At 62.9% G+C, this 57,671-nt stretch carries 48 protein-coding genes (1 of these 48 running past the window's edge); 22 read left to right on the top strand and 26 right to left on the bottom strand.

The genetic code is table 11. The features are described from left to right. Positions 1-1,421, top strand: partial view of a DNA topoisomerase (ATP-hydrolyzing) subunit B gene (gyrB, locus tag FHX11_RS22085; RefSeq protein ID WP_184360850.1) — the 3' portion only. 1,015 nt of this gene lie to the left of the window's left edge; the window shows 1,421 of its 2,436 coding nt (coding positions 1,016-2,436); its start codon lies off the left edge, out of view; it ends in the stop codon at positions 1,419-1,421. A gap of 120 nt (positions 1,422-1,541) precedes the next feature. After that, the gene (locus tag FHX11_RS22080; RefSeq protein ID WP_184360847.1) at positions 1,542-2,795 is read left to right on the top strand and encodes a hypothetical protein; all 1,254 of its coding nucleotides are present in this window, start codon (positions 1,542-1,544) and stop codon (positions 2,793-2,795) included. Positions 2,796-2,899: 104 nt separating this feature from the next. Here the strand turns inward: FHX11_RS22080 and FHX11_RS22075 are convergent, their stop codons facing one another. Together FHX11_RS22075 and FHX11_RS22070 are read right to left on the bottom strand one after the other, a co-directional pair. Further along, the gene (locus FHX11_RS22075) at positions 2,900-3,499 is read right to left on the bottom strand and encodes a nitroreductase family protein (RefSeq protein ID WP_184360844.1); all 600 of its coding nucleotides are present in this window, start codon (positions 3,497-3,499) and stop codon (positions 2,900-2,902) included. Between the two features lie 80 nt (positions 3,500-3,579). After that, positions 3,580-3,882 (bottom strand): DUF2218 domain-containing protein, encoded by a 303-nt coding sequence (locus FHX11_RS22070; protein ID WP_184360841.1) that lies wholly within the window; start codon positions 3,880-3,882, stop codon positions 3,580-3,582. A 156-nt stretch (positions 3,883-4,038) separates the two neighbouring features. Between FHX11_RS22070 and FHX11_RS22065 the strand changes: the two genes are divergently transcribed. The 10 genes from FHX11_RS22065 to FHX11_RS22020 all read left to right on the top strand — a co-directional run bounded on the left by FHX11_RS22065 (position 4,039) and on the right by FHX11_RS22020 (position 14,877). Then, the gene (locus FHX11_RS22065; RefSeq protein ID WP_184360838.1) at positions 4,039-4,992 is read left to right on the top strand and encodes a glutathione S-transferase family protein; all 954 of its coding nucleotides are present in this window, start codon (positions 4,039-4,041) and stop codon (positions 4,990-4,992) included. A 481-nt stretch (positions 4,993-5,473) separates the two neighbouring features. After that, complete coding sequence (locus FHX11_RS22060) at positions 5,474-6,316, top strand: fumarylacetoacetate hydrolase family protein (RefSeq protein WP_184360835.1); 843 nt, start codon at positions 5,474-5,476, stop codon at positions 6,314-6,316. A 277-nt stretch (positions 6,317-6,593) separates the two neighbouring features. Beyond that, the gene (gene phaZ / locus FHX11_RS22055; RefSeq protein WP_184360832.1) at positions 6,594-7,871 is read left to right on the top strand and encodes a polyhydroxyalkanoate depolymerase; all 1,278 of its coding nucleotides are present in this window, start codon (positions 6,594-6,596) and stop codon (positions 7,869-7,871) included. Positions 7,872-8,032: 161 nt separating this feature from the next. Next, positions 8,033-8,479 (top strand): DUF2852 domain-containing protein, encoded by a 447-nt coding sequence (locus FHX11_RS22050; protein WP_184360829.1) that lies wholly within the window; start codon positions 8,033-8,035, stop codon positions 8,477-8,479. 89 nt (positions 8,480-8,568) lie between these two features. After that, the gene (locus tag FHX11_RS22045) at positions 8,569-9,330 is read left to right on the top strand and encodes a SprT family zinc-dependent metalloprotease (RefSeq protein WP_184360827.1); all 762 of its coding nucleotides are present in this window, start codon (positions 8,569-8,571) and stop codon (positions 9,328-9,330) included. A gap of 298 nt (positions 9,331-9,628) precedes the next feature. Continuing rightward, positions 9,629-10,297, top strand: a complete 669-nt coding sequence (locus FHX11_RS22040; RefSeq protein WP_184360823.1) for a phosphoribosylanthranilate isomerase — start codon at positions 9,629-9,631, stop codon at positions 10,295-10,297. A gap of 2 nt (positions 10,298-10,299) precedes the next feature. Beyond that, positions 10,300-11,514: a tryptophan synthase subunit beta gene (gene trpB, locus FHX11_RS22035; protein ID WP_184360820.1), complete on the top strand. Its 1,215-nt coding sequence runs from the start codon at positions 10,300-10,302 to the stop codon at positions 11,512-11,514. A 10-nt stretch (positions 11,515-11,524) separates the two neighbouring features. After that, the gene (trpA, locus tag FHX11_RS22030; RefSeq protein ID WP_184360817.1) at positions 11,525-12,364 is read left to right on the top strand and encodes a tryptophan synthase subunit alpha; all 840 of its coding nucleotides are present in this window, start codon (positions 11,525-11,527) and stop codon (positions 12,362-12,364) included. 215 nt (positions 12,365-12,579) lie between these two features. Further along, positions 12,580-13,491: an acetyl-CoA carboxylase, carboxyltransferase subunit beta gene (gene accD, locus FHX11_RS22025; protein ID WP_184360814.1), complete on the top strand. Its 912-nt coding sequence runs from the start codon at positions 12,580-12,582 to the stop codon at positions 13,489-13,491. Between the two features lie 33 nt (positions 13,492-13,524). Continuing rightward, on the top strand, positions 13,525-14,877 hold the full coding sequence (locus FHX11_RS22020; RefSeq protein ID WP_184360811.1) for a folylpolyglutamate synthase/dihydrofolate synthase family protein: 1,353 nt from the start codon (positions 13,525-13,527) through the stop codon (positions 14,875-14,877). A gap of 123 nt (positions 14,878-15,000) precedes the next feature. Here FHX11_RS22020 and trxA read toward each other — a convergent pair whose 3' ends face one another. The 12 genes from trxA to FHX11_RS21960 form a co-directional block, all read right to left on the bottom strand. Further along, positions 15,001-15,321 carry a thioredoxin gene (gene trxA, locus FHX11_RS22015; protein WP_184360808.1) on the bottom strand — a complete coding sequence of 107 codons (321 nt, stop codon included), beginning with the start codon at positions 15,319-15,321 and terminating at the stop codon, positions 15,001-15,003. Positions 15,322-15,396: 75 nt separating this feature from the next. Then, complete coding sequence (gene addA / locus FHX11_RS22010; RefSeq protein WP_184361561.1) at positions 15,397-18,948, bottom strand: double-strand break repair helicase AddA; 3,552 nt, start codon at positions 18,946-18,948, stop codon at positions 15,397-15,399. 7 nt (positions 18,949-18,955) lie between these two features. Continuing rightward, positions 18,956-22,150 (bottom strand): double-strand break repair protein AddB, encoded by a 3,195-nt coding sequence (addB, locus tag FHX11_RS22005; protein ID WP_184361564.1) that lies wholly within the window; start codon positions 22,148-22,150, stop codon positions 18,956-18,958. Positions 22,151-22,152: 2 nt separating this feature from the next. Beyond that, on the bottom strand, positions 22,153-22,884 hold the full coding sequence (locus FHX11_RS22000) for a nucleotidyltransferase family protein (protein WP_184360805.1): 732 nt from the start codon (positions 22,882-22,884) through the stop codon (positions 22,153-22,155). A 75-nt stretch (positions 22,885-22,959) separates the two neighbouring features. Next, on the bottom strand, positions 22,960-24,471 hold the full coding sequence (gene tsaE / locus FHX11_RS21995; RefSeq protein WP_184360802.1) for a tRNA (adenosine(37)-N6)-threonylcarbamoyltransferase complex ATPase subunit type 1 TsaE: 1,512 nt from the start codon (positions 24,469-24,471) through the stop codon (positions 22,960-22,962). Beyond that, positions 24,468-27,047, bottom strand: coding sequence for a PAS domain-containing sensor histidine kinase (locus FHX11_RS21990; protein ID WP_184360799.1), 2,580 nt, complete (start codon positions 27,045-27,047; stop codon positions 24,468-24,470). The genes tsaE and FHX11_RS21990 overlap by 4 nt, the downstream gene beginning before the upstream one ends. A 205-nt stretch (positions 27,048-27,252) precedes the next feature. Further along, positions 27,253-28,653, bottom strand: a complete 1,401-nt coding sequence (gene ahcY, locus FHX11_RS21985; RefSeq protein WP_184360795.1) for an adenosylhomocysteinase — start codon at positions 28,651-28,653, stop codon at positions 27,253-27,255. A gap of 182 nt (positions 28,654-28,835) precedes the next feature. Continuing rightward, positions 28,836-29,111, bottom strand: coding sequence for an HPr family phosphocarrier protein (locus FHX11_RS21980; protein WP_184360794.1), 276 nt, complete (start codon positions 29,109-29,111; stop codon positions 28,836-28,838). Between the two features lie 19 nt (positions 29,112-29,130). Next, a complete protein-coding gene (locus FHX11_RS21975) occupies positions 29,131-29,532 on the bottom strand; it encodes a PTS sugar transporter subunit IIA (RefSeq protein ID WP_184360786.1) in 402 nt (133 codons plus the stop codon). A gap of 152 nt (positions 29,533-29,684) precedes the next feature. Next, positions 29,685-30,137: an HPr kinase/phosphorylase gene (locus FHX11_RS21970; protein ID WP_184360784.1), complete on the bottom strand. Its 453-nt coding sequence runs from the start codon at positions 30,135-30,137 to the stop codon at positions 29,685-29,687. Then, positions 30,134-31,927 (bottom strand): sensor histidine kinase, encoded by a 1,794-nt coding sequence (locus FHX11_RS21965; RefSeq protein ID WP_184361558.1) that lies wholly within the window; start codon positions 31,925-31,927, stop codon positions 30,134-30,136. Before FHX11_RS21965 ends, FHX11_RS21970 begins: the two co-directional genes overlap by 4 nt. Before the next feature lie 93 nt (positions 31,928-32,020). After that, a complete protein-coding gene (locus FHX11_RS21960) occupies positions 32,021-32,752 on the bottom strand; it encodes a response regulator transcription factor (protein WP_210292551.1) in 732 nt (243 codons plus the stop codon). Between the two features lie 351 nt (positions 32,753-33,103). Here FHX11_RS21960 and FHX11_RS21955 point away from each other — a divergent pair, with 351 nt between their 5' ends. From FHX11_RS21955 to FHX11_RS21945, 3 genes are all read left to right on the top strand, one after another. Continuing rightward, positions 33,104-34,714: a phosphoenolpyruvate carboxykinase gene (locus FHX11_RS21955; RefSeq protein WP_184360778.1), complete on the top strand. Its 1,611-nt coding sequence runs from the start codon at positions 33,104-33,106 to the stop codon at positions 34,712-34,714. 122 nt (positions 34,715-34,836) lie between these two features. Next, positions 34,837-35,271 (top strand): alternative ribosome rescue aminoacyl-tRNA hydrolase ArfB, encoded by a 435-nt coding sequence (gene arfB, locus FHX11_RS21950; protein WP_184360775.1) that lies wholly within the window; start codon positions 34,837-34,839, stop codon positions 35,269-35,271. Between the two features lie 282 nt (positions 35,272-35,553). After that, complete coding sequence (locus FHX11_RS21945; protein ID WP_184360772.1) at positions 35,554-36,162, top strand: alpha-ketoglutarate-dependent dioxygenase AlkB; 609 nt, start codon at positions 35,554-35,556, stop codon at positions 36,160-36,162. A 15-nt stretch (positions 36,163-36,177) separates the two neighbouring features. Here the strand turns inward: FHX11_RS21945 and coaA are convergent, their stop codons facing one another. From coaA to hisB, 7 genes are read right to left on the bottom strand one after another with little or no spacing between them, the layout of a single operon-like run. After that, positions 36,178-37,173 carry a type I pantothenate kinase gene (coaA, locus tag FHX11_RS21940; protein WP_184360769.1) on the bottom strand — a complete coding sequence of 332 codons (996 nt, stop codon included), beginning with the start codon at positions 37,171-37,173 and terminating at the stop codon, positions 36,178-36,180. A gap of 6 nt (positions 37,174-37,179) precedes the next feature. Next, positions 37,180-37,494, bottom strand: a complete 315-nt coding sequence (locus tag FHX11_RS21935; RefSeq protein WP_184360767.1) for a phosphoribosyl-ATP diphosphatase — start codon at positions 37,492-37,494, stop codon at positions 37,180-37,182. Positions 37,495-37,509: 15 nt separating this feature from the next. After that, complete coding sequence (hisF, locus tag FHX11_RS21930) at positions 37,510-38,298, bottom strand: imidazole glycerol phosphate synthase subunit HisF (protein ID WP_184360764.1); 789 nt, start codon at positions 38,296-38,298, stop codon at positions 37,510-37,512. Continuing rightward, positions 38,295-39,044 (bottom strand): 1-(5-phosphoribosyl)-5-[(5-phosphoribosylamino)methylideneamino]imidazole-4-carboxamide isomerase, encoded by a 750-nt coding sequence (gene hisA / locus FHX11_RS21925; RefSeq protein ID WP_184360761.1) that lies wholly within the window; start codon positions 39,042-39,044, stop codon positions 38,295-38,297. The genes hisF and hisA overlap by 4 nt, the downstream gene beginning before the upstream one ends. A 25-nt stretch (positions 39,045-39,069) precedes the next feature. Next, entirely contained in the window at positions 39,070-39,720 is a 651-nt protein-coding gene (gene hisH / locus FHX11_RS21920; protein WP_184360759.1) for an imidazole glycerol phosphate synthase subunit HisH, read from the bottom strand. 2 nt (positions 39,721-39,722) lie between these two features. Further along, positions 39,723-40,205 carry a DUF2628 domain-containing protein gene (locus tag FHX11_RS21915; protein ID WP_184360756.1) on the bottom strand — a complete coding sequence of 161 codons (483 nt, stop codon included), beginning with the start codon at positions 40,203-40,205 and terminating at the stop codon, positions 39,723-39,725. Positions 40,206-40,228: 23 nt separating this feature from the next. Beyond that, entirely contained in the window at positions 40,229-40,837 is a 609-nt protein-coding gene (hisB, locus tag FHX11_RS21910) for an imidazoleglycerol-phosphate dehydratase HisB (RefSeq protein WP_015338215.1), read from the bottom strand. A 215-nt stretch (positions 40,838-41,052) separates the two neighbouring features. Here hisB and hslV point away from each other — a divergent pair, with 215 nt between their 5' ends. From hslV to FHX11_RS21880, 6 genes are all read left to right on the top strand, one after another. Beyond that, a complete protein-coding gene (hslV, locus tag FHX11_RS21905; RefSeq protein ID WP_184360753.1) occupies positions 41,053-41,580 on the top strand; it encodes an ATP-dependent protease subunit HslV in 528 nt (175 codons plus the stop codon). A gap of 47 nt (positions 41,581-41,627) precedes the next feature. Further along, positions 41,628-42,938, top strand: coding sequence for an ATP-dependent protease ATPase subunit HslU (gene hslU / locus FHX11_RS21900; RefSeq protein ID WP_184360750.1), 1,311 nt, complete (start codon positions 41,628-41,630; stop codon positions 42,936-42,938). 169 nt (positions 42,939-43,107) lie between these two features. Next, complete coding sequence (locus FHX11_RS21895; RefSeq protein WP_184360747.1) at positions 43,108-44,061, top strand: DUF1402 family protein; 954 nt, start codon at positions 43,108-43,110, stop codon at positions 44,059-44,061. Positions 44,062-44,208: 147 nt separating this feature from the next. Further along, positions 44,209-45,603 carry a cytochrome P450 gene (locus FHX11_RS21890; protein WP_184360744.1) on the top strand — a complete coding sequence of 465 codons (1,395 nt, stop codon included), beginning with the start codon at positions 44,209-44,211 and terminating at the stop codon, positions 45,601-45,603. A gap of 353 nt (positions 45,604-45,956) precedes the next feature. After that, complete coding sequence (locus tag FHX11_RS21885) at positions 45,957-47,960, top strand: hydantoinase/oxoprolinase family protein (protein WP_184360741.1); 2,004 nt, start codon at positions 45,957-45,959, stop codon at positions 47,958-47,960. Between the two features lie 118 nt (positions 47,961-48,078). Continuing rightward, on the top strand, positions 48,079-50,247 hold the full coding sequence (locus FHX11_RS21880; protein ID WP_184360737.1) for a malate synthase G: 2,169 nt from the start codon (positions 48,079-48,081) through the stop codon (positions 50,245-50,247). Positions 50,248-50,510: 263 nt separating this feature from the next. On the opposite strand, the gene FHX11_RS21875 is transcribed toward FHX11_RS21880, so the two are convergent. Then, entirely contained in the window at positions 50,511-51,185 is a 675-nt protein-coding gene (locus tag FHX11_RS21875; RefSeq protein WP_184360735.1) for a L,D-transpeptidase, read from the bottom strand. Positions 51,186-51,365: 180 nt separating this feature from the next. On the opposite strand from FHX11_RS21875, the gene FHX11_RS21870 reads away from it, so the two are divergent. Further along, on the top strand, positions 51,366-51,857 hold the full coding sequence (locus FHX11_RS21870) for an MmcB family DNA repair protein (protein ID WP_184360732.1): 492 nt from the start codon (positions 51,366-51,368) through the stop codon (positions 51,855-51,857). A gap of 3 nt (positions 51,858-51,860) precedes the next feature. On the opposite strand, the gene FHX11_RS21865 is transcribed toward FHX11_RS21870, so the two are convergent. The 4 genes from FHX11_RS21865 to FHX11_RS21850 form a co-directional block, all read right to left on the bottom strand. Beyond that, a complete protein-coding gene (locus tag FHX11_RS21865) occupies positions 51,861-52,448 on the bottom strand; it encodes an ActR/PrrA/RegA family redox response regulator transcription factor (RefSeq protein WP_184361555.1) in 588 nt (195 codons plus the stop codon). A gap of 73 nt (positions 52,449-52,521) precedes the next feature. Next, on the bottom strand, positions 52,522-53,829 hold the full coding sequence (locus FHX11_RS21860) for an ActS/PrrB/RegB family redox-sensitive histidine kinase (protein ID WP_184360729.1): 1,308 nt from the start codon (positions 53,827-53,829) through the stop codon (positions 52,522-52,524). A 32-nt stretch (positions 53,830-53,861) separates the two neighbouring features. Continuing rightward, positions 53,862-56,330, bottom strand: a complete 2,469-nt coding sequence (gene hrpB, locus FHX11_RS21855) for an ATP-dependent helicase HrpB (RefSeq protein WP_184361552.1) — start codon at positions 56,328-56,330, stop codon at positions 53,862-53,864. Positions 56,331-56,335: 5 nt separating this feature from the next. Then, on the bottom strand, positions 56,336-57,286 hold the full coding sequence (locus FHX11_RS21850; protein ID WP_184360726.1) for an ornithine cyclodeaminase family protein: 951 nt from the start codon (positions 57,284-57,286) through the stop codon (positions 56,336-56,338). Positions 57,287-57,671: the final 385 nt, after the last annotated feature.

Raw genomic sequence — 57,671 nt, 5'->3', positions numbered from 1 at the left:
TGCCGGACCCGAAATTCTCCTCGCAGACCAAGGACAAGCTGGTTTCCTCGGAAGTCCGCCCGGTGGTCGAAAGCCTCGTCAACGAAGCCCTCAGCACCTGGCTCGAAGAGCATCCGTCTGAAGCCAAGGTGCTGGTCGGCAAGGTGGTCGAAGCCGCCGCCGCCCGCGAAGCCGCCCGCAAGGCGCGTGAACTGACCCGGCGCAAGGGCGCCCTCGATATCGCCTCGCTGCCCGGCAAGCTTGCCGATTGCTCCGAACGCGATCCGGCCAAGTCGGAAGTCTTCCTGGTCGAGGGCGATTCGGCCGGTGGCTCGGCCAAGCAGGGCCGTTCGCGTGAAAACCAGGCGATCCTGCCGCTGCGCGGCAAGATCCTCAATGTCGAGCGCGCCCGTTTCGACAAGATGCTGTCGAGCCAGGAAATCGGCACGCTGATCACCGCGCTCGGCACCGGCATCGGCAAGGACGAGTTCAACGCCGACAAGCTGCGCTACCACAAGATCATCATCATGACGGATGCTGACGTCGATGGCGCCCACATTCGCACGCTGCTGCTCACCTTCTTCTTCCGCCAGATGCCCGATCTCATCGAGCGCGGCCATCTCTACATCGCCCAGCCGCCACTCTATAAGGTGACGCGCGGCAAGTCGGTGCAATATGTGAAGGATGAGAAGGCCTTTGAGGAATATCTCATCGGTCAGGGTCTGGACGATACCAGCCTGCGGCTCGGCAATGGCGAAGTCCGGGCCGGCGAGGATCTGCGCGAACTCATCGCCGACGCCCTGCGCCTGCGCACGCTGCTCGATGGTCTGCATTCGCGCTACAACCGGGCCGTCGTCGAGCAGGCGGCGATTGCCGGCGCCCTCAATGCCGAACTCGTCAGCGACCCCGCGCGCGCCGAAGGCCTGGTGAATGACGTGGCCAAGCGGCTCGATGTCATCGCCGAGGAAACCGAACGCGGGTGGACCGGCGCCGTTACCGGCGAGGGCGGCCTGCGTTTCGAGCGCATGGTACGCGGCGTCAAGGAAGTCGTCGTCCTCGACATGGCACTGATCGGCTCGCAGGATGCGCGTCTCATCGATCAGGTCGGTTCGCGCCTCAAGGAAGTCTATGATCTGCCCCCGACGCTCGTGCGTCGTGATGGCGAGACCGAGATTTCCGGCCCGCGCATGCTGCTGGAAACCGTCTTTGCCGCTGGCCGCAAGGGTCTCACCATGCAGCGCTACAAGGGTCTCGGCGAAATGAATGCCGAGCAGCTCTGGGAAACCACGCTCGATCCGAACGTCCGTTCGCTGCTGCAGGTCAAGGTCGCCGACGCGACCGATGCCGACGGCCTGTTTGCCCGGCTCATGGGTGACGAGGTCGAGCCCCGGCGCGAGTTCATCCAGGAAAACGCGCTGAGCGTCGCCAATCTCGATATCTAATTCATCGAATGGCAGGTAAGCGATACTGGGCGCTATAATGTAGCCAGCTTACCGGTGCAATAAAGAGTGGTTTAGTACGCGATACAATAAAGGCGGGCACACACCCAAGTAGTACCTGTCATGGGTTTCAGCGAAGAAATACAGCTTGTCGCAAGAATAGGTGACGCTGAGGATGTCGGTGAGGCGTTTGAGCTTTACCGGCGTTTTTTTCCATTGATTGGAAATTACAAGTTTATTCTGGCCGCCGACAAGGGAGCAAGGCCGGGATACGCCGTAAATCGCAACTTTTCCGCCGGCGCGGTTGTCCGTAGCCTTTTCAAGACCGACCATGTGCTGGTTTTGGACGTCGATACTCTGCACGACATGGAAGCGACGGGCCAGTCAACTTATCCCATCGACTATTCAATCTCATTGGATACTCAGGCGTTGAGCTATCTCGAGCCATACATGGCCGGGAGGTCCGTGCCGAAGGATTTCAAGGAAGTTTTTGAATTTATTGCCTGTGACGATGTGTATGTCGACCCAACGCCATACCTCATGGAAAATCTTCGCAATCTTGATGACCCAGCTGCCGCCGACAAGATATTCGGCAAGCTGAAAGCTTATGAGATCCTTCGTACTTTAGATACGAATTTGCTCAGTTCGAAAGATATCGTGCGCTCTAAACTGTCGGAACAGGAATTGTTGAAGCGCACCCAAGAGCATGTTTCCAGGATGTATATGGATCGTGGTCGTCACGACATCATGAATGCTTTGAATTTTCGTCACCAGTTTCAATATTCCTGCCTCCTAAAGATGGTGTCGATCCAGTTAAGCCCGTCGAAAACAAGTATTAATGAAAAAATTGCGGCTTTCTTGGAGTTTAGCCATTCTCAACTCGCAACCATGGCAGCACGAGAGATTGCGTTGGCTCGTGCCTATTTTGAGCGCGGGCAAAACCTGACTTTCTTTGGAAAAATCCAGAGGAATCGGTCTGATATATTGGGACAATTGGATAATATGGCGTGGGACCTGCTGCATATCAGGCAGTTGGAGAAAATGTTGACCTTGGCGTCTCCAACGGGCCGCCGTTACTTCTTTTCGGCGCTACTAACCTTCGACAAGCGTTTTATCGAAGTGATAGACCTATATCCGCTCAAGTCATGCGCATTCAAAACCGACGGTAAGGAAATAATACCATTCTACGATGGAGACTGGCTCGGACTGATCTCGTCGAAACCGGATAACAGTCATACTGAGATGGTGGAAAAGTACTTCTCCGGCAATGCTATCGCCTCAAGGGATGCGCGGCGCGACGATGCTAAGAGGCAACTCGCTGATGTCGTTCGTCAATTGGAGGACGACGTGCGAAGAACTCTTGGAACCGATAAGTAAATCGTACCGATGATAGCTCACTGCGTTCCCGGTAATCCGGGCCCCGGATCAGCTGAATGGCCCGCCCGCAAAAATGGGGCGGGCACTGCTGATCTCTGGATTGATCACTTCGCAACAAAGATACCGTTGAAGGCCAGTTCGGACAGCGGCTTGCGCTGGCTCGGCACTTCGCGTTCGCGCAGCTTCTCCGGAAGCTGGTTCTTGTCGCCGATCTTGCCGATGGCGACGGCCGCTTCGACGCGGAAGCCTTCGGGGATGCCGAGAACCTCATAGGCCTTGTCGACGTGGAAACCGGTCATGCCATGCGCTTCGTAGCCGGCTAGGTGTGCCTGAATTGCCAGGAAGCCCCAGGCGGTGCCGGCGTCGAAGGAATGGCTGTAGCTCGGCTTCTGCTCGGCCGAGCCAAGCTCGCCGCTATGGGTGCGCGAGATGACGAAGAGCAAGGCGGAGGCGGATTTGACCCAGCCCTGGTTGAAGTCGATCAGGACGCTCAGGAACTTGTCCCAGTGTTCCGAGCCGCGCAGCGTATAGAGGAAACGCCAGGGCTGCAGGTTGGAGGCGGACGGCGCCCAGTGGGCGGCCTCCAATATGGTCAGCAGGTCGGCTTCCGGCATGGTCTCGTTGGAGAAGGCGCGGGGCGACCAGCGGTCGAGAAACAGCTTGTCGATCGGATATTGCGATTCGCGATGATTGCTTGATGTCATTTGGATCTTTCCGTCTGAGAGAGCAAGTCGCGGGACGGTGGGGGCGAACCGGCGGCTGGCTTTAAAAATGCGGGACGACCCTATACCCGGCGCGCATCCGCCGTCCAGACCACGTCGAGCTCCTCGCGGAAGGCGAAACGCTTCAGGTGATCGGCGACCACAGTCTGCATGCGCTCGAGATCTTCGGCCTTGCCGACATGCAGGGTCATCAGGAGGCTGGAGGCATCCGCCGCCAGTTCGAGCGACGTTTCCGGATTGAACGGCACCTTGCCGGCGCCCTCGTTGAATTCCACGGTGAATTTATGGCTCCAATGCTTGCAAAGCTGCTGGAGGTAACGGCTGGCATGTTCGGTTTTGACGGAAGAAACGGATGTCGTGGACATGCTGTGCTCCTAAAGTGGATATTGAAAGACAAGTTTCCTTACATAATCCGATGTGGCGCTGTCAGGTAGACAGTCTGTTTCAAGATTGCGTTATTTCGTTGAAACCCGATTTCGCTATGCTGCCGCCGCAAGACATGCGCAATCGGAGACAGGCTCGTGCTGGTAAACGGAAAATGGACGGAGGACTGGCAGCCGGTCCAGGCCAAGGACGAGAAGGGTGGTTTTGTCCGCCAGACGTCGAGCTTCCGCAACTGGGTGACCCCGGATGGCCGGGCCGGACCGACGGGCGAGGGTGGTTTTACCGCCGAGGCCGGGCGCTATCATCTCTATGTCGCGCTGATCTGTCCCTGGGCCTCGCGCACCCTGATCGGCCGCAAGCTGAAAGGGCTGGAGGAGGTCATTTCCGTTTCCGTGGTCGAGCCGGCGCTGAGCAAGCAGGGTTGGCGTTTCGGCGACTATCCCGGCGCGACCGACGATCCGGTCAACGGCGCCACCTACATGCATGAGATCTACACCAGGGCCGATCCGCTGTTTACCGGTCGCGCGACGGTGCCGGTGCTCTGGGACAAGCGGAAGGGCACGATCGTCAACAACGAATCCGCCGATATCCTGCGCATGCTGAACGACGGTTTCGGCAATCTCGCCCGTCAGGATATCGATCTTTATCCGCAAGGCCGCCGCGAGGACATCGATGCCTTCAATGCCCGCATCTATCCCGTCCTCAACAACGGCGTCTATCGCGCCGGCTTCGCGACGACGCAGCTTGCCTATGAGGAAGCTTTCCGCGACGTGTTCGAATGTCTCGATCGGGTCGAAGGCGAGCTGGAGGGCAGGGATTTCCTCTTCGCCGATCATCCCACCGAAAGCGATATCCGGCTTTTCGTGACCCTCGTCCGTTTCGATGTCGCCTATCATGGCCTGTTCAAATGCAATCTGCGCCGCCTGTCGGACTATGCCAACCTGCAAGCCTTCTGCCGGCGGATGCTCGACTGGCCGGGCATTGCCGAGACCGTCAGTTTTGACCATATCAAGCGCGGCTATTATTCCGTGACCGCGCTGAACCCCACCGGGATCGTGCCCCTGGGGCCGGCACTGGACGAGATTTTCTGACACTCGACCATCGCACAAAACCGGTCTAAGGTCCGCCTCGTCTCGAGGCGATGGGGAGGCCGTCATGGACCGGGAGGAGTTTCGGCGCTGCTCGGAAATGGCTGCCGACTGGGGCGCGAACGGCGCTCAGCGAGATCGCGGCGCATATCGCCGATCCCCCACCCGAATCTGGCGAAGCGATGAAGGATATCCTCCGAGATTTCGAGGATATTCTCGTCTGCGGCCCGACCCGTTGATGGCATCCGCGTTTCGTCGCCTATGTCTCCGCCAAGGCCGCTTCCGTCCCGGTGACTGCCAAAATCGCCAGATCTTTGCCCTCCGGCCGGGAAAAGCTGTTATTCCCGAGCGGCGAAGCTAGGCATGCTATGGTTCGAAATCGATGGGTGACACTGGTGAATAATTCGTTCATATCTGGTGCAAATGGCATGGCTTGAGCCGTGCCGATCGATATAGTCTTTGAAGATGCAGGGAAGGAAGACCCATGAAATTGTTGCGTGTTGGCGAAGCCGGCAAGGAAAAGCCGGCGCTTCTGGATAGCGACGGCAAGATCCGCGATCTCTCCGCGCATGTCGCCGATATCGGTGGCGAGGCGATTTCGCCCGCCGGACTCGCGAAAATCGCCGCGCTCGATCCGAAGAGCCTGCCGGAATTGACTGAGAGCCGCATCGGCGCCTGCGTTGCCGGCACCGGCAAGTTCATCTGCATCGGCCTGAATTTCTCCGACCACGCCGCCGAGACCGGCGCGACGGTGCCGCCGGAGCCGATCATCTTCATGAAGGCGACGTCGGCGATCGTCGGTCCGAACGACAATGTGTTCATCCCGCGCGGTTCGGAAAAGACCGACTGGGAAGTCGAGCTCGGTGTCGTCATCGGCAAGACGGCCAAATATGTCAGCGAAGCCGACGCGCTGGATTACGTCGCCGGCTATTGCGTTTCGCATGACGTTTCCGAGCGCGCCTTCCAGACGGAGCGTTCCGGACAGTGGACCAAGGGCAAGTCCTGCGACACCTTCGGGCCGATCGGCCCCTGGCTCGTGACCAAGGACGAAGTCGCCGATCCGCAGAATCTCGGCATGTGGCTGAAGGTGAACGGCAAAACGATGCAGGATGGTTCGACCAAGACCATGGTCTATGGCGTCGCCTATCTCGTTTCCTATCTCAGCCAGTTCATGTCGCTGCATCCGGGTGACGTCATCTCCACCGGCACGCCTCCGGGCGTCGGCATGGGCATGAAGCCGCCGCAGTTCCTCAAGGCCGGCGATGTCGTCGAACTCGGCATGGAAGGCCTCGGCACGCAGCGCCAGACCTTCCTCGCCGATGCCTGATAGGCGGTACGTTAAGGTTTTGGGACCATTCTGCATGCCGGGGGCATATTCCCCGGCATTTTTACGGCTTGGTGCGGCGCAAAATTGATGTTGCTGCGCAACAAAAGATGCTATTGGAGTGAAGACCACATTTGGGGAGCGGTCTTTGTATGATGGTGCGGCGTGTCCAGAAACACGCTGCGGAGGATGCAATAACGCTTAGAGGCGCAGCTGAGCTTTCTGGAAATCGCTGATTTTCGAGGCTTTGCACCGGCTTCTCGAGAGGAGACGCTTTCCAATGTTTTATCAGCTCTACGAACTCAATCATGCCGCCCTCGCGCCCTTTCGCGCCGCCGCCGACATGATGCGTCTGGCCTATGCCAATCCACTCAATCCGCTCTCGCATACGGTGTTTGGCCGCACCCTGTCGGCAAGCCTCGAGGTTTTCGAGCGCACCACGCGTCGCTATGGCAAGCCGGAATTCGGGCTGCATGAAACCTTGATCGACGGCAAGCCGGTCTCGGTCCACGAAAAGATCGTCTGGAGGAAGCCCTTCTGCAATCTCATCCGTTTCGAGCGCAGCCTGCCCGCCGGCCATGGCGCCGATCCGCGCATCCTGATCGTCGCGCCGATGTCGGGCCATTATGCGACGCTGCTGCGCGGCACGGTCGAGGCGCTGCTGCCGGGCGCCGACGTCTATATCACCGACTGGATCGACGCCCGCATGGTGCCGATGACCGAAGGCACCTTCGATCTGGAAGACTATATCGATTACGTCATCGAGATGCTGCACCATCTCGGCCCGGATACCCATGTCGTCGCCGTCTGCCAGCCCTCGGTGCCGGTGCTTGCCGCTGCCGCGGTGATGGAAGCGGCGGGCGACCGGCTGTCGCCGTCCTCCATGACGCTGATGGGCGGGCCGATCGATACGCGCATCAATCCGACCGCCGTCAACCAGCTCGCCAAGGACAAGCCGCTGGAATGGTTCGCCGACAATGTCGTCATGAACGTGCCCTGGCCGCAGCCGGGCTTCATGCGGCCCGTCTATCCCGGCTTCCTGCAGCTTTCCGGCTTCATGTCGATGAACCTCGACCGCCACATGATCGCGCACAAGGATTTCTTCGTGCACCTGGTCAAGAATGACGGCGAGCCGGCGGAGAAGCATCGCGACTTCTACGACGAATATCTGGCGGTCATGGATCTGACGGCGGAATTCTATCTGCAGACGGTCGATCAGGTGTTCATCAAGCATTCGCTGCCCAAGGGCGAACTGATGCATCGCGGCCAGCGTGTCGATCCCACAGCCATCCGCAATGTCGCGCTTTTGACCGTCGAGGGCGAGAACGACGATATTTCCGGCGTCGGCCAGACGCAGGCGGCGCAGACCATCTGCACCAATATTCCCGACGACATGCGCATGCATTACCTGCAGCCCGACGTCGGCCATTACGGCGTCTTCAACGGTTCGCGCTTCCGCCGCGAGATCGCGCCGCGCATCATCGCCTTCACTCGCGAACATGCCCGCACCGGCAAGCCGGCCGTCAAGCGGGTGATCAAGGGCGGCAAATCCGCCTGAGATTGCAAAAAATTAGCTTTTGTTGAATTATCGGGCCGGATTCAAGCACTTGCCCGATTTCCCCGGCAAAAGCCATTGAAGGCTCACCAAGAGGTTACCATCTCGATTCCAGCGGTTCGGCATGCGGCCGGACCGGCTTTTTACTGCGAGGATACCTCACGATGAACCAGTCAGCATTGCTTCGCCCGGATTGGACTCCGGCTACCATTGCTCTGATGGTGCTTGGCTTCGTGGTCTTCTGGCCCCTAGGTCTCGCCATGCTTGCCTATATTCTCTTCGGCGAACGCCTGAGGGACTTCAAACGGGATGTGAACCAGAAGGCGGACGGCATGTTCAACGGTTTCTCCGGCTGCGGCCGCCATCGGGGTCGCCACCGCGCCCATTTCTCCACCGGCAACGTCGCCTTCGACGACTGGCGTCAGGCCGAGCTTGAGCGTCTCGAAGAGGAGCGCCGCAAGCTCGATGAAATGCGCGCCGAGTTCGACACCTATGTCCGCGAGCTGCGCCGCGCCAAGGATCAGGAAGAGTTCGACCGCTTCATGCGCGACCGCAACAGCGTCAAGCGCAATGACGACAAGGGGCCGGCTCCGGAGTTCCAGGCGCCGTAACCAGCGGTCGGCTTTGCTAGAGGACCGGCATCCGCGATGCCGGTTTTTCTTTGCCAGAAACCCGAACGAATCATATAAAACTGCCCTTCATGTTCCCGCTTCTGTCCAGATCCCGTCGATCCGCTTCCAAGCCGTCCGTGCCGGAAACGCGCACGCTGGACGTGGCCGGCCGGCTGATGCCGCTGACGATCCGCCAGAACGAGCGGGCGACGCGGATCACGCTCCGCATCGAGCCTGGCGGCCGGGCATTGAAGATGACCATTCCGCGTGGCCTGGCGGCGCGCGAGGTCAATGCCTTCCTCGACCGGCATCAGGGCTGGCTGCTGACGAAGCTCGCGAAATTCTCGGCCGAGACCAGCCTGCGCAGCGGCGGCGAGATCCTGCTGCGCGGCGTCCGCCACCGGATCGAGCACACCGGAACCCTGCGCGGCTTGACCGAGGCTGTCGTCGTCGACGGCAAGCCCGTGCTGCGGGTCAGTGGCCTTCCCGAACATGCCGGCCGGCGCATCGCCACTTTCTTGAAAAAAGAGGCGCGTGCCGATCTGGAAAGACTGGTGGCGCTGCATGCAAGGGCGATCCGGGCGAGCGTGTCGTCGATCAGCATGAAGGACACCCGCAGCCGCTGGGGCTCCTGCTCCTCCGAGGGAAATCTGAGCTTCTCCTGGCGCATCGTCATGGCGCCGCCGCTGGTGATCGACTATCTCGCCGCCCACGAGGTCGCGCATTTGCGGGAAATGAACCACGGTCCGCGCTTCTGGGCGCTCTGCGGCAAGCTCTGCCCGGATATGGACGAAGCCAAGGCTTGGCTGAAGCGCCATGGCAGCCAGCTGCACGCGATCGATTTTGATTGACCGTATATCCCGATGGGGCGAAGCCTCGAAGGATGAGGATGGCCCCGAGGAGATGGAAATTGACGGTACGGGAGGCGTGCACAAGGCCATTGCATATGAACAGATGAGCGCCTCATCCATCCTCTCACAGTTTCGCATCGCTCAACTGTTCGAGCCCACCTTCTCCCCGCGCGCGGGGAGAAGGCTGGGGTGAGGGGCACTTTTTATTTCATATATAATGGCCTTGGAGCCATGCAAAAATCCAGCCAACGTCGCCTTTAGGCTCGACTCTTTTGGATTTTCGTGTCACTCCGCTGCCATGAACCCCGATGTCAAAATTTGCGGTCTGAAGACGCCGGAAGCGGTGGATCGCGCGCTGGAGCGCGGCGCCACCCATATCGGCTTCATTTTCTTTGAAAAAAGCCCGCGCTATATCGAGCCGGATCTCGCCGGCAAGCTCGCCGAGCGTGCCCGCGGCAAGGCGAAGATCGTTGCCGTGACGGTCAACCCCAGCAATGACGATCTCGACGAGATCATGTCGCTGGTGCGGCCGGATATGCTGCAGCTCCATGGCAATGAGAGCCCGGAGCGTGTGCTGACGATCAAGGCGGTCCATAATGTACCGGTCATGAAGGCCATGGCCGTGCGCGATGCCGACGATCTGAAGCGGGTGGAATCCTATATCGGCATCGCCGACCGTTTTCTGTTCGACGCCAAGCCGCCCGTCGGCTCCGAGCTTCCGGGCGGAAACGGCGTATCCTTCGACTGGAGCCTGATGAGCTGGCTCGACGATCGGGTGGACTACATGCTGTCCGGCGGCGTGAACAAGGACAATGTCGCTCAGGCGCTCGCCTCCACCAAGGCCACCGGCATCGATCTTTCCTCCGCGCTGGAAAGTGCGCCGGGCGTGAAGGATCTGAACAGGATCGACCAGTTTTTCGACGCTTTTGCAGAAGCATGCCTGCCGGAATCGGCAGCAGGGAGTTGAGAGTGAACCAGACGCTAAAACCGAATTCCTTCCGCGCCGGCCCCGATGAGGATGGCCGCTTCGGCATCTATGGCGGCCGTTTCGTCGCCGAGACCTTGATGCCGCTGATCCTGGACCTGCAGGCCGAATGGGACAAGGCGAAGAACGATCCGGCGTTCCAGGCGGAGCTGACGTCGCTCGGCGCCCATTATATCGGCCGTCCGAGCCCGCTCTATTTCGCCGAGCGCCTGACCGCCGAACTCGGCGGCGCCAAGATCTATTTCAAGCGCGAAGAGCTGAACCACACCGGCTCGCACAAGATCAACAATTGCATCGGCCAGATCCTGCTTGCCAAGCGCATGGGCAAGACCCGCATCATCGCCGAAACCGGTGCCGGCCAGCATGGCGTGGCATCCGCCACCGTTGCCGCCCGCTTCGGCTTCCCCTGCGTCGTCTACATGGGCGCGACCGATGTCGAGCGCCAGGCGCCGAACGTCTTCCGCATGAAGCTGCTGGGCGCCGAGGTCATCCCGGTGACCGCCGGCAGCGGCACGCTGAAGGACGCCATGAACGAGGCGCTGCGTGATTGGGTCACCAATGTCGACGACACCTATTACCTGATCGGCACGGCCGCCGGCCCGCATCCCTATCCGGAAATGGTCCGCGACTTCCAGTCTGTCATCGGTACGGAAGCCAAGCAGCAGATCCTAGAGGCCGAAGGCCGCCTGCCGGATCTCGTCGTCGCTGCCGTCGGCGGCGGTTCGAACGCGATTGGCATCTTCCATCCCTTCCTCGATGACGAGAGCGTCAAGATCGTCGGCGTCGAAGCCGGCGGCAAGGGCCTGCAGGGCGACGAGCATTGCGCCTCGATCACCGCCGGCGCGCCCGGCGTGCTGCATGGCAACCGCACCTACCTGCTGCAGGACGGCGACGGCCAGATCAAGGAAGGACATTCGATTTCCGCCGGTCTCGACTATCCGGGCATCGGTCCCGAGCACTCCTGGCTGAACGATATCGGCCGCGTCGAATATGTGCCGATCATGGACCACGAGGCGCTGGAAGCCTTCCAGACGCTGACGCGGCTCGAAGGCATCATCCCGGCGCTCGAGCCAAGCCACGCGATTGCCGAAGTCATCAAGCGCGCCCCGAAGATGGGCAAGGACGAGATCATCCTGATGAATCTCTCCGGCCGCGGCGACAAGGACATCTTCACCGTCGGCAAGATTCTGGGAATGTGAGTTAGACACCATGACCGCACGTATGGACAAACGCTTCGCCGCTCTGAAGGCTGAAGGCCGCCCGGCGCTCGTCACCTATTTCATGGGCGGCGACCCCGATTACGACACCTCGCTCGGCATCATGAAGGCGCTGCCGGAAGCCGGCGCCGACGTTATCGAGCTCGGCATGCCCTTTTCCGATCCGATGGCCGATGGCCCGGCGATCCAGCTCGCCGGCCAGCGTGCCTTGAAGGCCGGCCAGACGCTGAAGAAGACGCTGCAGCTTGCCGCCGATTTCCGTAAAATCGATGCCGATACGCCAATCGTGCTGATGGGCTATTACAATCCGATCTATATCTACGGCGTCGAGAAATTCCTCGACGATGCACTTGCCGCCGGCATAGACGGCCTGATCGTCGTCGACCTGCCGCCGGAAATGGATGACGAACTCTGCATCCCCGCGATCCGCAAGGGCATCAACTTCATTCGCCTGGCGACGCCGACCACCGATAACAAGCGCCTGCCGACCGTGCTGAAAAACACCTCGGGCTTCGTCTATTACGTCTCGATGAACGGCATCACCGGCTCGGCTTTGCCGGATCCGTCGCTGGTGTCCGGCGCCGTCGAACGCATCAAGCAGCACACCGAGCTGCCGGTTTGTGTCGGTTTCGGCGTCAAGACGGCTGAACATGCGAAGCTCATCGGCGCGTCGGCCGATGGCGTCGTCGTCGGCACGGCGATCGTCAACCAGATCGCCACCAGCCTGACCAAGGACGGCAAGGCGAGCGCCGATACCATTCAGGCCGTCGCGACGCTGGTGCGCGGCCTGTCGACCGGAACGCGCTCCGCGCGCCTTGTTGCCGCCGAATAGTTTCCCCACATAGGCGGAACCGATCAGTCGGCGGGGATTGAAGATTGAAGCATGTCGCGCAAAAGTGCGACGACTAGAGCAATTCCAGGAAAACTGCGCAGCGGTTTTCCGTTCGGAATTGCGTCAAAAGAACGGGATAGAGTGGTACGGCGATTCCGTGAATCGTCGTACCACTCTAGGATATCGATTAATTCAGTCGATCAGGAGTTTTTGAATTGAACTGGATCACCAACTACGTCCGCCCGCGGATCAATTCCATGCTGGGCCGCCGCGAGGTGCCGGAAAACCTCTGGATCAAGTGCCCGGAGACCGGCGAAATGGTCTTCCACAAGGATCTGGAAGACAACAAGTGGGTCATCCCCGCCTCCGGCTTCCACATGAAGATGCCGGCAAAGGCCCGCCTTGCCGACCTCTTCGACAGGGGCGAATATGAAGCCCTGCCGCAGCCGAAGGTCGCGCAGGACCCGCTGAAGTTCCGCGACTCGAAGAAATATACCGACCGTCTGAAGGACAGCCGCGCCAAGACCGAGCAGGAAGACACGATCATTGCCGGCGTCGGCAAGGTTCGCGGCTTGAAGCTGGTGGCCGTCGTTCACGAGTTCAATTTCATGGGCGGTTCGCTCGGCATTGCCGCTGGCGAAGCGATCGTCAAGGCATTCGAACGCGCCATTGCCGAAAAGTGCCCGCTGGTGATGTTCCCGGCCTCGGGCGGCGCGCGCATGCAGGAAGGCATCCTGTCGCTGATGCAGCTGCCGCGCACCACGGTTGCCGTCGACATGCTGAAGGAAGCCGGCCAGCCCTATATCGTCGTGCTGACCAACCCGACGACCGGCGGCGTCACCGCCTCCTACGCCATGCTCGGCGATATCCACCTGGCGGAGCCGGGCGCGGAAATCTGCTTTGCCGGCAAGCGCGTCATCGAACAGACCATCCGCGAGAAGCTGCCGGAAGGTTTCCAGACTTCGGAATATCTGCTGGAGCACGGCATGGTCGACATGGTCGTCAAGCGCCACGATATCCCCGACACGCTGGCGACCCTCCTGAAGATCCTGACCAAGGCGCCGGCGAACGACGTTGCGGCCAAGAACCTGAACGGCGCAGCGCTGCCGGCGGCAGTGCGCGCCTGACTGTAACGGACGGCCGAAAGGCAGAGGTGCGGGATGACGGCGATGGATCAATCCGCAGCGAGCGAGGCAGGGCGCGAGATCGATAAGCTGATGGGGCTGCACCCTAAGGGCTTCGATCTTTCGCTGGATAGGATCACCCGCCTGCTCGATGCCCTCGGCAATCCGCAGGAGAAGCTGCCGCCGGTGATCCATGTCGCCGGCACCAACGGCAAGGGCTCGGTGACGGCCTTCTGCCGCGCGCTTCTCGAAGCGGGCGGTCATAGCGTCCATGTGCATACCTCGCCGCATCTGGTCAACTGGCACGAGCGCTACCGCATCGGTGTCAAGGGTGGTCGCGGTGCGTTGGTCGATGACGCCGTCTTCGCCGAAGCGCTGCGGCGCGTCGCCGATGCCAATGGCGGCCAGAAGATCACGGTGTTCGAGATCCTGACGGCCGTCACCTTTCTCCTGTTTTCCGAGTATCCGGCCGATGCCGCGGTGATCGAAGTCGGCCTCGGCGGCCGTTTCGACGCCACCAATGTCCTTCCCGATCCGGCCGTCTCGGTGATCATGCCGATCTCGCTCGATCATCAGCCCTATCTCGGCGACCGGGTCGAGCTGATCGCCGCCGAGAAGGCCGGGATCATGAAGCCTGGCCGTCCGGTCGTCATTGGCCACCAGGACTATGATTCGGCTTTGGACGTGCTGATATCGACCGCCGAGCGCCTGCGCTGCCCGACCGCCGTCTTCGGCCAGGATTTTTCCGCGCATGAGGAATATGGCCGGCTGGTCTATCAGGACGAGTTCGGTCTGGCCGACCTGCCGCTGCCGCGCCTGCCGGGCCGTCATCAATATGCCAATGCCGCCGCCGCCATCCGCGCCGTCAAGGCCGCCGGCTTCGTCGTGACCGAGGCGATGATGGAAAAGGCGCTGATCTCGGTGGAATGGCCGGGCCGCCTGCAGCGCCTGAGCGAAGGCGACCTGCTGGCGCATGCGCCGGTGGGAGCCGAAATCTGGGTCGATGGCGGTCACAATCCCGGTGCTGGCGAGGTGATTGCCGAAGCCATGGCCAATTTCGAGGAGCGCCAGCCGCGGCCGTTGTTCCTCGTCATCGGCATGATCAACACCAAGGAGCCCCTCGGCTACTTCAGGGCCTTCGCGGGCCTCGCGGAAAAGGTTTATTGCGTGCCGATCCGCGGCAGCGAGGCGATGATCGATCCGGTCATCCTGGCCAATGCCGCCTATGATGCCGGCCTGGTGGCCGAGCCGATGTCGAGCGTGGTCGAGGCGCTGGAGGCGATCACGGAACTGGCTGTGCCCAACATGCCCGCCCCGCGTATCCTGATCGGTGGTTCCCTCTATCTCGTCGGCGATGTGCTTGCCGACAACGGCACGCCGCCGCGGTGATTTGCGGGGTAGTTAGCCTCACCCTGAGGAACGAAGCCTCGAAGGGCGAGGATAGCCCGTCTCCTTCGGCCAACAAAAAGCCCGCGCGAAGCGGGCTTTTGCATTCAAGCTGTCGATACCCGATCAGGCGGCGCTGGAAATCCAGCTTTCCAGGGCTGTCTTCGGAGCGGCGCCAACCTTGATGTCGGCGACTTCGCCGCCCTTGAACATGGCAAGCGTCGGGATCGAACGGACGCCGAACTGGGCGGCCAGGTCCGGGTTTTCGTCGATGTTGAGCTTGGCGACCTTCACCTTGCCTTCGAACTTTTCAGAAAGTTCTTCGAGCGACGGAGCGATCATCTTGCAGGGGCCGCACCATTCCGCCCAGAAATCGACGACGACGGGCTCTGCGGACTGAAGAACTTCGGTGGCGAAGTTGGAAGTATCGACTTTAACGGTAGCCATAGGCTGCTCCTTGATCAGGATTTGCGGTTGCTAGATATGTGAGCGCGTCGCCCTTTAATTTCAATATCTGGTATTTCACTTTGTCTCGAGCTCCGCAAGCGCCAATGCCAGCGCCCGTTCGGGCAGCGTGTGGATCGACGCATTCTCGGTATAGACAAGCACGCAATCGATGCGTTTGCCCGGATAGAGCGGCGCCAGGATCTCGCGATAGATCGCAAGCTGTGCCCGGTGGGCGAAGGGGATTTCCTCGGCGACACGCGGCGGCACGCGATTGGTCTTGTAGTCGAGGATCACGACGCGGTCGTCGAGCACGGTCAGCCGGTCGATACGGCCGGAAACGGCATAGGCCTGCTCGTTGAGCGTCAGCGTGCCCATGATCGAGACTTCGGCCTGGGCATGGGCGCTGAAAACGCCCTGCAGATCCGGATGCGACAGCAGCGCCAGGACGGAGCCGATCAGCGCGTCGCGCTCGGCCTGCGGCCAGAAGCGCGCCGCCCGTTCGGCATAGCGCCGCGCCGCGTCAGCGCGATCCGCCGGCGCGATCTCCGGCAAGGTCTGCAGCATGCGGTGGATGAAGCGGCCCTTTTCCAGGGAGCGATCGGATTTGGCCTTTTCGCCGAACAGCGGCGAGGCGACGAGCAGATTGTCGGCCTCGTCGTCGACGACGGTGCCGACGCCGGAGGGGCTGAGCGGCCGGGGCAGATCGCGCTGCGGCGGCAGCGGGCGATGGAGCCCACTCGGCAAGATCGCCCGATCCTCCGCCGTTTCCAGCTTTTCCGCCTGCTCGAAACTGCGCTCGACCTGGGCGACGCGCCAGATCAGCCCCTGCCAGTCGCCATCCGGCCCGGAAAAGGTCTTCGGCGCGCAGCGGTCTGCGTCCTGGCGCAAGGCGGTGGAAATCATAGCATGCCATGTATCGGCATTTTCGCGGATGCCGCGATAGCCGCAGATGATCAGCCGGTCGGCGGCGCGGGTCATGCCGACATAGAGCAGGCGGCGATATTCCTCCTCCGCCAGCCTTTGCAGCCGCGCCGTATCGGCCTGCGTCAGCGAATTGGCGAGTGCGGAAACCGGCACCCAGACGGGCAGCGGGATATCGTGCCCGCCGGTCTCGATCAGCCGCATCTTCGGCAGATGCGTATGGGTGAAGGCCTTGCCGCCGCCATCGACCAGGAAGACGATCGGCGCTTCCAGGCCCTTGGAGGCGTGTACGGTCATGATCCGCACCTCGTTGCGGCCCTTGTCCTGCTCGCGCTTGACCGTCGGCGCCTCCAGCTCCAGCGTCGAGATGAAGGATTGCAGGCCGGGCAGGCCCGAGGTCTCGTGGTCGAGCGTGAAGGTCAGGAACTCATCGAGGATGTCGCTGACCTCGGTGCCGAGCCGTGCCAGGAATTGCCGCCTGCCGCCGAAACTGCCGAGCACGCGGGCATAGAAATCGTGGACGGACAGGGTTTTCGACAGCGACAGGAAGGTCTTCAGCCGGGTGACGACGCGGCTGAAGCGCTCGTTACCGTCATCGGCGAATTTTTGCAGGTGGTTCCATACGCTTTCATCGTCGCCGCGATAGGCCGCGACGGCAAAGACATCATCCTCGCCGAGGTCGAACAGCGGGCTTTTCAACAGAGCCGAGAGCGAGAGATCGTCTTCCGGCAGAAGCAGGAAGCGGCCGAGCGCCAGAAGGTCCTGAATGGCGATATGGCTGGTCAGCACCAGCCGGTCGGCGCCGGCGACGGGGATATTGTTGCGCCGCTTCAGGGCGCGGGTCAGCGCATTGACGAAGCTGTCGCGCTTGCGCACCAGCACGAGGATGTCACCGGCCTCGATGAAGCGCGCCTTGCCTTTCTCGATGATGGTCTCGCGGCCGATGAGGTTGCCGATCGTCTGCGCCATGCGCCGCGCCAGGATCGCCGCCGGCGCGCTTTCCGGGGTCGAATCGAAGGGAGCGGTCCAATCCTCCTCCTTTGCCGCCGGCTCCGGCGCGATCATCTCCCAGAGATCGACGGTGCCGGGATGGCCGATGCGGCTGGAGCGGTGCACGACCGGTTCGTCGGTCGCACTCAACCCGCGGGCATTTTCCGGCGCCGTGAAGACATGGTCGACCGCGGCGAGCACATCGGCGGTCGAGCGGAAGGAGAGCGGCAGGCGGATCGAGGAAAATTGCTGGCCGCTGTGATCCACCCGCCGCCGTGTCCGGTCGCTCTCCTCGGAGAAACGTTCGGGCCGCGCGCCCTGGAAGGAATAGATCGACTGTTTCTCGTCACCGACGGCGAAGATCGTCCTCAGCGTCGGCCGGGCGCTGTCGCCGGAGAAGAAATCCTCCGCCAGCGACTGGATGACGCTCCATTGGATCGGGCTGGTATCCTGCGCCTCGTCGACAAGAATATGGTCGATGCCCTGATCCAGCTTGTAGTGGATCCATGGACCGACATCCTTCTTGATCAGGAGTTCGGCGGTGCGGGTGATCAGATCCTCGAAATCGAGCTGGCTGCGGCGCTTTTTCAGCTCCTCGTAATCGCGGTTCAGCCGGTCGGCGAGGATGAGTGCCGCGCGGGTAGCGCGGTACATCCGCATCAGCTTCAGCCGGTCGCGGCAGGCGACGACATGGGCGCGGGCAGCCGCCAGGGCCTCGGCAAGGCCGGGCGCATCGGCCAGCATCGCCTTGACGAAGAACTGGCTGTCCGACTTCGGCTCGCCCTTGGCCGTCAGCATCACCTTTTCGAGGGTCTCGGCGCGGACAGCCGCATTTGTCTCGCGCTTGGCGAGCCGCAGCCCATAGGCGATCTCCTGCGCCTTCGCGCCGCCCTTCTGATCGGCAAGGGTGAGATAAAGCTCCAGCGTCGCGCCGAAAAGGCCGGGCAGCGGCCAATAGGCTTCGGCAATCCCGGCTTCCGTGTCATCGGCGGAAAGGCCGAGCCGGGCGAGCAGCGTGGCGTCGACGCCGCCTTTGCGCCCGGCATCCTCGGTAAAACGGCGGATGGCGTTGCGGTTGGCGACGATATCGCCGAGCAGCGTCTCCAGGCCGGATTCATCGCCGAGATCGAGCACATAGGCGAAGGCTTGCGCCAGCTCGGCATCCCTGTGCGGCGTCGTCGCCGTCAGCAGGGAACGGCGGGCGTCGTCGAGCAAGGTGGCGGCGGCGCGGTCATCGAGAACGGAGAAATGGCCGGCGACATTGGCTTCGAGCGGGAATTGATGCAGCAGCGCCTCGCAGAAGGCATGGATCGTCTGGATCTTCAGCCCGCCGGGCGTCTCCAGCGCCTTGGCGAAAAGCCGTCTCGCCTCGGCCAGCTTGAAGAGATCCGGCTCCGTGCCCTCGATATCGGCGATGCGCGCCTTCAGCTCGTCGTCCGGCAGGGTCGCCCAGGCTGCCAGCCGGTCGAAGACGCGGTTCGACATTTCCGATGCGGCCGCCTTGGTATAGGTGAGGCATAGGATTGCCGAAGGACGCGCGCCGGCGAGCAGCAGGCGGATGACGCGCTGCGTCAGCACATGCGTCTTGCCCGAACCGGCATTGGCCGAGACCCAGGCGGAGCGCTCGGGGTCGGAGGCGATCGATTGCTGCACGGTCGTCCAGCCGATCCAGACGCCGGGATCGTCGCTGTCGGGAAGGACGGCCGGTTCGGCGATGGAATGCTCACTCATCGCCGCCGCCCTCCTGTTCGGTCTCCGCCGTCGACCATTCGGAGACGCGGGCCAGATGATCATAATCGCCACCATATTCGAATTGCTGCGCCGGGATCAGCCGCGAGGAGAAGCCCTTTTCGCCGGATTGCAGCAGCGAGACGAATTTGACCAGCTGATCCATGGACTCCTGCGCCAGATCCATAGCCGACTTTGTTTCTGTCTTGCCACCGCGGCTGGAAAGCTCGTTGTTGACCTGATCGACCTTGAAGCGGTCGCCGGGTCTCAGCCGCACATAGAGCAGGTTCTCCGCGATGGTCGGGCCGATATCGCGGAAAGCGCCGGCCTTGAGCGCGTAGGCTTCCAGCGCCAGCTGCGGATCGAGCAGCGAGCGGGCCTGTGCCGGGGAGGGATTGTAGCCGGTCTTGTAGTCGATGATGTCGGCGGCCTTGTCGCCCTTGAAATCGATGCGGTCGGCGACGCCGGTGAGCCGGATGCCGATCGGCTCGATGGCGACGCCGGCCGGCACTTCCGTCGCCGTCCTGCGGATCTCCGGCCGCCGCTCCGCTTCCCAATCGAGGAAGGCGCGCGCGACTTCGCGGAAGCGCGGCCGCCAGACGCTGTCGATATGAACAGGCAATTGCTCGGCGTCGAAAAGCTCGGTGAGGATGTGATCCATAGCCAGCGATGCATCCGGCGTGCCGGCAACGTGGCCTTCGCGGATGAAGCGGTCGATGATCTTGTGATAGAGCGTGCCGCGCTCGGCCGGGCCGGGATCGCGGTTGAACGGATCGATCGGGTCGAGCCGCAGCACCCGCCGGGCATAGATGGCATAGGGGTCGCGTCGCAGGCGGCCGACCTCGCTGAAGGAATAGCTTTTCGGCTGCAATTCGGCGGGGGGGCGCGGCGCTGGCCGTTGTGCGGGAGCCTGGTTTTCGCCCTCGTCGATCATCCCTGCCCATTGCCGATATCGATCGCCGCGCGCCTTCAATTCGCTCGCGAAGGCCTTGCCGCCCAGCGCCATCAGCCGCTGCAGCCAGCGCGAGGCTACGGTCGGGGTCGAACCCTGCCGCAGCGCGCGGGAATAGATCAGGTCGCGCGTGCCGTTCGCCATCTCGAAATCGTGCGCGACTTGGCCGATGCGCCGTTCCGGCGGCTCCAGGCCGATCTCGGTCTTCATGCTGCGGGAGATGAAGGGATTGTTGGCGGTCTGCCCCGGCCAGGAGCCTTCGTTCAGCCCGCCGAGGATCAGCGTGTCGACGCTTTGCAGGCGCGCTTCCAGCGTGCCGAAGATGAAGAGGCGAGGGTGGCTCAGCGCCCGCGGCTTGACGGATTGGCCGGCGCAGAGCGCCGCCATGATATCGATCCATTGCGGCCCGTCCGCCTCGAGCTGGCCTTCGGTGTCGATGACCTCCTTCAGCAGGCTCGCCAGCGTATCGCCGGCCTCGCCGGACCAGAGTGCGGCCAGATTGCCGCGCTCATCGGCGGCAACGGCTTCCAGGGCGCGGCCGGTGCGCTCGGCCCATTCCGAAAGCGTCGGAAGCTCGCCGGAAGAAGAGGATTGCAAAAGCGCGGATGTGAGGGGTTCGCACGCCTTGGTCACCTGCTGCGCCAGGCTGCGCGCGTGCTCGGCCGCCCCGGGGGCGAGGGATTTGCGCCATTGCGGCGGGTGGCGGTCGGCTGCCTGTTCGGCGAGCTGCCGGTCGAGCAACGGTTCGAGCGTGTTGATATCGACATCGGCAACGCCGCCGCGCAGGGCAAGGATTTCCAGCGCATCGACGCCTAGCTGCAGTACCTCCGAAGGAAGCCCGAAGCGGGCGAGGGGATGCTTGAGCAGCGAAACGATGGCGACGGGATCGCCGGGACGAAGGACTGCCTCGAGCAGCAATTGCAACAGCGCACCTTGCGGCGTGGCATTGAGCGGCGTGCCGGCCGAATCGTCGGCGGTGATGCCGAAGCGGGCCAGCTCGGCGGTCACCCGCCGCGCCAGATTGCGGTCCGGCGTGATCAGCGCCGCCTGGCTCTCGCCGCCATAGCGGCCGGGTTTGTCCAGGGCGAGCCGCAGGGCGATGGCGATCGCCGTCGCTTCCTCGCGCTCGTTCGCCGCCTCGATCAGGGCGACATCGGCAAAGCCGCGGTCGATGAAATCCGGCGGCAAGGTCTTTTGCCAGGCACCCCAGCCGCTGGTCGCCTTTGCCGGCGCCAGCGCGCGCGACAGGGTCTCGGCCCGCATGCGCATGTCCTCGGCGGCGTCGGCCACCGGTTCGACATCGCGGCGGGGCGTGCGCAGCCGTTTCAGCAGTAGCGCCAGGCCATATTGCGGATGGCTGCGGGTAGTCGGATCGACCTTTTCGCCGAGACCGGTTTCCGGGGCGACGAGCTGCCAGTCCTCGTCGGGCATCGACAGGTCGAGACCGGGCAACACGATGACGCCTTGCGGCAAGGCGGCGACGGCGGCGATCAGGTCCGCCGTCGCGGGCACCGAACCGGTGGAGCCGGCGATGATGACCGGTCCGGCATGCTGCATGGCGGCGATCCGCTTGGCTTCGGCACGCAGGATGGCGTTGCGGTTGCGCGCCGGCGAGGATTTGCCGAGCTCCTCCAGCCGCGCCGGCCAGAAGGCGCTGGCGATCTGCAGGAATTCGGCGGTCAATTGCCACCAGAGCGCATGATCCTCGGCGCTCAGCGTGGCAAGCTCGGCCCAGTCGCGATCCTCTGTCTCGATGGAATCGATCAGTTCGGCGAGATTGCGGGCAAGCCAGATGGCATCCGCCGGGCTTGCGGGCGCCACCAGCGGCGAGTCCGAATGGATGTCGCGGACGATCTGCGGCAGCTTGTTGCGCCAGGCAAGGATCAGCCGCGCCAGTTCCAGAAGCCGTGCCGTATTGGCGAGCGGCTGCGCCAGGTCGGCGGTTTCGGGCAGTGCCTCTTCGAAATAGCCGCTGTCGTCGTCGGTTTCGCCGAGCGGCCTGATCACCGGCAGGATGGCGGAACGGCCACCGAGCAGGTCGACGAATTCCGAGCGCAGCACGCGCGCCGCGCGCCGCGTCGGCAGGAAGATCGTGACCTTGGCGAGCGACAGAGGATCATCGGGATCATGGCGGAAATGTTCGGTCAGCCGTCCCTCGCAGAGGGCGCTCGCCAGGGTCTTCAGGAAAGGCAGGCCCGCCGGGATCGTCAGGATGCGCTGCCGGTGGCCGCCCGTCATCGTCACGCAAACGTCCGGAAGGTCCGGATCGTTTCCTCCGCGTCGCCGACCGCTTCCGGCGTCCCGACGGTCAGCCAGTGACCGTCGAGCATGGTGCCGTAAAGCCGGCCCTTGGCGATCGCCTTGTCGAAATAGATGTTGATGTTGAAGGCATCGGCCGGCGCGTCGTCGAGGAAGGACGGGTTCATCGCGAAGGCGCCCGCATAGACTACGCCATCATATTCGGCATCGCGGTAACGTCGCAGCCCGCCGTCCTCGGCCATGCTGAAATCGTTCTTGCCGTTGTGGCCGGTCGTTCTGTCCAGCTCGACGCAGAGCATGGCCATGTCCATGCGTTCGGAATCATAGAATCCGGCTAATCGCTCGAGGTTCGTCGGATGTCCAGGCTTTTCACCGATCCAGAACAGGTCGGCGTTCATGACGAAAACAGGATCGCGGCTCAGCAGCTTCAAGCCTTTGACGATGCCGCCGCCATTGTTCATCAAACCATCGCGTTCGTCCGAGATCAGGATTTCGAGCCCGCGATAGCCGCGCAGATGCGCCTCCATCTGGTCGGCGTGATGATGGACGTTCACGACGGCGCGCTCGACGCCGGCTTCCGCCAGCGCGTCCAGCGCATAATCGATCATCGCCTTGCCGGCGATCTTCACCAGCGGTTTCGGGATGGTGTCGGTGATCGGGCGCATACGGGTTCCGAGCCCCGCGGCCAGCACCATGGCTTGCTTGATGGTCATGTCGTTTCGAACTCGTGATTCGTCTGCTGTTTTTCTTTAGCACACCGCCGGAAATGCGTCGTCCGGTCTCGGAGACTATGCCTTGCCTATTCCAGCCCTGGCGCACCATTCGCGCAAGGAGGCGAGCGCCTCGTGCTCGAAGGCGATGGCGAGATAGGCGAGCGTGCGCGGCATGTGCTTCAGATAGCCGGGCTTGCCGTCGCGCTGCAGCAGCCGCACCCAAAGGCCGGCGAGCTTGCAATTGCGCTGTGCGGACATGATCGCCCAGCTCTTCAGGAAGCCGGCTTCGTCGAAATTGCCCTGCGCCTGGCGTAACGCCAGATAGTCGACCATGAGCTGGTCGTGCAAGGGCCGCTCGATGGTGACGCGTGCGTCCTGGACAATCGAGGCGAGGTCATAGGCCGTCGGTCCGATCATCGCATCCTGGAAGTCGATCAGGCCGATCCGCTGGAGACCTTTTTCCTCGGCCCGCCAGATGAGGTTCGGCGAGTGGAAATCGCGCAGCAGCAGGCTCTTTTCGGCGCCGCCCAATTGATCGATCAGGCTGTCCCAGATCGCCAGATAATCGGCGCGCTCCTCGTCGGTTGCCGGCGTGCCACGCTTCCAGGGCAGGTGCCAGTCGATGAGCAGCCGCGCCTCCATCTTCATGGCGGTGCGGTCGAAATCGGGAACGTGATGGACATGATCCGCCGTCACCGGGATATCCCGCGGGATATCGAGGCCGTGCAGATGCGCGAGGGCGGCGACGCTGGCGCGGTAGCGCTCGGCGATCGGCCTGCCCTCGTCGTCGAGCACGCCGTCGGTGCCGAGATCCTCGATCAGCAGGATTCCTTGATCGTAATCGACAGCGAAGATCTCCGGCGCGGCGAAGCCGTTTTCACGCAGCTCATTGGCGATGGCGACGAAGGGATAGGCATCCTCGGCGAGATGGGCGACCTTGGGGTAGGGCTTGCCGTCGAGCACCGCCGGCCCTTCCGGCAGGCGCGGCCAGTCCATCAGGATCACGCGTTGGCCGCCGCCTTGCGGAAAGATGGATTCATAGGCGCGCAGCGAGGCATCGCCCGTCAGAAACCGGCGTTCGGCGCCGGCATAGCCATTGGCATCGAGGAAGGCGCGGATCGAAAGGACGCGCCGGATGCGAGCCAATTGCTTCGCCGGTGCCGCGATCGTCGCGCGGCGTCCTTCGCCCTCATGCTCCAGCTTGAGGTCGATGCGCTCTTTCGGCAACTCGCCCTCGGCCATTTCAGGCCATTCCACCAGGCAGATGCCGGTCTGCAGCGCCTCATCGAAGCCGAGTTCCGTGAGCTCGCTGGGATCGCCGAGGCGATAGAGATCGAAATGCGCGATCGGGATGCGCAGCTCGTAGGATTGTACCAGCGTGAAGGTCGGGCTCGGCACGTCGAGCTCGGTATCGTCGGCCACGGCGCGCAGCAGCGCACGGGCGAGCGAGGATTTTCCGGCGCCGAGATCGCCCGACAGCGCCAGGCAGTCGCCGGCCTTCAGCGCCAATGCCAGATCCTCGCCGAGATGGGCGGTCGCCGCGTCGTCTGCGAGGAAAAGCGAGATGCTGGCGTCTGCGGCTGTCATTCTGCGGCGACGGAATGCGGCTGTTCGGCGGAGGGAATCCGGCAGGTGACCGTCGTGCCCTTGCCCGGCTGGCTTTCGATCGAGACCTGGCCGTCATGCAGGCTGACGAAGCTTTCGACGATGGAGAGGCCGAGGCCGGCGCCGCTGCGCTTGCCGCCCTTGCCGCTGGAGGCGAAACGGTTGAACACCGTGCGCATGATCTCTTCGGGAATGCCCGGACCCGTGTCGGCGACCGAGAAGACGAAATCCGTGCCGTCGCGGCCGCATTTCAGCGCGATGGTGGAGCCTTCCGGCGCGAAATTGGCGGCGTTGGTCAGGAGCTTGAGCAATATCTGCTTCAGCCGCTGCTGGTCGGCGATCACCGAGCCGAGATGGGCGGGCACGGTGATTTCCAGCGTCACGCCGCTTTCCTGCAGCCGGTCGGCGATCTGCATGGAGACTTCGTCGAGCAGGTCGTCGAGCGCGATCTCGGAATAGTTCAGCCGCATGATGCCGGCATCGACGGTCGCCAGATCGAGGATGTCGTTGACCAGCGTCAGCAGCACCGAGGAGGAGGTGGAGATATGGTCGATATATTCCGCCTGCCGGTCGTTCAGCGAACCGATGCCCGGCGTCTTCAGGAGATCGGTAAAGCCGATGATGTTGGTCAGCGGCGAACGCAGCTCGTAGGAGACGTGCTGGACGAAATCGTTCTTCAGCTCGTCGGCCTTCAGCAGCGCCTCGTTCTTCTCGGTCAGCGCCCGTTCGGCGCGCACGCTGTCGGTCTTGTTGACGAAGGTCAGCATCGTCTGCGCGTTCGGCAGCGGAATGACGGCATAGTCGAGCACGAGGCTGGAATAGAGTTCCAGCGTGCCTTGCGACGACGGCCGTTCGTCGTCGAAGCTGGTGATCTGCTCGGCAAAGCGCTTCCAGCCATCCGGCCGGTCGTAGGAGGCCGTGCAGGCCTCGGCCAGCGCCTGGATATGCGTACCCGGTTTGGCCTGCGCCTCGGTGATGTTCCACAGGATGCGGAAAGCCGGGTTGGAGAGGCGGATGCGGCCATCGGGACCGAAGACGGCAACACCTTCGGAAAGATGGTCGATCGTCTCGCCCTGCACCTTGACCAGCGTGTTGTAGCGCGTTTCGAGATCGACCTGCTCGGTCAGGTTCTCGAAGACCCAGGTGGCGCCGCCCTGCGGATGGGCGGTGGCGAAAACGCGGAGAATCTGACCGTTCGGCAGATGCCAGAGATCGGTTTGCGTATCGAGCGCGCGGTAGACGGAGAGCACGCCGTCTTTCCACGTCTTCCAGTTCAGCTGCTCCGGCAGCTTCTTGGCGCCGCGCAGCCGGTCCAGCAGCTCGCTATTGTCGGGCTTCTTCTCGAGGAAGGCGATATCGAGTTCCCAGAGCTGGACGAAGGCCTGGTTGTAGAATTGCAGCCGCCGGTCGCCGTCGAAGATCGCGACAGGCGTTGCCAGATGATCGAGCGTCTCGGCATGGCTCTTCAGCGTGCGCGCCAGCTCGGCGCGAACCGATTCCGCTTCGGAAACGTCGATGGCGATGCCGGCCGAACCATTGGCGGACTTGACGTCGACGACGTCGAAGAAGGTACGGTTGCCGTGCACGACGGTGGAAATCTTGTCGTGGAAGGGCGATTCCGGTGTGGCGGAGGCACGGATGCGCTCGCGGGCGACCGTGGTCAGGAATTCGCGGCCCTCGCGAATGGCCTCGTCCGGCGTGACGGCCTCGACCGCTTCGCCATAGGCATGGTTGACCCAGCTGAGCTTACCATCGGCATCGCGCTGCCAGACCGGCAGGTCGATGGCGTCGAGCAGGTTCTGGAAGGTGGAGATCGAGGTCATCAGCCGCTCGCGCTCGATCTTCAGTTCGGCCAGCTCGGCGCGCAGATTGTTGAGCGCCACGAAACGGACGAAGGCGCGGCCGCCGGAAATGCGGCCCTGGGCCTCGAGAATCTCCTCACGGTTGGTCTCGACCACCATGTCGAAGCTCTGGCCGCTGCCGCGCAGCTTGTCGATCGCCTTTTCCAGCTCGCCGGCCGACCAGGATTTCAGCCAGCGGCCGAAGGCGAGGAAATCATTGTCTTGCGGGGCGCCGGTCTCCGGGGGCAGCTGGCCGAGCAGCTCCGGGCGGGCATTCTGGCCGTCCCAGATGACGATGCGACGGTTCTTGTCGGCGATCAGCGCATGATATTGCGAGATGCGCTGGTTGGCGTCCGACAGGGCCGTGCGGATTTCCCGGCTTTCGCTCTCCATGTTGCCGCGCTGACGGATCATCCAGACGGTCGACAGCAGCGCTGCCGAGATCACGCCGATGATGACCGAAAATACCGCCATTTCGGAGGAGGTGAAGAGACGAATGGTCGTCTGCGAGACCGCACTCGTCTGGGCCAGCACGGGGCTTGCGAGTGTGGTCGCGATTCCGCCGAAAACGCTGAAGCGAAGCAGGCGCGCGAACGAGGCCAACAGGCCCCTGCCGCGCTTCGCTCCCGCAGAAAGCCGATATGCACCGCCCTGCAGCAACTGCGCCGCCGTTTGGCGTAGCGCTGGCTGATGCAGATTGTCTTCCCCTTCAAACATAAGAGGTCTGTCTCCGTCCTATAATGTGCCGCATCTCGACAAGACATCCCATTTTCATGGCTCCGGGACAGGCCCGGTTCGTCACGAATCAAGTCTAAAAACAATACTGCCTAAGGGAATCGCCGGGAAGGGAGCCGGCCAAAAAATAAGCTCCGGCATTTGTCAATGCCGGAGCCACAAGATGTTGTGGATACTGGAGTTGTAGTCAGTATCTATAGTGGTCAGACTTGAACGGACCCTGCGGCGTCACGCCGATATACGCAGCCTGCTCGCCGGAAAGCTCGGTGAGTTTCACGCCAAGCTTGCCAAGATGCAGACGCGCAACCTTCTCGTCGAGCTGCTTCGGCAGCACGTAGACCTGGTTCTGGTAGTGGCCCGGCTTGGTAAAGAGCTCGATCTGCGCCAGCGTCTGGTTGGTGAAGGAGGCCGACATCACGAAGGACGGGTGGCCAGTGGCGTTGCCGAGGTTGAGGAGGCGGCCTTCCGACAGAAGGATGATGCGGTTGCCCTTCGGGAATTCGATCAGGTCGACCTGCGGCTTGACGTTGGTCCACTTGAGGTTACGAAGCGCCGCAACCTGGATCTCGTTGTCGAAGTGGCCGATATTGCCGACGATCGCCATGTCCTTCATCGCGCGCATATGGTCGATGCGGATGACGTCCTTGTTGCCGGTCGTGGTGATGAAGATATCGGCCGAGGCAACGACGTCTTCGAGCTGCACGACTTCATAGCCGTCCATGACGGCCTGCAGCGCGCAGATCGGGTCGACTTCCGTGACCTTGACGCGGGCGCCGGCGCCGGAGAGCGAGGCGGCAGAACCCTTGCCGACGTCGCCATAACCGCAGACGACGGCGACCTTGCCGGCCATCATCACGTCGGTGGCGCGGCGGATGCCGTCGACCAGCGATTCCTTGCAGCCATACTTGTTGTCGAACTTCGACTTGGTGACCGAGTCGTTGACGTTGATTGCCGGGAAGGGCAGCAGGCCCTTCTGGCTGAGCTGGTAGAGGCGGTTGACGCCCGTGGTGGTTTCCTCGGTGACGCCCTTGATGGCGTCACGCTGCTTGGTGAACCAGCCCGGCGAAGCCTTCAGGCGCTTCTTGATCTGCGCGAAGAGGATTTCCTCTTCTTCCGAATGCGGGTTGGAGAGCACGTCCTCGCCGGCTTCGGCGCGGGCGCCGAGCAGGATGTACATGGTGGCGTCGCCGCCATCGTCGAGGATCATGTTGGAAAGGCCGCCATCGGTCCACTGGAAGATCTTGTCCGTGTAGGTCCAGTAGTCTTCGAGGCTTTCACCCTTGACGGCGAAGACCGGAACGCCGGAAGCCGCGATCGCGGCAGCGGCGTGGTCCTGGGTGGAGAAGATGTTGCACGAGGCCCAGCGAACTTCCGCGCCGAGCGCCACCAGCGTCTCGATGAGCACGGCGGTCTGGATCGTCATGTGCAGGGAGCCGGTGATGCGCGCGCCCTTCAGCGGCTGCGCCTTGCCGAATTCCTCGCGGCAAGCCATCAGACCCGGCATTTCGGTTTCGGCGATCGAGATTTCCTTGCGGCCGAAGTCGGCAAGGCCGATATCGGCGACGATGTAGTCCTTTTCAGTGCTCATAAGGGTCTCCAGCCTGAACAATGCCGCCGCACCGCGGGCGAAAGCCCCGGCCGAAGGCAACACAATAGCACGCGGACAGCGTGACGGATGATGCCGTGTAGCAGGCTTCAGGCGGGAAATCAATGATGATATAAAGAAGTCTTTATGTCTTTATATCCTCGAAAAGTCCTGAGGGCAGGGAATTACATCTCTTCGCCGAACTTGTCGGCGACCAGCCTGTCCAGCGCATCGAGCGCTTCGGCGGCCTGCTTACCCTTGGCGGTGACCAGCACGCTGCAGCCGGGGCTGGCGGCCAGCATCATCAGACCCATGATCGAATTGCCGCCCACCGTGGTTCCGTCCTTCGAGACGGTGATGGCGGCATCGTAGATTTCGACGGTCTGGACGAATTTAGCGGAGGCGCGGGCGTGGAGACCGCGTTTGTTGATGATCAGAAGTTCCCTGGAAAGCTCTGTCATGGGCGGGATGCTTGTCTCGTCATTTGCCGCTGAGAACACGGCTGGCCACGTTGATGTATTTGCGTCCGGCCTCGGAAGCTTCGACCAGGGCCCGCTCCATGTTGTTGTCGCCGCGCACACCGGCCAGCTTGATCAGCATCGGCAGGTTGACGCCGGCAATGACCTCCGTGTGGCCGCTGTTCATGACGGATATTGCGAGATTGGAAGGGGTGCCGCCGAACATGTCGGTCAGGATGATGACGCCGTGCCCATCATCGGCGCCGGCGACGGCCTGCAGGATGTCCTGCCGCCGCTTGTCCATGTCGTCTTCGGGACCAATCGATACCGTTTCTATGAACTTCTGCGGACCAACGACATGCTCGACCGCATGCCGAAACTCTTCAGCCAGCTTGCCATGAGTGACAAGCACAAGTCCGATCATGATATTACTGCTCCCATCGCATACGCAAACAGGTGGCCCATATCGCAATGCAGCAATCTCGTCCACCGGTGGGGGCACATCTTGGCGATGAAAAGACGAAGTGCAAGCTTAAAATACGGGAATTGGGCGCCTGTGGGGGCCTGAATGGCCGATTAATCGAAATTGATGGGAATTTTCGCCATAATTGTGGCGAGCGGATTGAGCGATGTTGCTGAAAGCCGGACCACGGGCAGGCGGATGGAAGGCGCAACCTCGATCTGCTCGTCGTCGGGCGGCAGCCGTTCGGCGGTCGGCGGATCGACCGGCCGTATGGCGAAATGCATTTCCGCCGTCGCGACGTGAGGAAGCCGGACAATGCCGGTATAGCGGATTTCCATCAGGCCGGCGATCGCGGGCGGGCATTCGGCGATGACGGCCCCGTCGCGCTGCGTGAGGAAAACCTGGTCGTCGGCGACAAGGCTCGCCGCAAGACCGAGCGGCCGGGCGGCGGCAAGGCAGGCGAAGGCAAGCGTGGATTTGCCGCTGCCCGAGGGCCCGAGAAACAGAAGCCCGGTCTTGCCGACGACGATCGCCGTTGCGTGAATATTGGTCGCCCGGCCGCTCATACCGGCGTTTCGGCGGGCAGCGAGAGAATGAAGCGGGCGCCGAGCAGCGTCGTGCCGTCGCCGTCGACGATGTTTTCCGCGCGCAGCGAGCCGCCATGCGCCTCGGCGATCTGCCGGCTGATCGACAGGCCGAGGCCGGAATTCTGGCCGAAACCTTCCGATTCCGGCCGGTCTGTGTAGAAGCGTTCGAAGATGCGGTCGATATTCTCTGCCTGGATGCCGGGACCGTTGTCCTCGACATAGATGACGCAGCGCGTCCGCGTCCGTGTCAGCTTCACGGTGATCTTGCCGGTATCCCTGGCAACGAAGGAGCGGGCATTCTCGATGAGGTTGGTGACGATCTGGCCGATGCGCAGGTCGTGACCGTCGATGGTAAATTTCGTTTTCACACCGGGCTTGCGATCGACGACATAGTCGATCTCGACCGCTTTCTTGCTGTGGCCGACCTGCCGGGAAATATCGATCATGTCGCGCAGCAGCACTTCGAGGTCGAGCGATTTCGCATCCGAGCGGGCAAGCTCGGCATCGAGACGCGATGCGTCCGAAATGTCGCTTATCAAGCGATCGAGTCGGCGAACGTCATGCTGGATCACGTCCATCAGCCGCTTCTTGGAATCGTCGCTCTTGGCGAGCGGTAGCGTTTCGACGGCGCTGCGCAGCGATGTCAGCGGATTCTTCAATTCGTGGCTGACATCGGCGGCGAAGCTTTCGATCGCATCGATGCGGTCATAAAGCGCCGACGTCATGTCGCGCAGCGCGATCGACAGGTTGCCGATCTCGTCCTGGCGGGCCGAGAAGTCCGGGATTTCCTCACGTTCCTTGGCGCCGCCGCGGCGCACGCGGATGGCGGCGGCCGAAAGCCGGCGCAAGGGATTGGCGATGGTCGAGGATAGAAGCAGCGACAGCACGACGTTGACCAATGTTGCGACGCCGAAGACGCGCATGATCGCCAGCCGCTCGGCATGGACGATCTTGTCGATGTCGCCGGCCTGGGTCGAGAGCAGCAGCACGCCGAGCACGGCGCGGAAGCGCTGGATCGGCACCGCGACCGAGACGATCAGCTCGCCCTTTTCCGTGGTGCGCACGACCGCGCCACGCACGCCGGTCAGCGCGTTCATGACTTCGGGATAGATCGAGCCGTCGCCGCCGGGCGCTTCCTTATAAACAGGCAGATTGCCCGGCTGCAGCATCTTGTTGAGCAAGCCGCTGAACCAGTCGGACCAGCTCTGTTTCTCGTCGTCGACCGGCGGCAGATCGTAACGCAGCACCTGGCCGCGCGAATAGAGATGACGGCTGTCGAGCAGAAGATTGGCGTCGGCGTCGAAGATGCGGGCGCGGGTGCGGGTCGGCGAGATCAGCCGCGTCAGAACGGGCGCCACCTTTTCCGGATCGATCGGGAATTCCAGGTCCTCGTCGTTCGGAACGGGGGTGATGCTCTGGCCGGCCTGCAGCTCCAGGAGCTTCTGCGGATCGATGGTGATGGAATTGGTGTCGACCGATGCCGATGCCGAGACGGCGCCGGCGATGATTTCGCCCTGCGTCAGTAGGCTCTCGACGCGGGCGTCGATCAGTCCCTCGCGGAACTGGTTGAGATAGAGGATGCCGCCGACGAGAACCACGAGGGCCGCGAGATTGAAGAACAGGATACGCCGCGTCAGGCTCGAAAACACGGCATTGCCGAAGATGCGGCGGATCAGCGTGAAAGGGTGAGTCCAGCGACGGCGGGCGATCCTGGTGTCGCTCGAGCTTTCCGCCTCGTCGATATCTCTGTCCTGCACCAGCTGTGCCAAGCCAACGGCCCTTTCGAAGAGCGGAATCGGCGATTCCGCCCGCATGCTCTTATTCCATTGCCCGCCGCATGGTCCAGCAGACCATGCGGACTATCATGCTGCTTCGCGGAAACGGTAGCCGACGCCATACAGCGTCTCGATCATATCAAATTCGAGATCGACCATCTTGAATTTCTTGCGCAGCCGCTTGATGTGGCTGTCGATGGTGCGGTCGTCGACATAGACCTGCTCGTCATAGGCGGCGTCCATCAGGGCGTCGCGGCTCTTCACCACACCGGGGCGCTGGGCCAGCGAATGCAGGATCAGGAATTCCGTGACGGTCAGCGTCACCGGCTCGCCCTTCCAGGTGCAGGTGTGGCGTTCCTGGTCCATGACGAGCTGGCCGCGTTCCAGCGAGCGGGCCTGCTGGGTGGCGCCGGGCTTCGGCGCGGCATTGCCGCCGGCGGCATTCGCGGCTTCGCGGGCAGAGGCGCGGCGCAACACCGCCTTGACGCGCTCGACCAGCAGACGCTGCGAGAAGGGCTTGGTGATGAAGTCGTCGGCGCCCATCTTCAGGCCGAAGAGCTCGTCGATCTCTTCGTCCTTCGACGTCAGGAAGATCACGGGCAGGTCGGATTTCTGCCGCAGGCGGCGCAGAAGCTCCATGCCGTCCATGCGCGGCATCTTGATGTCGAAGATCGCCAGTTGCGGCGGCCGGGCCAGCAGGCCGTCGAGCGCCGAAGCGCCGTCGGTGTAGGTTTCGACCTTATATCCCTCGGCCTCCAGGGCAATCGACACGGACGTCAGGATATTACGGTCGTCGTCTACGAGCGCGATTGTCAACATGGTGTTCGTCTCCGTCATTAGTGCGCATCTCCCGGATTTGGAATCCAGCCCAGGCGGCTTGCCATCTCGGTTGGCGGTAACCTGGCGCGCTTATGGGGATAAAGGTGGAACAAATTGTGGCAAAGATAAAGGGAAGGATTGTCGAAGCTGCAAATACCGCACCAGGGGTTGTGTGACCAAATGTCCTCGACCGCGTCTTTCAAACGATTTAAAATTATCCGTATTTATTTAAATCGATTAAATATCTGATATCATTAAAGATTTTTCGTTTCTGGCTCTTGTGCTTTTAAATGGAGACCACTAGGCTCCCTTCAGTACCAACGGCCGACGGCCTTGTAGAGGAATGAAGCGATGGAGCAATTCGGCGTCCGTAATCCCGCAATCGAACTCGAATCGATCGGCCTGGGAGCCGCCGCCAGCGTGCGTTACAACCTCCTGGAGGCTCATCTCTATGAGGAGGCGATTCGTCGGCGCGAAGCCGATCTGACCGCCGATGGCGCGCTGCGGGCCCTGACCGGCCAGCATACCGGCCGTTCGCCGAAGGATAAATTCGTCGTCCGCAACGCCGTGACCGAAGACCAGATCTGGTGGGACAACAACAAACCGATGTCGCCGGAGCATTTCGCGCTGCTGCACAAGGACATGCTGGCGCATGTACAGGGCAAGGATCTGTTCGTTCAGGACCTGATCGGCGGCGCCGACCGCGATTATGCCCTGCCGACACGGGTCATCACCGAATTCGCCTGGCATTCGCTGTTCATCCGCAACCTGCTCATTCGTCCGGAGCGCTCGGCGCTGGAAAGCTTCGTGCCGAAGCTGACGATCATCGATCTTCCGAGCTTCCGCGCCGATCCCGAGCGTCATGGCTGCCGCACGGAAACCGTGATCGCCTGCGATCTCGTCAACGGCATCGTCCTGATCGGCGGCACATCCTATGCCGGCGAGATGAAGAAATCGGTCTTCACCGTGCTGAACTACCTGTTGCCGGAGCGCGGCGTCATGCCGATGCACTGCTCGGCCAATGTCGGCCCGGATGGCGACGCGGCGATCTTCTTCGGCCTGTCGGGCACCGGCAAGACGACGCTGTCGGCCGATCCGACCCGCACGCTGATCGGCGACGACGAGCATGGCTGGGGCGAAAACGGCATCTTCAATTTCGAAGGCGGCTGCTACGCCAAGACCATCCGCCTGTCGGCCGAGGCCGAGCCGGAAATCTACGCCACCACCCGTCGCTTCGGCACCGTGCTGGAAAATGTCGTGCTTGACGAGCATGGCACGCCGGACCTCGACGACGGCTCGCTGACGGAGAACACCCGCAGCGCCTATCCGCTGCATTTCATTCCGAATGCTTCCGAATCCGGCATGACCGGCCATCCGGAAACGATCATCATGCTGACCGCCGATGCCTTCGGCGTCATGCCGCCGATCGCCAGGCTGACGCCGGAACAGGCCATGTACCACTTCCTCTCCGGCTACACCGCCAAGGTCGCGGGCACGGAAAAGGGCGTCGTCGAGCCGGAAGCCACTTTCTCGACCTGCTTCGGCGCTCCCTTCATGCCGCGCCATCCGACCGAATACGGCAATCTGCTCAAGGAGCTGATCGCCCGCCACGATGCCGGCTGCTGGCTCGTCAACACCGGCTGGACCGGCGGCGCCTACGGCACGGGCCGGCGCATGCCGATCAAGGCGACGCGCGCCTTGCTCGCCGCCGCCCTGAAGGGTGACCTCGACGATGTCGAGTTCCGCATCGACCCGAATTTCGGCTTTGCGGTGCCGGTCGCGGTCGAAGGTGTCGATAGCGCCATCCTCGATCCACGTTCCACCTGGGCGGACGGCCAGGCCTATGACGCGCAGGCGGCGAAGCTGGTGCAGATGTTCGTATCCAACTTCGCCAAGTTCGAGGACCATGTCGACGGCAACGTCCGCGACGCGGCCCCGGGATTGCGCGCCGCGGCGGAATAATCGGCCGCATCGCATTGATGACTCACGTGAAACCCCGGCGGCTTGTCTGCAGGGGTTTCATTTTGCTGCCGTGCTGTTTTCAACCGCGCTCCAATATGGGATAGACAGGCGCGGAGAGAACCATGGCCAGCGACGCGCTTTACATCAACGACCGGATCACCATTGCCGGCTGGGAACTGACGGAACAATTCGTTCTGGCGGGCGGTCCCGGCGGGCAGAATGTCAACAAGGTCGCGACCGCGGTTCAGCTTTTTTTCAATGTGCAGAATTCGCCGTCGCTCAACGATCGCGTCAAGGCCAATACTGTCAGGCTCGCCGGCCGGCGCGTCTCCAAGGACGGCGTGCTGATGATCGAGGCCAGCCGCTTCCGCAGCCAGGACCGCAATCGCGAGGATGCGCGCGAGCGGCTGAAGGAACTGATCCTCGAAGCTGCCGCCCCGCCACCGCCGCCGCGCAAGAAGACCAGGCCGACCAAAGGCTCGATCGAACGCCGATTGAAGGAGAAATCCGGGCGCTCCGAGGTCAAGAAGATGCGCGGCAAGGTGGGCGGCGACTAGGTTTTCGGGCTGCGTTTTGGCTTGGCTAGATTATTTTTGCGTTTATCGGAGAGGGTGGTTTCTGCGGCAGCCCCCTCACCCTAGCCCTCTCCCCGAGGGGAGAGGGGACGACTATCGTAGCCGCCCCGGTTTCTTGGCGAAAAGGCCGCCATCTCCTTCTCCCCTCGGGGAGAAGGTGCCCGATAGGGCGGATGAGGGGGGGTAGCTATGGAGAGCAGAAACTGCCTAAGCCATTCGTGTAGCGATAGCATAACCTGACCGGTACATTGCAGGAACATATCGATGCTTCTCCCCAACGGAATTCGCCATCTCCCCGGCTATCTCGACCGCCCTCAGCAAGAGGCACTGGTCGAGGCCATCCGCACCGTCGTCGCCACTTCGCCGCTCTATACGCCGGTCATGCCCGGCACCGGCAAGGAGATGTCGGTGCGGATGACCAATTGCGGTTCGCTCGGCTGGGTGACGGACAAGCAGCGCGGCTATCGCTATCAGCCGACCCATCCCGTCACCGGCCAGGCATGGCCGGCCATGCCGCCGCAATTGTTGGAGCTGTGGATGAACATAGCTGGCTATGAAAAGCCGCCGGAGGCTTGCCTGGTGAATTTCTATGGCGACGATGCCCGCATGGGCCTGCACCAGGATCGCGACGAGCAGGACCTCAATGCGCCGGTGCTGTCGATCTCGCTCGGCAATAGTTGCCTCTTCCGCGTCGGCGGCCTCAACCGTAATGATCGCACGCTATCCTTCAAGCTTGCGAGCGGCGACATCGTCGTGCTTGGCGGCGAGGGCAGGCTCTGCTTCCACGGCGTGGATCGCATCCACCCGGCCACCTCGACCCTCCTCAAAAGCGGCGGCCGTATAAACCTGACATTAAGGCGCGTGAACCTCTGAACTCCTGAAACGGGATCAGAGCTTCCTGAGCGCCACCTGCTCGATCAGATGGTTCTTGCCCTTGCGCAGGATCAGGTCGGCGCGCGGGCGCGTCGGCAGGATGTTCTGGCGCAGGTTCTTCAGGTTGATGTTCTTCCAGAGGCCCTCGGCGATCGCCAGCGCCTCACTCTCGGTGATCGAAGCGTAGCGGTGGAAGAAGGAGTGCGGGTCGCGGAAGGCGGTTTCGCGCAGGCGCATGAAACGGGTGACGTACCAATTGTGGATCAGATCCTCGTCCGCGTCGATATAGATCGAGAAATCGAAGAAATCCGACACCATCGGCACGATCTTGCCGTCGGCCGGCAAATGCCGCGATTGCAGCACGTTGATGCCCTCAAAGATCAGGATGTCGGGGCGGTCGACGGTCTTGTATTCGTTCGGCAGCACGTCATAGACGAGGTGCGAATAGCAGGGCGCCTTGACGTCAGGTTGTCCCGCCTTGATCGCCGATAGGAAGCGCAGCAGGGCGGCGGTATCGTAGCTTTCCGGAAAACCCTTGCGCTGCATCAGGTTGCGGCGCTGCAATTCGGCATTCGGATAGAGAAAGCCGTCGGTGGTGATCAGGTCGACCTTCGGGCTCGACGGCCAGCGGCCGAGCAGTTCTTTCAGGATACGCGCCGTGGTCGACTTACCGACGGCGACCGAGCCGGCGATGCCGATGACGAAGGGCGTCTTGGCGACGCCGTTGAGGCTGAGGAAGCGGTTGCGCTGCTCGAACAGGATCTGCGAGGATTCGACATGCGAGGACAGCAGGCGCGACAGCGACAGATAGATGCGTCGGACCTCGTCGAGATCGATCGGGTCGCCCATCGAGCGCAGCCGCGTCACTTCGTCGGCGGTGAGCGTCAATGGCGTATCGGCCCGGAATTTCGCCCATTCCTCCGTGGAGAAGAAATAATAGGGCGAATAGGCTTTCGCCTGGAAAATATCGAGCGTCTCGGGCGCCGGCGGGGTTTTGGTCGCTATTGTCATCGCGTTCTACCGGCTCGCCTTCTCCTGAAGGCCGGATTGAGCGGTGCGCCTTTCGAGCTCACCCATGACATTCTGCAACGGAATGCCCGCGATCTTCAATACCACCATGAGATGATACAGCAAATCGGCGGCCTCGTAGGTGAGGTTGTCGCGGTCGTTGGTCACCGCTGCCATCACCGCCTCGATCGCCTCTTCGCCGAGCTTCTTCGCCGCCTTCGGCTGGCCGGCGGCGCAAAGCTTTGCCGTCCAGGATTCTTCCGGTGACGCCTTGGAGCGCTCGTCGACGATCCGTTCGAGGTCGGAAAGGGTAAATCCGCTCATCCGTCCTGCTCCTCCCTAGTCGAGCCGCATGGCGATGCCATGCTCGGCCATATACCGTTTTGCCTCGCCGACCGAATAGGTGCCGAAGTGGAAGATCGAGGCCGCAAGTACGGCCGTCGCATGACCTTCCCTGACGCCGGCGACGAGATCATCGAGATCGCCGACGCCGCCCGAGGCGATGACGGGCACGCGCACCGCATCGGCGATCGCCCGCGTCAGCTCCAGATCGTAGCCGACCTTGGTGCCGTCGCGGTCCATCGAGGTGACGAGCAGCTCGCCGGCGCCGCGCTCGACCATCTTGCGGGCGAAATCGACGGCGTCGATGCCGGTCGCGTTGCGGCCGCCATGGGTATAGATCTCCCAGGCGCTCAGATTGTCGCCGCCGAGCGCCTCGGTTCGCCGCCGCTTGGCGTCGATCGACACGACGATGCACTGATTGCCGAACTTGTCGGCGGCTTCGGCGACGAAATCCGGATTGTTCACCGCCGCCGAGTTGATCGACACCTTGTCGGCGCCGCAGAGCAGCAGCTTGCGGATATCGGCGATGGTGCGCACGCCGCCGCCGACCGTCACTGGCATGAAGCATTGCTCGGCGGTGCGGGCGACGACATCGAAGATGGTGTCGCGATTGTCCGACGAGGCGGTGATGTCGAGAAAGCAGAGTTCGTCTGCGCCGGCGGCGTCATAGGCCTTGGCGGCCTCGACCGGATCGCCGGCATCGACGAGATTGACGAAGTTGACGCCCTTGACGACACGGCCGTCCTTGACGTCGAGGCAGGGGATGACGCGGGCTTTCAGTGTCATTGCGCGATCTCCTTCCCCTTGGCCGCCTTGATCAGCGCCAGGGCCTCCTTCGGATCGATCCGGCCATCATAAAGCGCGCGGCCGGAAATCGCACCCTCAAGTTTGCGGGCATCGGGCTCGACCATGCGGCGGATATCGTCCAGCGAGGCCAGCCCGCCGGAGGCGATGACCGGGATGGAGACGGCATCGGCCAGTTCCAGCGTCGAAGCCCAGTTGATGCCGGTCAGAATCCCGTCGCGGTCGATATCGGTATAGATGATCGCGGCGACGCCGGCGCCTTCGAACTTTTTCGCCAGCTCGATGACGCCGAGTTCGGAGGCTTCCGCCCAGCCCTCGACCGCCACCTTGCCACCCTTGGCGTCGATGCCGACGGCCACGCGACCCGGAAATTTTTTGCAGGCTTCGATGACCAGCGCCGGATCGCGCACGGCGACGGTGCCGAGGATGACGCGGGTGAGCCCGCGTGCCAGCCAGTTTTCGATATGATCGAGCGTGCGGATGCCGCCGCCGAGCTGCACCGGGTTCTTTGTCGCCTTCAGAATGGCGTCGACAGCGGCGCCATTAACGGTCTCGCCGGCGAAGGCGCCGTTGAGATCGACGACATGTAGCCATTCGAAGCCCTGGTCTTCAAAGGCCTTGGCCTGGGCGCCGGGGTCGGGATTGTAGACCGTCGCCTGGTTCATGTCGCCGAGTTTCAGGCGCACGCACTGGCCGTCCTTGAGGTCGATGGCGGGGAAAAGGATCATGGTTTCTGTCCTCGAAGCGCGAGCCTTACGGCTTCCAGCGCAGGAAATTGGCAATGAGGGCGAGGCCGAGCTTCTGGCTCTTTTCCGGATGGAACTGCGCGCCGGCGATATTGTCGCGGCCAACGAAAGCGGTCATCGGCCCGCCGTAACTGGTCGTTGCGATGACATCGTCGGCATGGTCGGCGGCCAGATGGTAGGAATGCACGAAATAGGCATGCAGCCCGTCCGGCCCGGTCGGAATACCATCGAAGAGCGCGTGCGGATGCCTCAGATCCAGCGTGTTCCAGCCGATCTGCGGGATCTTCAACGAGGGATCGTCGGGCGTCATCTCCTTGACGTCGCCCTTGATCCAGCCGAACCCCTGCGTGATCGTCTTTTCCAGTCCGCGCGACGACATCAGCTGCATGCCGACGCAGATGCCGAGGAAGGGGCGGGCCTTGTGTTCCACGACGTCGATGACGGCTTCCGCCATGCCGGACACCGCATCGAGCCCGCGGCGGCAATCGGCATAGGCGCCGACGCCCGGAAGCACGATGCGGTCGGCGGTGGCGACGCGCTCGGCGTCGTCGGTGAGATCAATCTCGGCGTCGATGCCGGCTTCGCGGGCGGCGCGTTCGAAGGCTTTGGTGGCCGAGCGCAGATTGCCCGAACCGTAGTCGATAATCGCGACGCGCATATTCAGCGTCCTCCGTCATAGCCGGGAAGACCGAATGTCGATCCGCCGCGGCCGGTATGAATGTTTGAACGGGAAGGAATATCCCAATTATTCGCTTGGATATCCTCTTCCGCCTTCGGCTCGATGCCCGAGAAATGGATCTCCTCGGCCGTCGCCAGATTATGGGCGGAAATCAGACCTTCCGTCTTCCATCCGCGCCCGGCAAGCCCGCGATAGAAGGCATGTTGCCCCTCCAGCGCCGCAAGCATGCGCACGCCGATGATGATCGCGGCACCGGCGGCGAACAGACCCGGCTGGCGCATCAGCCCGAGCCCGACGCCCTGCAGCAGGAAGGCTGCGGCGGCATGCAGCCAGAGGCGGTGGTACAGCATCCAGAGTGTCGGGAACAGAAAAGCCCGCCAGGAAAAGCCGTCGCGGATGAAGCGCGTCCTGTCATCGTCCCTGTCCGCCCCGTCGGGCGGCGTCAAAATCAGATAGCTTGCCATTTCCTCAATTCCCCAAAATGGGGTCAGGCGAGCGTGCCCTTCGTCGAGGGCACACGGCCTGCCTGCCGCGGGTCGATCTCGGTTGCCGTGCGCAGCGCGCGGGCAACGGCCTTGAAGCATGTCTCGGCTATATGGTGATTGTTGGCGCCATAATGGTTGAGGATATGCAAGGTGATGCCGGCATTCTGTGCGAGCGCCTGAAAGAATTCGCGCACCAGCTCGGTGTCGAAGGTGCCGATCTTCGGCGCGCTGAAGGAAACGTTCCAGACGAGGAAGGGCCGGCCGGACAGATCGACGGCGGCCTTCGTCATCGTCTCGTCCATGGCGAGGTCGATCGAGGCATAGCGGGTGATGCCACGCCGGTCGCCCAGCGCCTTGGCGATCGCCTGGCCGATCGCGATGCCGGTATCCTCCACCGCATGGTGATCGTCCACATGCAGGTCGCCCTTGGTGTCGATTTCCATGTCGATCAGCGAATGTCGCGACAGCTGCTCCAGCATATGGTCGAAAAAACCGACGCCCGTCGAAATGGTCGACTTGCCGCTGCCGTCGATGTTGACGGACACGGAGACCGAGGTCTCGTTGGTCTTGCGGGAAACGCTTGCCGTGCGGCTCGCTGCGGTCTCTGCCATGGGCTGCTCCATCAGGAATACGGCCGTTCCTTATCAGGCACATGGGCAAATATCCAGAAGTTAAGTCATGGGCGAACTTCTCCGGCCGGCCTGGCGGCAGCGTTCGTGAACCGGGGAGATTTGCAATCGGCAAAAGCCCTCTTACATAGGTCTCGACGGGGCCGATCTGCGGCCCGGCAGAAAGCCCGCCGAAACGGGGGCAAACAGGTGTTTAAATGACGACAATCGTTACTATTCGAAAAGACGGCAAGGTTGTGATGGCTGGTGATGGCCAGGTGAGCCTTGGCCAGACGGTCATGAAGGGCAATGCCCGCAAGGTTCGCCGCATCGGCAAGGGCGACGTGATCGCCGGTTTCGCCGGCGCGACCGCCGATGCCTTCACGCTGCTGGAGCGGCTTGAAAAGAAGCTCGAACAATATCCCGGCCAGCTGATGCGCGCGGCCGTCGAGCTCGCCAAGGACTGGCGCACGGACAAATATCTGCGCAATCTCGAAGCGATGATGCTGGTTGCCGACAAGAGCGTTACGCTCGCCATCACCGGCAACGGCGATGTGCTCGAGCCGGAACACGGCGCGCTGGCGATCGGCTCCGGCGGCAATTATGCGCTTGCCGCGGCCCGCGCCCTGATGGACAGCGACAAATCCGCAGAGGATGTCGCCCGCCGCGCTCTCGATATCGCCGCCGACATCTGCGTCTATACGAACCACAATGTCGTGGTCGAAACGCTCGACGCCGACGCCTGAGACGTTCCTCTCTTGATAGTTTCTAGCCCTGACAGGGAACATACGAAATGACCACTTTTTCCCCCCGCGAGATCGTTTCCGAACTCGATCGCTATATTGTCGGCCAGCATGAGGCCAAGCGCGCCGTGGCGATCGCGCTGCGCAATCGCTGGCGCCGTCAGCAGCTCGAGCCCGATCTGCGCGACGAAGTCATGCCCAAGAACATCCTGATGATCGGTCCGACCGGCGTCGGCAAGACGGAGATCTCCCGCCGCCTCGCCAAGCTCGCCGGCGCGCCCTTCATCAAGGTGGAAGCCACCAAGTTCACCGAAGTCGGCTATGTCGGCCGCGACGTCGAGCAGATCGTCCGCGATCTCGTCGAAGTCGGCATCGGCCTGGTGCGTGAAAAGAAGCGCGCCGAGGTGCAGGCCAAGGCGCATATGAGCGCCGAGGAGCGCGTGCTCGACGCCCTGGTCGGCGCCACCGCCTCGCCGGCAACGCGCGACAGCTTCCGCAAGAAGCTGCGCGACGGCCAGCTCGACGACAAGGAAATCGACATCGAAGTGGCCGATACCGGCGCCGGCATGCCCGGCGGTTTCGAGATCCCCGGCATGCCCGGTGCCAATATCGGCGTGCTCAACCTGTCGGAAATGTTCGGCAAGGCCATGGGCGGCCGTACGAAGAAGGTACGCACCACGGTCAAGGATTCCTACAAGGAGCTGATCCGCGACGAATCCGACAAGCTGATCGACAACGAGGCGATCCAGCGCGAGGCCGTGCAATCCGCCGAGAATGACGGCATCGTCTTCCTCGACGAGATCGACAAGATCGCCGCCCGCGATGGCGGCATGGGTGCCGGCGTCTCGCGCGAAGGCGTGCAGCGCGACCTGCTGCCGCTTGTGGAAGGCACGACGGTTTCGACCAAGTACGGCCCGGTGAAGACCGACCATATCCTCTTCATCGCCTCCGGCGCCTTCCATGTGTCGAAGCCCTCGGATCTGCTGCCGGAATTGCAGGGCCGCCTGCCGATCCGCGTCGAGCTGAAGCCGCTCAGCAAGGAGGATTTCCGCCGCATCCTGACCGAGCCGGAAGCCAGCCTCATCCGCCAGTACAAGGCGCTGATGGAAACGGAAGACCTGAAGCTCGATTTCACCGACGACGCCATCGACGCCTTGGCCGATGTCGCCGTGCATCTGAACTCCACCGTCGAGAACATCGGTGCCCGCCGTCTGCAGACGGTGATGGAGCGGGTGCTGGACGAAATCTCCTACAATGCCTCGGACCGCGCCGGCGCCTCGGTGACCATCGATGCCGCCTATGTCCGCGAGCACGTCGGCGATCTCGCCACCAATACCGACCTCTCGCGCTTCATCCTGTAGCGCGATGGATGCCGGTATCGGCATCTTGAAATATTAATCACTCGACAGCGGGCCGTTAACTTTTTAGTTAGGGGCCCGTTTCTTTGTGTCGCTTGGCTTTATTCGGCCAAGATTGTCCGTCAGGCAGCCGCATGGAAACACCGGATGAAACTTCGACAGGGCAGCCATCGTGCGACGCATCGTGATCCCCCTTCTTCTGGCGGTTGTCAGCCTTTCCTGGATGCCGGCCCATGCGGGCGCGGCGACCATGGTGCCGCCGGGCAACCGCAATGCCGAGCAGCCCGCCATTCCCGGCGCGTCCGTGCGCCGCACCAAGGGCACGAACTCGACCTTCGACCGCAAGTACCAGAAGGTCCGCGAGCTTCTGGCGTCCGATACCAAGCTGATGTCGAAGATCAAGTCGACGGCGCGCGCCTATGGCATCGATCCGATTCATATCATCGGCGCGCTGGTCGGCGAGCATACCTATAATGTCGACGCCTATGACGGCCTGCAGTCCTACTACGTCAAGGCCGCGTCCTATGCCGGCCAGAGCTTCCGCTTCGCCTATGGCGGCGAAGATGTCGACGATTTCGTCGCCCGGCCGCAATTCGACGCCTGCAAGGGCAAGCGCGATTCCTACAGCCTCTGGACCTGCCGCGAGGACGTTTGGGACAGCGAATTCCGCGGCAAGAAAGTCGACGGCAAATCCTTCCCCGACAATCGTTTCAGCGCCGTGTTCTTCCAGCCCTTCTATGCCGGCCAGACTTTCGGCCTCGGCCAGGTCAATCCGCTGACCGCGCTCGAATTGTCCGATCTTGTCAGCAGCACCTCGGGCGTCGCCAAGCTGGACGAAAAGGATGCCGCCGGCGTCTACAAGGCCATCATGGACCCGGACCTGTCGCTCGCCTTCGTCGCCGCCTCGATCCGCAAGGCGATCGACGATTATCGCTCGATCGCCGGCATGGACATCTCCGCCAATCCGGGCCTGACGGCGACGCTCTACAATGTCGGCAATTCCCGCCAGCGCGCCGCAGCCCTCGCCGCCCGCAACCGTGGCGCCAGCCAACCGGTCTGGCCGGAAGAAAATTACTATGGATGGCTTATCAATGATAAGCTGGGCGATCTGAAGTCGCTGCTCTAGCGATTCCGGGGAAATGCGCAGCGGTTTTCCGTCCGGAATTGCGCCAAAAACAATAGATAGAACAGTTCAGCGATTCCGTGAAACGCTGAACTGTTCTAGACTTCTATACGGTCGGAAAAATAAGGTTTTCGAGGGAGATTTGATCTCATGGACATGATCCCGGAAGCCTTCTCTCCGCCGGCCCCGATCCCGCGCACCGTGCCGCCGTCGCGCCTGACGATCATCCGCACCATCCTGCGCAATCCGCTCGAATTGTGGGGCGAACCGTCCTATACGCTGCCCTGGATTATGACGCGTTTCATTCGCGAGCGCACGTTGATCGTCAACGATCCCGGCCTGATCAAGCATGTGCTGGTCGACAATGCTTCCAATTACCGCATGTCCGATATCCGCCAGCTCATACTCCGGCCGATCCTGCGCGACGGGCTGCTGACGGCGGAAGGGCCGGTGTGGAAGCGGTCGCGCAAGGCCGTCGCGCCGGTCTTCACGCCGCGCCATGCCCAGGGTTTTGCCGGCCAGATGCTGAGCCAGAGCGAGGACTACGTCCGCAAATACGAGGATGTCGGTGGCGACGGCAGGACTTTCGATATTGCTGTCGACATGACCGAACTCACCTTCGCCATCCTTGCCGAGACGCTCTTTTCCGGTGAGATCGTCACGGAAGGCGCCAGTTTCGCCGATGACGTCAACCAGCTGCTGCACCGCATGGGCCGGGTCGATCCCATGGATCTCTTGCGCGCGCCATCCTGGGTGCCGCGCGTCACCCGCATCGGCGGCCAGAAGGTGCTCGATAAGTTTCGCGGCATCGTCCGCGACACCATGAACCTGCGCCTCGACAAGATGCGCCGGGATCGTGCGTCCGCACCCGACGATTTCCTGACGCTGCTTCTGGAGAAGGCCGGCCCCGACGGCCTGACCATGGAGGAGATCGAGGACAATATCCTGACCTTCATCGGCGCCGGCCACGAGACGACGGCCCGCGCGCTGGCCTGGACGCTTTATTGCGTCGCCAATAGCCCGCATATTCGCGAGGCGATGGAAGAGGAAATCGACCGGGTGCTGGCGACCGGCGCCGAGCCCGTCGCCTGGCTCGACCTGATGCCGAATGTCCGCGCCGCTTTCGAGGAGGCGATGCGCCTTTATCCGCCCGCCCCGTCGATCAACCGCGCCTCGATCGCCGACGACGAATGGACGAGCCCACGCGGCGAACGCGTCGAAATCCCGGCCGGCATCACCGTGCTGATCATGCCCTGGACGCTGCACCGCCACGCGCTCTATTGGGACAAGCCGCGCGCCTTCATGCCCGAGCGCTTTCTTCCGGAGAATCGCGGCAGGATCAACCGCTTCCAGTACCTGCCCTTCGGCGCCGGCCCGCGCGTCTGCATCGGCGCCACCTTCGCCCTGCAGGAAGCCGTCATCGCCCTTGCCGTCATGATGCACCGCTTCCGCTTCGATCCGACGGAGGAGACCAATCCCTGGCCGGTGCAGAAGCTGACGACCCAGCCGCAGGGCGGGCTGCCGATGCGGGTGACGAGGCGGTAGGGGACAGATTTTATCCCGCCCTTGGCGGGCGGGAAAGCAATTTCTTAGGATTAGGCGAGGGCTTGTCCCTTGTCTAATGCTTAGAAATTGCAAGGGCGGGGGTAGGTAGGGGCGCACTGTGCTCTGACAGTATTCAATCAAGAAAAGACCCCCTCTCTTGCAATTTCAATAGCTTAGAAATTGCGCCAGGCTTTGAACATGTGGAACTTTCTGTTTCGCAATTCCTAAACCAATGAAATTGCTTTCTCGCCCGCCAAGGGCGAGATAGGCTCCGCGCCTGCCGCTTCGCTCGCGTCCTCGCCGGCCTTGTGGAAGTCCATGATCTTTATCCGCTCCAGAGGTTCTATATCAGCGTGACATCTCATTTCCTGCTCGGCATCGACACGGGTGGAACCTATACCGATGCCGTCCTCTTCCATGAAACCGATGGCGTCATCGCCAAGGCGAAATCGCTGACCACGCGGCATGATCTGGCTGTCGGCATCGCCGGCGCCGTCGATGCGGTCATCGCCGCCTCCGGCATCCCCGTGTCCGCCATCGGCCTCGTCTCGCTGTCGACGACGCTTGCCACCAATGCGCTGGTGGAAGGGCAGGGTGGTCGCGCCGGGTTGGTGATGATCGGCTTCGGTCCCGACGATCTGAAGCGCGATGGCCTAGCCGAGGCGCTGGGCTCCGATCCCGTGCTGTTCCTGCCCGGTGGCCACAACGTCCATGGCAACGAGAACCCGCTTGATCTTACGGCGCTGGAAGAGGCCTTGCCGGAGCTGTCGAAGAGCGTGTCGTCCTTTGCGATCGCCGGCTATTTCGCCGTCAGGAATCCGGCGCATGAAATCCGCGTGCGCGACGCCATTCGCGAGCTGTCCCATCTGCCGGTCACCTGCAGCCACGAGCTTTCCTCCAAACTCGGCGGTCCGCGCCGGGCGCTGACGACGCTGCTCAATGCCCGCCTCGTCTCGATGATCGACCGCTTGGTCGGCGCCTGCGAAGGGTTTCTGGCTCAGCGCGGCATAGCGGCGCCAATGATGGTGGTGCGCGGCGACGGTGCCCTGATTTCGGCCGCCGAGGCCAAGCTTCGCCCGATCGAAACGATCCTCTCCGGTCCGGCGGCAAGCCTGGTCGGCGCGCGCTATCTCACCGGCCTCGACGATGCCGTGGTCTCCGATATCGGCGGCACCACCACCGATGTCGCCGTCATGGAGGAAGGCCGGCCACGGCTCGATGCCGATGGCGCCGTCGTCGGCGGCTATCGAACCATGGTCGAGGCGGTCGCGATGCGCACCTATGGTCTCGGTGGCGATTCGGAAGTGAAGATCAACGATCGCGGCCTCGTTGCCAGCTTCGAGCTTGGGCCGCGCCGCCTGCTGCCGCTCAGCCTGCTTGCCCATGCGCATGGCCAGGCCGTTGTCGGCGTGCTGGAGCAGCAGCTGCGTGCGCCGCATCTCGGCCGCAATGCCGGCCGTTTTGCCGTGCGCACCGGCGTGCCGGACCATCTGGCAAGCGGGCTGACCTCGCTGGAGCAGGCGCTGTTCGACAGGATCGGTACTGCCCCCCTGGCCCTCGACCAGCTTCTGACCGCGACGTCGCAGAAGGCGACGCTGGACCGCTTGGTGGCGCGCGGTCTCGTGCATCTGAGTGGCCTGACGCCGTCGGACGCCATGCATGTGCTCGGCCGGCAAGGTCAGTGGAATGCCGAGGCCGCCCGGCTTGGCCTGGCACTGGCCATGCGGATGAAGGACGGTTCCGGCCGCCCGATCGCCGCTTCGGTGGAAGAATTGGCGCAGAAGATCGTCGACCGCCTGACGCGTCAGTCCGCCGATGTCATCCTTGCCGCCTGTCTGGCCGAGGATGGCGTTGCCGATCTCGATCCGGCCCGATCGATCTCCATCGACCGGGCGCTGCGCCGCGCGCCGGGCATTGCCCGCTTTGCCGTCTCGCTCGACCGCCCGCTGGTCGGCCTCGGCGCCTCGGCGCCGGTCTATTATCCCGCGATCGCGGCGATGCTGGCGAGTGACAGCGCCATTCCAGCCGATTCGGATGTCGCCAATGCCATCGGCGCGGTCGTCGGCCAGATCCGTACCACCGCCACTGTCTTCGTCACCATGCCGGAGGATGGTATCTATGTTCTGAACGGGGCGGGCGAGACCTTGCGGTTTACCGACGAAGAGCGGAGCTTCGCGCTGGCACGCCAGCGCGCGATGGAGGTGGCGATGACACAGGCGCGGCTGAATGGCGCCGTCGATCCGGTCATCGCGCTGGATGAGCAGGTGGATGCGCCGGAGGTCGAGGGCAACCGCAAGCTGGTCGAGGCGCGCTTTGTTGCGACAGCCAGCGGCCGCCCGCGCATCGCAGCCGAGTGATTGTTTCCAGGATTGCATAAATCTTTCGAATTATTGCCAAATTGACGGAGGGCGAAACCATCCGCAAAGTGGCAGCATGTCAGAATTGAGCCGTGCAACGGCCTTGAGGAGTTGAGTTATGAGCCGCATCGAGAAAAACGGGCTTCAGATCGAACCGGTCCTGTATGATTTCCTCGTCAAGGAGGCCCTGCCGGGCTTCGGCGTCGACGCGGATGCCTTCTTTGCCGGCTTGTCGGCGATCGTCCACGACCTCGCCCCGAAGAACCGCGAGCTGCTCGCCAAGCGCGACCAGCTGCAGGAGGCGATAGACGGCTGGTATCGCCAGAACGGCGCGCCGATCGATCTCGCCGCTTACGAAGCCTTCCTGCGCGACATCGGCTACATCATCCCCGAGGGCCCGACCTTCACGGTTTCGACCGCCAATGTCGACCCCGAGATCGCCGAGATCGCCGGCCCGCAGCTCGTCGTCCCGGTCATGAACGCCCGCTATGCGCTGAACGCCGCCAATGCCCGCTGGGGCTCACTCTACGATGCGCTCTACGGCACCGATGCGATCTCCGAAGCCGATGGCGCCGAGAAGGGCCGGGGTTACAATCCGAAGCGCGGCGAGAAGGTTATCGCCTGGGTGCGCGAGTTCCTCGATTCCGCCGTCCCGCTCGCCGGCGCAGGCTGGAAGGATGTCACCGGCCTTGCCGTCAAGAATGGCGCTCTGGCGATTGCAACCAGGAACGGCGCCACGGCGCTCGCCGACGGCAGGCATTTCGCCGGCTATCTCGGCGATGCCGCGGCCCCCTCACATATCCTCCTGAAGAACAACGGCATCCATATCGAGATCGTCATCGATGCCGGCACCGATATCGGCAAGGCCGATCCGGCCCATATTTCCGACGTCCGCCTGGAATCGGCCATCACCACGATCATGGACTGCGAGGATTCCGTTGCCGCCGTCGATGCCGAGGACAAGGTGGTCGTCTATCGCAACTGGCTTGGCCTGATGAAGGGCGACCTGACGGAAGAGGTCGCCAAGGGCGGCAAGACCTTCACACGTCGCCTCAATCCGGATGTCACCTATACCGCGCCCGATGGCTCGACGTTCGACCTGCATTGCCGTTCGCTGATGCTGGTGCGCAACGTCGGCCACCTGATGACCAATCCGGCGATCCTCGACCGCGACGGCAACGAAGTACCGGAGGGCATCATGGATGCCGCCATCACCGGCCTGATCGCGCTTTACGATGTCGGCCCCAATGGCCGCCGCAAGAACTCCCGCGCCGGCTCGATGTATGTCGTCAAGCCGAAGATGCATGGGCCGGAGGAAGTGGCCTTCGCCGTCGAGATCTTCTCGCGCGTCGAAGACCTGCTCGGCATGCCGCGCAACACCATCAAGATGGGCATCATGGACGAGGAGCGCCGCACCACGGTCAACCTCAAGGAAGCCATCCGCGCCGCCAGCGAGCGCGTGGTCTTCATCAACACCGGCTTCCTCGACCGCACCGGCGACGAGATCCATACCTCGATGGAGGCCGGCCCGATGATCCGCAAGGGCGACATGAAGCAGGCCGCCTGGATTGCCGCTTACGAGAACTGGAACGTCGATATCGGCCTGGAATGCGGCCTCTCCGGCCACGCGCAGATCGGTAAGGGCATGTGGGCCATGCCGGACCTGATGGCGGCGATGCTGGAACAGAAGATCGCCCACCCCAAGGCCGGCGCCAACACCGCCTGGGTGCCGTCGCCGACGGCTGCGACGCTGCACGCGACGCATTATCACAAGGTCAATGTCGCCGATGTCCAGCAGGGCCTGAAGAGCCGCGGCCGCGCCAAGCTCTCCGACATTCTCTCGGTGCCCGTTGCGCCGCGCCCGAATTGGACGCCAGAGGAGATCCAGCGCGAGATCGACAACAATTCTCAAGGCATCCTCGGCTATGTCGTCCGCTGGGTCGATCAGGGCGTCGGCTGCTCCAAAGTGCCGGATATCAACGATATCGGCCTGATGGAGGACCGCGCCACGTTGCGCATCTCGGCGCAGCACATGGCCAACTGGCTGCATCACAAGGTCATCACCGAGGCGCAGATCGTCGAAACCATGCAGCGCATGGCAGCTGTCGTCGACCAGCAGAATGCCGGCGACCCGCTCTATGTCGCCATGGCCGGCAATTTCGACGGCTCCGTCGCCTTCCAGGCCGCGCTCGATCTCGTGTTGAAGGGCCGCGAGCAGCCGAACGGCTATACCGAACCGGTCCTGCACCGCCGCCGCATCGAGCTGAAGGCGAAGCAGGCGGGGTAAGCCTGCGCTTGTGACGTTTTGCGGCGAAGAGGCGATGCTTGGCAAGATTCCCTCTCCCCTCGGGGAGAGGGCAGGGTGAGGGGGGGTGCCGCGAGCACGAACTATCCTAGCTCAAGGAATTATTTCTTTGCCGCGCCACCCCCTCATCCGCCCTTCGGGCACCTTCTCCCCGAGGGGAGAAGGAGGACAATATCCAGTTCCCCAAACAAAAAGGCCGCCGGATCGATCTCCGGCGGCCTTTTTTGAATTCCAATACCCAGCGATTACTGGATCACAACGACCTTGGTGCTGTGGCCCGGCAGGACGCGGCTGTAGAGGTCGATGACGTCCTGGTTCATCAGGCGGATGCAGCCCGAGGAAGCGGCGGTGCCGATCGAAGCCCATTCCGGCGTACCGTGCAGGCGGAACAGCGTGTCCTGGCCCTTTTCATTGTAGAGATACATGGCGCGGGCGCCGAGCGGGTTCGAGAGGCCCGGATTCATGCCGCCATCGACATATTTGGCGATGTCCGGACGGCGCACGGCCATTTCCTTCGGCGGATGCCAGGTCGGCCATTCCTGCTTCCAGGCGACATAGGCCGTGCCCGACCAGGCAAAGCCCTGCTTGCCGACGCCGATGCCGTAGCGCATCGCTTCGCCGTTGCCGAGGATATAGTAGAGATGGCGCTCGCGCGTGTTGACGATGATCGTGCCGGCCGCCTCGTCAGACTGGTAGGAAACGATCTGGCGGCGGAACTGCGGCTTCACCTTCTGGATCGGGATCGCCGGCAGCTGGAAACCGTTGTCACTGATCACACCGTAATCGCCGTCGAAGGTCTGGACGGTCTCGGTTGCGGAATTGGCGGTGGCGGGCGACGTGGCTGCGGCGGTGGTGGCGTAGCCAGCCGTGGCAAGCGTTGCGACAAGGCCGAGTGCGGTCATAGCATTGCGGATGCGCATGGAAGTCTCTTGGTAAGTTGTGGCAGGGAACGGGATGGTATTCACCATCTTTGAATATGGTTTATTTTCCATTAAATTTGGCTTTGCAAGCTGGTGCGGTACTACGACAATAGTCCCGCCGCGCAAATTAAAGCGACATGGCTTTTTTGCAACAATTCCCGCTCGCTTCCGAGGTAATTCATGACGATTTTGAGCGTTTACAATAATAATCCGTTAATAGACGGTCGTCAGTCGGAACGGGCTATGCTTGTGCGCAAGGGCATGCAGCGCCTGCTGCACGAGATGCGGCACGCCGTCCTGCCGGAACTGCCGCTCGCCAGCGGCCGCCGCGCCGATCTCATCACCCTCTCCGAGAAGGGCGAGATCTGGATCATCGAGATCAAGACGTCGATCGAGGATTTCCGCGTCGACCGCAAATGGCCGGACTACCGCCAGCATTGCGACCGGCTGTTCTTCGCCACCCACAAGGACGTGCCGCTCGATATCTTCCCGGAGGAGTGCGGGCTTTTCCTGTCCGACGGCTATGGCGCCCACATGATCCGCGAAGCGCCGGAGCATCGCCTGGCGCCGGCGACGCGCAAGTCGGTGACGCTGAATTTCTCCCGCGCCGCCGCCCAGCGGCTGCTCTTGGCCGAATGGGCGACGGGCAAGTCTTTTACAGCCGAAGAATGATGGCTATTTCGGCGCGCGCTTGGCGAGGATGCGCTGCAGCGTGCGGCGATGCATGTTGAGGCGGCGGGCGGTCTCCGAGACGTTGCGCTCGCACATTTCATAGACGCGCTGGATATGTTCCCAGCGCACCCGGTCCGCCGACATCGGATTTTCCGGCACCTCCGCCTTTTCCCCCGGCCGCTGCGTCAGCGCCGCATAGACGTCGTCGGCATCCGCGGGCTTGGCAAGATAATCGAGCGCCCCGAGCTTCACGGCGGTCACCGCCGTCGCGATATTGCCGTAGCCGGTCAAGACGACGATATGGGTGTCGTCGCGCCGCTGCCGGATCGCTTCGATGACCTCCAGGCCGGTGCCGTCGCCGAGGCGCAGATCGACCACGGCGTATTTCGGCGGATTGGCCTTCGATTTGGCGACGCCTTCCGTGACGGATTCGGCGGTCTCCACGGCAAAGCCGCGCGTCTCCATGGCGCGCGCCAGCCGGCGCAGGAAAGGTCCGTCGTCGTCGACGATCAGCAGTGTCGCATCAGGGCCGATATGGGCGGCGACATCCTTGGCCCCCGCATGAGGGTCGGCGAGCTCTCTATCCGTCATCATCTTCATCCCGGCGGCGTACCGCCTGCACAATACAACTGATTTTAACGACCGGTGTTTTAAGCCCTGAAACTTATTTTGTCGAATTACTGTCGATCAAAACGCGCGGCCATTCGACGCGGATGCGGGCGCCCGGCGTCTCCGGATCGCGGTTGCCGAAGGCGAGGTTCGCGCCCGATCGCTCCAGCAGCGTCTTGGCGATGAACAGGCCGAGACCGAGGCCGCCGGCGGTGTCGTCGCGCTGCCGTGTCGTGACATAGGGTTCGCCGATCCGCGTCAGGATCTCGGGTGAATAACCATTGCCGTCGTCCTCGATGACGATCGTCAGCGTCTCGGCGTCGTATTCCACCGTGACGGTCACCTTCTGGCGCGCATAGTCGACGGCGTTTTCGATGAGGTTGCCGAGCCCGTACATGATGCCGGCATTGCGTGACAGTACCGGCTCGCCGGCCCGCGGGCTCTTTTCGATGAGCTCCAGTCCGATGCCGAACTCGCGATGCGGCGCGATCACCTCCTCCATCATCGACGACAGCGTAAGGCGCCGCATATGGGCCTCATCCTCGGAGGACAGCGTCGTCAGCCGCCGCAGGATATCGCGGCAGCGCTCGCTCTGGCTGCGCAGCAGTGCCACATCCTCGCGGAACCGGTCGTCCTGGCTGAGCTCCCGCTCCATCTCCTTGGCGACGACGCTGATGGTCGCAAGCGGCGTGCCGAGCTCGTGGGCGGCGGCCGCCGCCAGCCCGTCGAGCTGCGACAGATGCTTTTCCCGCTGCAAGACCAGCTCCGTCGCCGACAATGCGTCGGCGAGCTGCGATGCTTCCATGGAGACGCGATAGGCATAGAAAGCGGCAAATGCCATGGTCGAGGCGATCGAGCACCAGACGCCGAGCTGCATCACGCTATGCACGTTCACCTCGACGCCGTCGTACCAGGGCAGCGGGAAGGGCGAGAAGGCAAGGCCGGTGATGCAGATCATCGCCAGCACGATCAGCGCCATGCTGTAGCGGATCGGCTGCGAGGCAAAGGAAATGATGACCGGCACGCAGACCAGCGCCGAAAATGGATTGGCGAGCCCGCCGGTGATCAGCAGCAACCCGCAGAGCTGCAAGAGGTCGAGGCCGAGCAGCGCGAAGGCGGCCGGCGGTTCCAGGCGGTGCGTCGGCGGATAGCGCAGCGTCAGGAAGAAGTTGATCCAGGCAAGACAGGCGATCAGCACGCAGCAGGCCAGAAGCGGCATCGGAAATTTCAGCCAGAAGGCGACGATCATCACTGTGACCGTCTGACCACCGACCGCGAGCCAGCGCAGCCGCACCAGCGTCTGCAGCCTCAATCGCCGGCTGCTGTGGTGATCGCCTTGCGGCTTGGTGTCCGCGTCCGCCATCTTGTCCGATCCTTCAAGGAAACTCGCCATTCTCAGGTCCCGCGCGGCTTGGCTCGAGTGGTCGGTGCGGCATCCGCCGGATCTTCCGGCCAGGGATGCCGGGGATAGCGCCCGCGCATGTCGGCGCGCACGTCCTTCCATGATCCCGTCCAGAAGCCGGGCAGGTCGCGCGTCGTCTGGATCGGCCTGTGCGCCGGCGAGGTCAATTCCAGCAGCAGCGGCAGCCTGCCGCCGCCGATCGCCGGATGCTGCTTCAACCCGAACAGTTCCTGAACCCGGATGGTCAGCAACGGTTCCTCGCCATCATATTGGATCGGATGGCGCTGTCCGGTCGGCGCCTCGAAATGCGTCGGCGCCATCCGGCCGAGATCGCGCTGCAGCTCATGCGGCACGAGCGAGATCAATCCGTTGGAGAGGCCGCTGGCGGAAATATCGGAAAGGCCGCGCGCATCCGTCTGGAACGGCGTGAACCAGTCTTCGAGCCGTAAAAGCAGGGCCTCTTCGCTCATATCGGGCCATGGTTCGCCGATCGTCCGGTTGAGAAAGCCGATCCGGTCTCGCAGTTGCGTCGCCTCTTTCGAAAAGGGCAGCACGCCGAGCCCGAGTTCGCGAATGCCCTCGGCCAAGGCTTTCGCCGCCTTTTCCCCCGATGGCCGCGGCAAGGGGGTCTCTTCAAAGATGATGGCACCGAGCCGGGTGACGCGGCGGGCGCGCACCTGCCGGCTCGCTCTGTCGAAGAGGCTCTGGTCTTCGGTGCGGATCTCGCCCGGCAGATGCTCCTCGACGTCGTCACGCGCAATTTCCGCCGCCGCGAGGATGCGGGCCTGCGCAGCCCGGCCGGTCAGGTCGGCGATGACCAGCATCTGCGCGCCGGCCAGGCGTTCCGTCTCCGGCAGTTCTGCGCCGCGCCCGTTCGCCATGACGAAACGGCCGCGGCTGCCGCGCTGCAGGGCGATGCGGTCAGGGAAGGCATGCAGCAGCAGGGAGCCAGCCAGTATGGGCGCGCCGGGCGCTGCATCTCTGTTTCCGCCCGCCGCTGCCGCCAACCTCCCGGCCAGCCGGCGCGATGCCTCGGCTCTTTCGCCTTTTTCCGTCTTGAACCGCCGGAGCCGCTCCTCCAGATCGACGCTCGGCCCGCCCAGCCCCTGTTCCGTCAGCAATACGGCCAGCATCGCCGCCTCCCGCGCCTGGCCGAATTCCGCCGCCGAGATCACCATGGCCGACAGCCGCGGCGGCAGGGCCAGATCGCGCATCAGCCTTCCGCGCGTCGTGAGCCCATTGTCAGCGTCCAATGCACCGAGCTGCCGCAGCAGCGTCCGCGCCTCGGCAAGTGTCGTTGCCGGCGGCTGATCGACGAAGGCAAGCGTGGCCGGATCCTGCACGCCCCAATGGGCCAGATCGAGCGCCAGGCCGGAGAGATCGCTGGAAAGGATCTGCGGCGGCGTGAAGGCCGGCAGCGCGGCCGTCTGGCCGGGATGCCACAGGCGGATGGCGATGCCGGGTTCGGTTCGTCCGGCGCGGCCGGCGCGCTGGTCGGCGGAGGCTCGCGATACCCGCACCGTCTCCAGCCGGGTGATGCCGGTCGATGCCTCGAACACCGGCAGCCGCTGCAGGCCGCTGTCGATGACGATGCGCACGCCGTCGATGGTGATGGAGGTTTCGGCGATCGAGGTCGCCAGCACGATCTTGCGCGTGCCCTTCGGCGCCGGCCGGATCGCCGCGTCCTGCTCTTTCTGGCCGAGATTGCCATAGAGGGGCGCGATCACCGTTTCCGGCCCGAACCGGCCTTCGAGCCGCTCGGCGGTGCGGGTGATCTCCGCCTGTCCGGGCAGGAAGGCGAGGATGGAGCCCTGTTCGCTGGCATGGGCGCCGAGGATCGCCCGCGTCACCGTATCCTCGATCCGCTCGCCGGCCGGCCGATCCTGATGGCGGATATCGATCGGAAAGCTGCGGCCCATGCTTTCGATCACAGGCGGATGGTCGAGCAGGGCTGCGACGCGTTCCACGTCGAGCGTTGCCGACATCACCAGGATGCGCAGGTCGTCGCGCAATGCCGATTGCACGTCGAGCGCCAGCGCCAGGCCGAAATCCGCATCCAGCGAGCGCTCATGGAATTCGTCGAAGATGACGGTGGAGATGCCGGAGAGTTCAGGGTCGTCGAGGATCATCCGCGCGAACACGCCCTCCGTCACCACTTCGATGCGCGTTTTCGCCGAGATGCGATTGTCGAGCCGCATGCGGTAGCCGACGGTATCGCCGACCTCTTCGTCCAGCAGCGACGCCATGCGCGCCGCCGCCGCCCGGGCCGCCAGTCGTCGCGGTTCCAGGAGAATGATCTTGCCGTCGCCGCGCCATGCCTGGCCCAGCAGGTGGAGCGGCACCAGCGTCGTCTTGCCGGCACCCGGCGGGGCCGACAGGACCGCGCGCCGCTCGTGCTCAAGCGCCGTGCCGATATCGGTAAGCACATGCGAGACCGGAAGCTCGGGCAAGGAAGGCGATATGCGTGTCACGCCGGCCGGCCTCGCGCAGATTCATAGGCGAGGATAGCGCCGGCGAGATCCTCCAGCGCCGCGCCCACCGATTTGAACAGGGTGATGTCGTCATCATTCCGACGGCCGGGCCGCGTGCCGCGCACGAGTTCGCTCAATTCGGCACGGATGGCGGCCTCCGCCAATAGGCCGCTCTTCAGCGGCTGCACGATATCGCCGGCCTCCTTCATCGCGCCGGCACGGGTGTCGACGAAAACCTCCGCCCGCCGGATCGCCGTGTCGTCGGCCTCGCGCATGTCCGGCTTGAAGCCGCCGACGAGATCGAGATGGGCGCCGGGCTTCAGCCATTCTCCCTTGATCAGCGGTGTGCTCGACAGCGTGCCGCAGGAAATGATGTCGGCCGTACGGGCGGCCGCTTCCAGATCGGTGACCGTGCCGATCTCGAGGCCCAGCGCCCGTCCTTCATTGGCGATGCGCTCCGCCTTGTCGCGGTCGCGGCCCCATATGCAGATCCGTTTCAGCGCCCGCCCCTCGGCATGCGCCTGGATCAGGTTGAGCGACAGCCGTCCCGTGCCGCAGACCAACAGCTCTTCGGCGTCCATCCGTGCGAGATAGCGCGCCGCCAGCGCCGAGGTGGCGGCCGTGCGCCGCGCGGTCAGCTCGCCGCCGTCGATCACCGCCAGCATCTCACCGGTCTTGCCGGAGGACAGCAGATAGGTGCCGAAGATCGCCGGCAGGGCGCGGGTGGCATTGTCGGGAAAGACGGTGACCATCTTCACGCCCATATAGTCCCCCGGCAGCCAGGCCGGCATCAGAAGCAGGGTCGCGTCGCTTTCGCCGGGAACCTCCATGTCATGATGGTGGCGCACCGGCATGACGCAGTCGCCGGCAAACATCGTGGCGATGGCGTCGATCAGCGCCGGCCAGGCCAGCGCGCTACGTGTCTGCTCTTCACTCAGGACCAGCATCGTTCGCTCCTCTATTGTATGGACTTCTATTAGGTGCTGGGCGGGAAACTGGCAATTGCCGGTACCGGCCGGCGACAAAACGCCTGGTGAAAGGCGGCTCTGCCGCTCCAAGCCTTATTGGGGGAACGGATTCACTGATTGCTCGTAAAATGAATCCGGAAAAGGCCATATAGGAGGACGATTTTCGCCGATATTCAGACGCCATTCAAAAAAGCTTAATAAAAACGGGTAGATATAAAAATGTCAGAATTTTTACGAGAGGTGTGTTGACTTGTCTCTGGGGGTGGGATTATAAGCCGTCTCACTGAACGAGGGCGGCGGCGCTGCTGGCGACGACGACTTTCGCTCTAGTGTTTCCTGAAGAATTGGCTTTGCTGCTGATTGG

The sequence above is a fragment of the Rhizobium sp. BK602 genome (assembly GCF_014195095.1).
GTDB lineage: Bacteria > Pseudomonadota > Alphaproteobacteria > Rhizobiales > Rhizobiaceae > Rhizobium.
Note: the sequence above shows the minus strand (reverse complement) of the source record. Positions and strands in the feature narration are given on the sequence as shown.

What these genes read in the sequence shown, in the direction of transcription:
- FHX11_RS22080 (WP_184360847.1), top strand. Translation starts at nt 1,542, where the DNA reads ATGGGTTTCAGCGAAGAAATACAGCTTGTCGCAAGAATAGGTGACGCT.
- FHX11_RS22075 (WP_184360844.1), bottom strand. Translation starts at nt 3,499, where the DNA reads ATGACATCAAGCAATCATCGCGAATCGCAATATCCGATCGACAAGCTG.
- FHX11_RS22070 (WP_184360841.1), bottom strand. Translation starts at nt 3,882, where the DNA reads ATGTCCACGACATCCGTTTCTTCCGTCAAAACCGAACATGCCAGCCGT.
- FHX11_RS22060 (WP_184360835.1), top strand. Translation starts at nt 5,474, where the DNA reads ATGAAATTGTTGCGTGTTGGCGAAGCCGGCAAGGAAAAGCCGGCGCTT.
- phaZ (WP_184360832.1), top strand. Translation starts at nt 6,594, where the DNA reads ATGTTTTATCAGCTCTACGAACTCAATCATGCCGCCCTCGCGCCCTTT.
- FHX11_RS22050 (WP_184360829.1), top strand. Translation starts at nt 8,033, where the DNA reads ATGAACCAGTCAGCATTGCTTCGCCCGGATTGGACTCCGGCTACCATT.
- FHX11_RS22045 (WP_184360827.1), top strand. Translation starts at nt 8,569, where the DNA reads ATGTTCCCGCTTCTGTCCAGATCCCGTCGATCCGCTTCCAAGCCGTCC.
- FHX11_RS22040 (WP_184360823.1), top strand. Translation starts at nt 9,629, where the DNA reads ATGAACCCCGATGTCAAAATTTGCGGTCTGAAGACGCCGGAAGCGGTG.
- trpA (WP_184360817.1), top strand. Translation starts at nt 11,525, where the DNA reads ATGACCGCACGTATGGACAAACGCTTCGCCGCTCTGAAGGCTGAAGGC.
- FHX11_RS22020 (WP_184360811.1), top strand. Translation starts at nt 13,525, where the DNA reads ATGACGGCGATGGATCAATCCGCAGCGAGCGAGGCAGGGCGCGAGATC.
- trxA (WP_184360808.1), bottom strand. Translation starts at nt 15,321, where the DNA reads ATGGCTACCGTTAAAGTCGATACTTCCAACTTCGCCACCGAAGTTCTT.
- addB (WP_184361564.1), bottom strand. Translation starts at nt 22,150, where the DNA reads ATGACGGGCGGCCACCGGCAGCGCATCCTGACGATCCCGGCGGGCCTG.
- FHX11_RS22000 (WP_184360805.1), bottom strand. Translation starts at nt 22,884, where the DNA reads ATGACCATCAAGCAAGCCATGGTGCTGGCCGCGGGGCTCGGAACCCGT.
- tsaE (WP_184360802.1), bottom strand. Translation starts at nt 24,471, where the DNA reads ATGACAGCCGCAGACGCCAGCATCTCGCTTTTCCTCGCAGACGACGCG.
- FHX11_RS21990 (WP_184360799.1), bottom strand. Translation starts at nt 27,047, where the DNA reads ATGTTTGAAGGGGAAGACAATCTGCATCAGCCAGCGCTACGCCAAACG.
- ahcY (WP_184360795.1), bottom strand. Translation starts at nt 28,653, where the DNA reads ATGAGCACTGAAAAGGACTACATCGTCGCCGATATCGGCCTTGCCGAC.
- FHX11_RS21980 (WP_184360794.1), bottom strand. Translation starts at nt 29,111, where the DNA reads ATGACAGAGCTTTCCAGGGAACTTCTGATCATCAACAAACGCGGTCTC.
- FHX11_RS21975 (WP_184360786.1), bottom strand. Translation starts at nt 29,532, where the DNA reads ATGATCGGACTTGTGCTTGTCACTCATGGCAAGCTGGCTGAAGAGTTT.
- FHX11_RS21970 (WP_184360784.1), bottom strand. Translation starts at nt 30,137, where the DNA reads ATGAGCGGCCGGGCGACCAATATTCACGCAACGGCGATCGTCGTCGGC.
- FHX11_RS21960 (WP_210292551.1), bottom strand. Translation starts at nt 32,752, where the DNA reads ATGTTGACAATCGCGCTCGTAGACGACGACCGTAATATCCTGACGTCC.
- FHX11_RS21955 (WP_184360778.1), top strand. Translation starts at nt 33,104, where the DNA reads ATGGAGCAATTCGGCGTCCGTAATCCCGCAATCGAACTCGAATCGATC.
- arfB (WP_184360775.1), top strand. Translation starts at nt 34,837, where the DNA reads ATGGCCAGCGACGCGCTTTACATCAACGACCGGATCACCATTGCCGGC.
- FHX11_RS21945 (WP_184360772.1), top strand. Translation starts at nt 35,554, where the DNA reads ATGCTTCTCCCCAACGGAATTCGCCATCTCCCCGGCTATCTCGACCGC.
- coaA (WP_184360769.1), bottom strand. Translation starts at nt 37,173, where the DNA reads ATGACAATAGCGACCAAAACCCCGCCGGCGCCCGAGACGCTCGATATT.
- FHX11_RS21935 (WP_184360767.1), bottom strand. Translation starts at nt 37,494, where the DNA reads ATGAGCGGATTTACCCTTTCCGACCTCGAACGGATCGTCGACGAGCGC.
- hisF (WP_184360764.1), bottom strand. Translation starts at nt 38,298, where the DNA reads ATGACACTGAAAGCCCGCGTCATCCCCTGCCTCGACGTCAAGGACGGC.
- hisA (WP_184360761.1), bottom strand. Translation starts at nt 39,044, where the DNA reads ATGATCCTTTTCCCCGCCATCGACCTCAAGGACGGCCAGTGCGTGCGC.
- hisH (WP_184360759.1), bottom strand. Translation starts at nt 39,720, where the DNA reads ATGCGCGTCGCGATTATCGACTACGGTTCGGGCAATCTGCGCTCGGCC.
- FHX11_RS21915 (WP_184360756.1), bottom strand. Translation starts at nt 40,205, where the DNA reads ATGGCAAGCTATCTGATTTTGACGCCGCCCGACGGGGCGGACAGGGAC.
- hisB (WP_015338215.1), bottom strand. Translation starts at nt 40,837, where the DNA reads ATGGCAGAGACCGCAGCGAGCCGCACGGCAAGCGTTTCCCGCAAGACC.
- hslV (WP_184360753.1), top strand. Translation starts at nt 41,053, where the DNA reads ATGACGACAATCGTTACTATTCGAAAAGACGGCAAGGTTGTGATGGCT.
- hslU (WP_184360750.1), top strand. Translation starts at nt 41,628, where the DNA reads ATGACCACTTTTTCCCCCCGCGAGATCGTTTCCGAACTCGATCGCTAT.
- FHX11_RS21890 (WP_184360744.1), top strand. Translation starts at nt 44,209, where the DNA reads ATGGACATGATCCCGGAAGCCTTCTCTCCGCCGGCCCCGATCCCGCGC.
- FHX11_RS21880 (WP_184360737.1), top strand. Translation starts at nt 48,079, where the DNA reads ATGAGCCGCATCGAGAAAAACGGGCTTCAGATCGAACCGGTCCTGTAT.
- FHX11_RS21875 (WP_184360735.1), bottom strand. Translation starts at nt 51,185, where the DNA reads ATGCGCATCCGCAATGCTATGACCGCACTCGGCCTTGTCGCAACGCTT.
- FHX11_RS21870 (WP_184360732.1), top strand. Translation starts at nt 51,366, where the DNA reads ATGACGATTTTGAGCGTTTACAATAATAATCCGTTAATAGACGGTCGT.
- FHX11_RS21865 (WP_184361555.1), bottom strand. Translation starts at nt 52,448, where the DNA reads ATGACGGATAGAGAGCTCGCCGACCCTCATGCGGGGGCCAAGGATGTC.
- FHX11_RS21860 (WP_184360729.1), bottom strand. Translation starts at nt 53,829, where the DNA reads ATGGCGGACGCGGACACCAAGCCGCAAGGCGATCACCACAGCAGCCGG.
- FHX11_RS21850 (WP_184360726.1), bottom strand. Translation starts at nt 57,286, where the DNA reads ATGCTGGTCCTGAGTGAAGAGCAGACACGTAGCGCGCTGGCCTGGCCG.